Genomic DNA, 57671 nt, shown 5'->3' with positions numbered 1-57671 from the left:
AGCGCCGGCAGGTACGTGGCCAGGATGTTGTCGGGCTTCCGCTTGGTGTAGAGCTCGACCAGCTCCAGCATGTCGTGGGTGCCGGAGGTGAAGCCGATGATGCCGCCCGTGTAGCCGCGGCCGTCGCCGATGTCCTCGATGTACTTGTACTGCGCCTTCCAGTCCAGCGAAGAGTTCTCCGCGCTGGAGACCAGTTGCATGGCGATCTCCTTCTTCGCCGGGTCGTCCAGGCCGGTGGCGGCCCGCGGGGCGTGGGGGACGGTCCGGGCCGGGGCCCGGTCGGCCGGTGCGGCGGTGGTGGCGACCGCGGTCGCGGGGACGGCGAGCAGCGCCAGGCCGAGCGCGACGCGGGTGGCGGTTCTGGCTATCGATCGGGAGCGCATGGAGTCCTCCTGTCGGAGTGGGCCGTGGGGGGTTCCCCAATCGTTAGGAACCTTTCCTATCAGACTCGTTGGGCGCCGTACAGGCGTCGGGAACAGACAACGTCCGTTGTTTGGCGGGTAGTTGGAGCGGTCGTCGTGCCCTTCTGTTGGCCGGACGCGTGACTCTCCCCGCCCTTGCGGCGCGGGTCCCCGTAGCCCGCCGCTCGACGCGCCCTCAGTCCGCACTGCCGCCCAACAGCCCGCCCACCAGGGCCCGCATCTCCTCCGCCGGGTCGAACGCGCCCTCCGGAAAGGCCCTTTGGCGCAGCACGACCCCCTCCAGGTGGTCCACCAGGATTCGCCCGTGCCGCTCCGGCGCCCCGGAACCCAGCAGCCGCACCCACTCCGTGCCGTGCCGCAGCACCGCCTGCCGGCCCCGATCGAGCGGCGCCCGCAGCTCCGGCCGCGCCGACGACTCCAGCGGCAGCGCCAACCGCGCGGCGGTACGGGACCCCCGGCCCCGCGGCGCGCCGGGCGAACGCGGCCATCGCCCCGGCCAGTTCACCCGGGCCGACCGGCGCCGGCCCGGTGGCCAGCGCCGCCCACTCCCGCCGCTCCGGCGCCAGCAGATGCTCGGCGATGCCGTCGACCGGCGCCGCCCGGTTGCGGAAGTAGGGGGAGGTGGTCCCGGTCGGCACGCCCGCGGCCCGGTCCACGGCCTGGTATGTCAGCCATCGCGCTCCCTGCGCCCCCAGCACCTCGACCGCCGCGTGGCGCACCTGCCCCCGCCGCCGCGCCACCCGTTCCCACCCGCCCGCTCTTATCGCGCCGCTACTGCGCCCAGAGCAGAGCGAACCCCTGCCGCCGACCGGTGCCGCGAGGGCGCGCCCGCGGGGAGTGCGCGGCGCCCCGCGCGACGCGGCGCACCCACGGTCGCGGCGCGCCGTCAACCGCCGGCCGTCACCCGCGACATGGCGCCCGTCGCCCCCAACGTGGCGACCTCGCCGCGCCCCATGTGCCCGATATGGTGCCGTTGGACCCAAAAGCTGACAGACCGTCAACGTGTGCGCCCCGCGGTCGGGCGCCACAGAGAGGGGGCCCGCGTGCCCCACGAAGTCCCCGCGCCGGAGCCGGCGTCGACGCCGGAGGCCACCGTCGACCGACTGATGGACGACCTCTGCGCCGACCCCGAACGCCTCGCCGCCACCCCGTCCCCCGCCCTCCCCGGCTTCTCGCCGGAACCCGTCCGCCAGGCCCGCGACCTCGTCGTCGAACTCCTCCGGGGCGCCGTCGTGACCGAGATCGGCGAGCTGAACCTCCCCGACACCGCCGCCCCGCGAGCACCGCCAGCGTGCCCCCGCCCACCCCGGACGCCCCCACCGCCCTCCGCTACGCGCCCTACGACGCCCGGCCGCCGGGCGCCGAACACCCCTGGGGCTCCCCGCCGTTCGAGCCCACCGACGTCCCCGGTGACACCGGCCCCGGTGACGAGGCGGCCACCGACGGCCCCGCCTACCGCGCCGCCCGCACCGCGCCGCGCCGCGCCTGGGGCGACGCCCCCGTCCACGCGCCGTCCGGCCGCTCCCTCCCGTTGGCCAACGCCCCGGCCGCGACGGTACTGGGCGCCGCGGTCCTGCTCTTCGGCGCCGAGGGCGGCCCCTGCAATCCGCACGGCCCCACCGAACGGGTCCCGCGCGCCGAGCGCCGCGGCGCGCTGCTCGGCGAGGCCGCCTTCCTCGCCGGGTACGCCGCCGCGCACCGGCCCGGAGGCACCGCATGACCCCGGGGGCGTCCGACGACGAGGCCCCGAAGCCGCCCGACGACGGCGCCTCGACGCCGTCGGCCAACGGCGCGACCGCGTCGGACGGCGAGGACACCGGCGGCCGCCGCTTCACCTTCCCCAGCGCCCTCACCGTCCTTGTCCTGGTCACCATCGTCATCTGGGCGCTGACCTTCGTGCTGCCCGCCGGCACCTACACCCGCACCACCGCCGGCCGCCCCCTCCAGGGCACCTACCACTCCGCCCCCTCCGGCCGCACCTTCCCCGAGCGGCTCGGCGACCTCTTCCTCTCCCCGGTCAACGGTCTCTACGGCGTCCGGGACGCCAAGACCGGCCTGGTGGGCCCGGACCTGGTCGGCGAACTGTACGGCAGCGCCGGCGTGTTCCTCTTCGTCCTGGCCATCGGCGCCTTCATCACCGTCGTCTTCGCCACCGGCGCCCTGGACCGCGGGATCGGCCGCCTCGCCCACCGCCTCCGCGACCGCGGCGCCCTCCTCATCGCCGGCGTGATGGCGGTCTTCTCCCTCCTCGGCACCGTGGAGGGCTTCGCCGAGGAGACCCTGGGCTTCTACGGCCTGATCGTCCCGCTGATGCTGGCCCTCGGCTTCGACCGCCTGGTGGCCACCGGCGCGATCATCCTCGGCGCCGGCATCGGCGTGCTGTGCTCCACCGTCAACCCGTTCGCCACCGGCGTCGCCTCCTCCGCCGCCGAGATCTCCCTCGGCGACGGCATCGCGCTGCGCGTCGCGATGTGGCTGGTGCTGACCGCCGTCACCATCGCCTACGTCATCCGCTACGCCCGCCGGGTGCGCGCCGACCCCGACCGCTCGCTGTGCGGCTTCCTCCCCGGCGACCGCGCCCACGCCCAGACCGCCCCGGACACCGCCGAACCCCCGCCGCTGACCGGCCTCCACAAGGCGGTCCTGCTCGGCGTCACCCTGCTCTTCGCCTTCATGATCTTCTCGGTCATCCCGTGGTCCGGCGCCCTCACCGGCCGTGCCGACGCCACCCCCTACTCCTGGGAACTGGACTGGTCCTTCCCGGAGTTGGCGGCGATGTTCCTGGTCGGCTCGGTGCTGGTGGGACTGCTGGCCCGGATGGGCGAGCAACGCCTGACCGCCACCTTCATCCAGGGCGCCGCCGACTTCATCTCGCCCGCGCTGGTCATCGTCCTGGCCCGCGGCGTCACCGTCATCATGAACAACGCCAAGGTCACCGACACCGTGCTGCACTCCATCGAGGGCGTGGTCGCCGGCACCCCCTCGGCCCTCTTCGGCGTGATCGTCTTCGTCGTCAACCTCCCCCTGGCCTTCCTGATCCCCTCCACCTCGGGGCACGCCACCCTCGCCATGCCCATCCTCGCCCCGCTCGCCGACTTCGCCGGCGTCGCCCGCCCCGTCGTCGTCACCGCCTGGCAGGCCGCCAGCGGCTGGATGAACCTCTGGGTCCCCACCACCGCCGTCGTCATGGGCGGCGTCTCCCTCGCCAAAATCGGCTACGACACCTACCTCCGCTTCGTCGCCCCCTACCTCGCCCTCCTCTCCGTCCTGATCTGCGCCTTCGTGGCACTGGGTGCGGTCCTCACATGAACCGCCCCGCCCGCCGACCGCACCCCCCACACCACGGCCCGCACGCCCCGCGACCGAGCATGTCCCCACCGTACGAGCCGCCACTGACAACCACCCCCACCGCAGCCCGGCCACCCCGTGGACCGCCGCGTTCCGGTGCCGAACGGCCGTCGCCTGCCCCTAGAGTTGCCCCGTGGCCGAAGAGACATGGAACAGCGTGGGCGGCGGCGCCGAGGTGCAGCACCTGGTGCAGGCCGGGCACATCGGAACGGTGCACATGCACGCCGCGGGAACGTCCGCGCCCCGCCGAACCCCCTGTCAATTACCGCCGGAGATCGGGCACTTCGAGAACCGCGAGGAGGAGCAGTCCGCGGCCCTGGAGGCCGCCGAGGCATGGCTCGACGCCCAGTCGGCCGACCGACCCCTGATCATCGCGCTGACCGGCCTCTCCGGCGTGGGCAAGACCGCACTCGCCTTCCGGCTCGCCCGCCGCCTGCACGCCCGCTGCCCCGACGGCGTCCTCTATGCCGACCTCGACGCGGACCGGCGCGCCGGCGCCGTCGACACCCACGAAGCCCTGGGCCAACTGCTGCGCACCCTGGGCGTCGAACGCGACTGGGTGGAGCGGTCGTTCGCCGCCCGCCGCGGCCAATACTGGGACGAGACCCGGCCCCGCCGCCTGGTGGTCGTCCTGGACAACGTCCGCGGCTTCGAGGCGGAGGCCGCCCTGCTGCTGCCGTCGTCGCCCGGCAGCGTGGTGATCCTGGCGGGCCAACACCGCCTCGACGACCTCGAACCGGGCACGGCCGTCGAACTCCCGCTCCGCCCGCTCGCCGACGAGCACGCCGTACGGCTCCTGCTGCACACCGTCGACGACCCGGCGCTGACCGCCCGTCCGCAGACCGCCGCCGCGCTCGCCGAAGGGTGCGGCGGGCTGCCGGCCGCGCTGCGGGTCGCCGGCCGCTGGGTGCGCCGCAACAGGCGGCGCGGCTGGACCCGCTTGACCGCCGAACTCGCCGCGGAACTACGGGAGAAGGGGGTGCCGGACATCGAGCACGTCTGGGACACCGCATACGCGGACCTCGCCCCGCAGGCCCGCGCCGCGTACCGGCTCTTCGCCGCCCTCCCCGGCGTGGCCCTCTCCCCGGAAGCCGCCACGGCCCTCCTCGGTACGGGCCCGGACGCCGCCATGGACGCGCTGGCGGAGTTGGAGCGGGCCGGTCTGCTCGACGCCGGCCCGGACCCGGACGCCGTGGACGCCCACCCGGATAGCGACGCCCCCGCCGAACGGCTGCGGATGCACGACCTGGTCCGCGGTCACGCCCGCCGCCGGGCCGCCGCCGACGGGGCACCGGACGAGGCGGACGACGGGCGGCGCCGACTGCTGCGCTGGCTGCTCCGCCAGGCCCAGCGCGCCGACCGCCTGGCCACCGGCGGACGGTTGACCCTGGCCCCGCCGACCGCCGCGCTCCCGGACGCACCGGACCTGGACTTCCCCGACAAGCCGGCCGCCCTGCACTGGTTGCACGCCGAGCGGCGGGTCCTGCACGCCGGCGTCCACCTGGCGTCCGCCGTCGGGCTGCACGCCGAGTCCTGGGCACTGTGCGAGCCCCTGTGGACGCACCTCCTGGACCACCCGGGCAGCGCCGACCACATCGACTCCTTCCGCGCCGGCCGGGACGCCGCCCAGCGCGCCGAGGACCTGCGGGCCACCATCCGGATGCGCTGCCAACTCGCGCGCCCGTTGTGGGAGAGCGAGCGGTACGAGGAGGCCGGCCGGGAGTTGGACGCCGCGGTGAGCGGTGCGGCCCTGCTCGGCACCGACGCGCAGGACCGCAAGCTGTACGCCTCGGCGCTCGAATTCCGCGGCCGGCTCCAGGCCGAACAGGGCCACTGGGCCGCCGCCGTCCCCGACTACCAGCGCTCCGCCCGCCTCCACGCGGAGATCCCGAACCCCTACGGCGTGCTGCTGCTCGGCTATCTGCTCGGGCAGGCATGGGAGGGACTCGGCGAACTCGACCGCGCCGAGGCCGAGTTGACCCGGGCGCACGAGAGGGCGGGGGAGCAGCGGCGCGAGCGGATGACCGCGCGCACCGGCTTCGCCCTCGGGCGGGTGCTGCGGCGCCGCGGCCGCCCGGAGCCGGCCCGCGCGCTCTACGAGGCCGCCCTCGACGGCGCCCGCCGACGCCGCTCCACCACCGACGAGGTGCGGGTGCTGCACGCGCTCGCCGAACTCGTCGCGGAGACCGGGGACGACGCCGCGGCCACCGCCTACCGGGAGGCCGCCCGCGCGGTCCGGGAACGGGCCGGCGGCCGCCCGCGCGAGTGACCGCGACCCCGGCCGGCCGCTCAGACCTCCAGGGCGGCCTCGTCCTCGGTGGCGGGCGCCAGCCGGGCGCGGTAACTCCGGCCGCCGATCCGGCAGATGAGGGTCACCGGCCAGGTCACCTCCGCCGCAGAGCGGGCGAGCCAGGCGTGGACCGCCGACACCACGGCCGCCGGATCGGGCCGGTGGACCCGACCGGCCTCCTCCCGGGCCGCGATCCGGACGGACAGCAGCGCCCCGCCCGGCCGGCGCAGCACGCAACGGTCGGCGGCGAGCAGTACGGCGGCGGTGCGGCGCCCCGGGTAGCGGGCGAGCGCATGGGCGGTCCAACCGCCCGCCGTCCAGGCGGTGTCGCCGGATGCCGGGCGGGCGCGGCGGAAGAGCACCGCCGCCGACCGGGCGTGCCGGACGCTGGCGGCGTCCTCCTCGACGGCCAGGTGCCCCAACGGGCCTTCCCCGCCCGGCGGATGGCGCTCGACGGTGACCGTGGTGCCGTCGACCGTGGTGCGGACCGCCCAGGCGACCGGCGCGGGGGCGGTGCAGCGCGGTGGCGGGAGCAGCCGGGGCTCGGCGGGCGCGGCAGGCGGCGACAACCCCAACCGCCCGTATACCGCGGCCCGCAGCCACTCCAGCGCCCGCCCCCGCTCCGCGAAGGCACCGTCGGCCAGGGCGCGGACGGACCCCGGCCGGTGCCGCGCGACGGTGGCGTCGAGGTCGTCCGGCGAGCGGAACGTGGGAACGGCGGTGAGCAGGCGCGCCATCGGGCTGCCGGGGAGCAGTTCCGCGCCGCCGTCGCAGACGGCGAGCAGCGGCCGGTCCAGGGCCGCCGCATACAGGGCCGTCGAGCCGTGATCGGTGAGCACGGCGTCCGCCGCGACCAGGACGGCGGCCCACTCCTCGTGGGGACGGGGCACCAGCAGCCCGCCGGCGACGGCCGGGGCGAGCCACTCGGCCAGGTCCTGAGCCCCGGTCTCGCTGTGGTCATTGGGATGCAGGACGAGCGCCACCTGGTAGGCGTCCTGCGGGAGTTCGGCGACGAGTCGGGCGGGGAGCCCGGGGTGCCGGGCGAGGAGGGACTCCGGTCCCCAGGTGGAGGTGAGGACGACCAGCCGGCGGCCGCCGGTGCCGAGCGCGGCACGGTACCGCTCGCGCCGCCCCCGGGAGGCGAGCAGCCGGTCCAGGGTGGGGTCCCCGACGACGGCGGCGCGCGGGGCCGCGGCGGGGCAGCGCGCCGTCAGCGCGGCGACCTGGTCGCCGTGGGCCAGGGCGTGCAGATCCGCGAGCGGGACGCCGTCCCGCATCAGGAACGTCGCGTCCAACCCGGAGGCGGAGTCCGCCGAGCCCTCCCCGGGAAGCGACTTGCCGAAGCCCGCGCCGTGCGGCAGCAGGACGAGCGGGCCGCGGAGCCGGTCCAGGTCGCCCTTGGGACTGGCGGCGAGGACGAGGTCGTAGGAGGTTCGGACGGCGTCGTCCCACGGCACGAGCCGGGCCCCGGCCCCGTCCAGCCCGCCGAGCGCCTCGGCCGCGAAGGCGGACCCGGGGACGAGGGTGAAGTGGCGTCGGATGCGCGGGTCACCGGCGAAGACCGGCAGCACGTCCAGGAGCCGGTGCAGCGCGACCGCCGAACGCACCGCGAACAACACCGACTTGCTGCCCGCTGCCCGCTGCCCGCTGCCCGCTGCCCGCTGCCCGCTGCCCGCTGCCCGCTGCCCGCTGGACCAGCGTGCATCCTAGTGGCCTGGGGTGCCGCGGAGGGGGTTTTCGTGGAATCGGGGAGGGGGGCTTCTGGGGAGGCGGGCGGCATGCGGCGATGGTACTCGTGGGGTTCCCGGGACGACGAAGGGCCCGCGCCCACCCCGGAGCGGGGGTGCGCGGGCCCGGGGCCGTCGTCGATCAGCCCAGCAGCTCGTAGGCCGGCAGGGTCAGGAAGTCGGCGTAGTCGGCGTCCAGGGAGACCTTCAGGAGGAGGTCGTGGGCCTGCTGCCACTTGCCGGAGGCGAAGGCTTCGTCTCCCAACTCGGCCCGGATGGCGGCCAGTTCGTCGGCGGCGATGCGGCGGACCAGGTCGGCGGTGACCTTGGTGCCGGCGTGCCCCTCCTCCGCGAAGACGACGCCGGCGTCGACCCACTGCCAGATCTGCGAGCGGGAGATCTCGGCGGTGGCGGCGTCCTCCATGAGGCCGAAGATGGCGACCGCGCCGAGGCCGCGCAGCCACGCCTCGATGTAGCGGGTGCCGACCTGGACGGCGTCGACCAGGCCCTGGTAGGTGGGCTTGGCGTCCAGGGAGTCGATGGCGATGAGGTCAGCGGCCGCGACCGAGACGTCCTCGCGGAGGCGGTCCTTCTGGTGGGGCTTGTCGCCGAGGACCGCGTCGAAGGAGGCGCGGGCGATCGGGACCAGGTCGGGGTGGGCGACCCAGGAGCCATCGAAGCCGTCGCCGGCCTCCCGGTCCTTGTCGGCGCGGACCTTGGCCAGCGCCTTCTCGTTGGCCTCCGGGTCCCGGCGGTTGGGGATGAAGGCCGCCATGCCGCCGATGGCGTGCGCGCCGCGCTTGTGGCAGGTGCGGACCAGGAGTTCGGTGTAGGCGCGCATGAACGGGGCGGTCATCGTCACCGCGTTGCGGTCCGGGAGGACGAACTTGGCGCCGCCGTCCCGGAAGTTCTTGACGATGGAGAAGAGGTAGTCCCAGCGGCCGGCGTTCAGGCCCGAGGCGTGGTCGCGCAGCTCGTAGAGGATCTCCTCCATCTCGTACGCGGCGGTGATGGTCTCGATGAGGACCGTGGCGCGGATGGTGCCCTGCGGGATGCCGACGTAGTCCTGGGCGAAGACGAAGATCTCGTTCCAGAGGCGGGCCTCCAGGTACGACTCGGTCTTCGGCAGGTAGAAGTACGGGCCCTTGCCGAGGTCCAGCAGGCGCTGCGCGTTGTGGAAGAAGTACAGGCCGAAGTCGACCAGCGCGCCGGGGACCGGGCGGCCCTCGAACTGCAGGTGGCGCTCCTCCAGGTGCCAGCCGCGCGGCCGCATCACGACGGTGGCGAGCTCCTCGGCCGGCTTGAGGGCGTAGGACTTGCCGGTGCGGGAGTCGGTGAAGTCGATCTTCCGCTCGTAGGCGTCGATCAGATTGAGCTGGCCGCCCACGACGTTCTCCCAGGTGGGAGCGGAGGCGTCCTCGAAGTCGGCGAGCCAGACCTTGGCGCCGGAGTTCAGTGCGTTGATGGTCATCTTGCGGTCGGTGGGACCGGTGATCTCGACCCGGCGGTCGTTGAGCGCGGCCGGCGCCTCGGCGACCCGCCAACTGTCGTCCGCGCGGACCTGTGCGGTCTCGGGCAGGAAGTCCAGCGTGCTGGTCCGGGCGATCTCGGCGCGGCGCCCGGCGCGGCGGGCGAGCAGCTCGTCGCGGCGGGGGGTGAACCGCCGGTGCAGCTCGGCGACGAAGGCGAGCGCGGCGCCGGTGAGGACCTCGCCCTGGCGTTCCGGGGTGTGCGCGGGGTCGACTTCGACGATGGCCAGCGGGGACGGCGCTGGTGCGGACATGAGCTGTCACTCCATTCAGCGGCGGTGCCTGGCGGCCGCCGGGGCACCTGGGCGGCACCGGGTGCCGCCAGTTCCGAGATACGGTCGCGGGCGCCGTTCGGGTACAGGGCGCTTCTGACCAGTGGAGACTAGTTTCCTTATCGCGGAACTTCAATGGTTTGTTGACGTCGAGATTCTCCGAGTCGACAGAAGTGGTGATCGAATGGCTCTCGGTGCCACCGTGGTCACTCTCCATTACTCCCGCCCCGGCGGGGCTCCGTGGCGTCGGTTTCCCGTCAACTTCCGCCCGCGGCGGGCGTTCTGCGCGGCGAGCCCGCCCGGTCGGCCCGTCACTCCAGCCGCGTCAGGTCGTCCGGCGTGTCGATGTCGTACGGCTCGGCCACGTCACCGCACTCGACGAGCGTCAGCGTGTCGGCGTGCTGCCGGAGATAGGCCCGCGCCCCCCGGTCGCCCTCCGCGCTCGCCGCGATGTCGGCCCACCGGTCGGCGCCGAACAGCACCGGGTGCCCCCGCTCGCCCCCGTACGCCGCGGCGGCCAGCGCCCCGCGCCCCGTGGAAGCGGCCACCACCCGGGCCACCGCGGCGGTCCCGATGCCCGGCTGGTCCACCAGCGACACCACCACGGCGTCCGCCTCCGCACCGGCCAGCGCGGCCAGCCCCACCCGGAGCGAACTCCCCATGCCCGCGGCCCAGTTGGGGTTCACCGAGACGTGGTAGCCGGTCAGTTCCGCCCGGTCCCGTACGGTCTCCGCGGCCGCGCCCAACACGATGTGCACCGGGCCGCAGCCGCCGTCCCGTAGGACGCGGGCGGCATGCTCGACCAACGGGCGCCCCCGGTGGTCGAGCAGTGCCTTCGGCCGGCCCCCCAGCCGCCGCCCGCCGCCCGCGGCGAGCAGCAGCCCGGCCACCTTCCCCTCGGGCCGTGCGTGGCCCGCCCGCCCCCCGGCGCCTGCGCTCTCCCCTGGATGTGCCATGGCATCTGCTTACCTCATGGCGGCGCGCGGCGCCCCTGCGGCCCTGGTTCAGGCCGCGTCCCCCGATGTCCGCTGGCGCGGGATCCACGGCCGCAGCCGGTCCCGGAGCTGGTCCGTCCGCTCGTCCACGCGCCGGCGCTCGCTGACGTAGCGGTGTATGTGTTCCTCGGTGATCTCGGACGCGTCGGTCAGGCCGTACGCCCGGCAGATGAGCCGGATGACGCTGATGCGCCGGGAGTCGGGGTCGGGGTCCGGGCCGGGGGTGGGGCCGGGGTTGGGCTCCATGGCGTTCTCCGATTCAGTGGTGCGGTGTTCCGGTGCGGTGCGATCCGGCGCTATGCGATCCAGTGATATGCCGGATATTTCCCCGGAAGGGAGAATGCTCCATCGCGCCGCGCCATACGCCTTGTACGGGACGCGCCCACGCCAACGGGCGTCCTGGGGAACGCACGTGCTGACGCATGGTCAGGAAGCGGCCGGGTACTCGCGCGCGGGGCGTGCGCGGCGCGCGAAGTGGCCGCGAGGGGCGGGAGGGGCGTGCGAGAGGGGGCGAAACCGGTCGTGGGGTCGGGGAATCGAGGGTCGAGGGGTGAAAACCAGCCAGGGGAGGCGGGGTGAGGGACGCCTCCCGGTGCCCCGGCATGAGGCGCAACGAGCCCGCGGGGACGGGCCGGTGGCCCGGTTTCACGCAGCGCGACGGTGCGGGTGCCTCGCCGGACCGGCCCGCGGGCCGGTTTTTTTGCTCTGCGTATGGCGCGGGTGGCGCAGAGTGGCGTTAACTGTCCCGCATCGCGGAACGGGCAACGGCCTTGGAGGGCGCCGCAGTTGTGGAGCAGTTGAAGAGGGAAAGCCGTTCGGCCGGGGACACCGGCGACCCGCGGGTGCGTGAGCTGCGGGCTGCGGTGGCCCGGCTCCGTCGTCAACTGGCCGCGCTCCCCGGCGAGTTATCGGACCGGCCGGCCGCGGACGAGGAACTGGCCGCGCTGGACGCGATGGTGAGCCACGGGCGGCCCGAGGTGGCCCGGCTGCGCCGCTCGCTGCTGCTGATAGCCGGGGCGGTGGGCTCGGTCAGCGCGCTGTCGCCGGCGCTGTCCGAGGTGCGGGAACGGATCGACCGCTTCGGGCGGTTACCGACGAGGTGAGGCGGTGCCGAAGGCCGCCCCACCCGGGCGTCACCCGGGCGTCTGGTTGGCCAGCGCCACCGACAACTGGGCCGCCACGTCCTGGAGCACCGGGACGATCTTGTCGGTCGCGGCCTCCGTCACCCGGCCGGTCGGGCCGGAGATGGAAATCGCCGCGGAAGTGGGCGAGTTGGGGACCGGGACCGCCAGGCAGCGGACGCCGATCTCCTGCTCGTTGTCGTCCACGGCGTAGCCGAGGCGGCGGACGTCGGCGAGGGCGTCGAGGAAGCGCTCCGGGTCGGTGATGGTCTTGTCGGTCGCGGCGGGCATGCCGGTGCGACCGAGCAGGGCGCGGACCTCCTCCGGCGGGTGGTTGGCCAGCAGCGCCTTGCCGACGCCGGTGGAGTGCGGCAGGACGCGGCGGCCGACCTCGGTGAACATCCGCACCGCGTGCCGGGAGGGCACCTGCGCGACATAGACGATCTCGTCGCCGTCCAGGAGCGCCATGTTGGCGGTCTCGCCGGTCTCCTCCACCAGGCGGGCCAGGAACGGTCGGGCCCAGGTGCCCAGCAGGCGGGAGGCGCTCTCGCCGAGGCGGATCAACCGCGGCCCGAGGGCGTACCGGCGGTTGGGCTGCTGCCGGACGTAGCCGCAGGCGACCAGCGTGCGCATCAGCCGGTGGATGGTCGGCAGCGGCAGCCCGCTGCTGGCGGAGAGCTCGCTCAGGCCGACCTCGCCGCCGGCGTCGGCCATCCGCTCCAGCAGGTCGAAGGCGCGCTCAAGGGACTGGACCCCACCGCTGGCGCCTGCTGGCTTGGCATCGGCGGCGGAGGTGCTGGCGCTGGACGGCGGCACGTCGCGTTCCTTTCGGGGCGGGGTCGGATCGGGCTGAAGCTCTACGCCTTACGGGCGCCGGGCCCGACCGGAGCAGCCTACCGGTCGTGCCGCGCGGGTACACCGCGTACCGCACAGTCGTTCCCGCCGGTCAGCGCCCATGAGTCCGGAGGGGCAGGCTCCTTGCGCAGATCTCTTGACGGTGCCAGTGGCCATAGCTACGTTCTGCTGCGCGAAACCTACTATCCATTCTATGGAATCCTCCAAATTGCTGGAGTGTCATGCGCCTTCTCGTGATGAACCCGAACACCACGGCTTCCATGACCGCTTCGATTCGCGCCACCGCCACCGCGGTCGCCGCCCCCGGCACCGAGATCCTCGCCACCGAACCCCTGTGGGGACCCGAGTCCATCGAGGGGCACTTCGAGGGGTACCTCAGTGCCGCCGCCGTCCTGGACCGGCTCGCCACCCTGGACACCCCGTTCGACGCGCTGGTCATGGCCGGCTTCGGTGAACCGGGCCGCGAGGGGGCGCAGGAACTGCTGGACGTCCCCGTCCTGGACATCACCGAGTCCGCGGCCCAGATGGCGCTGATGCTCGGCCACGCGTACGGCATCGTCACCACCCTCGACCGCGCGGTACCGCAGATCCGGGACCGGCTGTTGACCGCCGGGCTGCTCCAGCGCTGCGCCGGCGTGCGCGGAACCGGCCTGGGCGTCCTGGAGTTGGAGGAGGATCCCGACCGGACCGTCGCGGTGATCATCGAGACCGCGCGCCACGTGGTCCGGGACGGCGCGGAGGTGATCTGCCTGGGGTGCGGCGGGATGGCCGGGCTCCAGGAGAGGGTCGCGACGGCGCTCGGGGTGCCGGTCGTGGACGGCGTCGCCGCCGCGGTGAAGTTCGCCGAGGCGGTGGTCGGCCTCGGGCTGACCACCAGTACGCAACGGAGTTTCGCGCCGCCGCGCCCGAAGGCCATCGGCTCCTGGCCGCTCGGCGCCCACCTCGGGCTGCCGGGTGCGGGAGGCCAGGGCCGGCAACGGGATCCCGCCCGTAACCACGATTTTTCGCGCAAGACATCAGGCATCTGACGACTGCTTCCTAAGCTCCACCCAACCTGCCTGGGAGGACACATGAGCACATCCCCGCAAGGCCGCCCGGGGCCACCGGACCCGCGGCTGTTCAACGAGGACCTCGCGCCGGCCGCGAAGCGCAGCTGGGGCACGTACAGCGTCTTCGCGCTGTGGATGTCCGACACCCACGCGATCAGCAACTACGCCTTCGCCGCCAGCCTCTTCGTGCTCGGGCTGCCGGCCTGGGGGGTGTTCGCCGCGCTGCTGGCCGGCATCACGATCGTCTACTGGTTCATGAACCGGATGGGGCACGCCGGGCACCGCACCGGCGTCCCGTATCCGGTGCTGGCGAGGGCGAGTTGGGGCGTCTACGGCGCCAACATCCCGGCGCTGCTGCGGGCGGTCATGGCGGTGGCCTGGTACGGCATCCAGACCTGGCTGGCCTCGACGGCCGTGGTGCTGCTGACGCTCCAGATCGCGCCGGGGCTGGACGCGTACCACCACAACTCGGTGCTGGGGCTGTCCACTCTGGGCTGGATCGCGTTCATGGTGATGTGGGGGTTGCAGGCCCTCCTGCTGACCCGCGGGATGGAGTTCATCCGCAAGGTCCAGGACTTCGCGACCGGGCCGGTGGTCTGGCTGGTGGTGCTGGCGCTGGCGCTCTACCTCGTCATCAAGGCGCACGGCGACATCTCGCTGACCCGCAGCCTGACCGGGCTCAGCGGCACCGTGCAGCTCCAGCAGAGCCTGATCGCGGTCAGCCTCACGGTGGCCACGTTCCTGACGCTGGTCCTCAACTACTCCGATTTCGCCCGCTTCACGCCCAGTCACCGCTCCTACCGGAGGGGCAACCTGATCGGGCTGCCGGTGAACTTCACGGCCTTCGCGGTGGTCGCCGTCCTGGTCACCGCCGGCACCATCGCGGTCTTCGGCGAGGCGATCTACGACCCGGTGAAGGTGATCCAGAAGATCAACAACCCGGTCGTGACCATCGTCGGCGCGCTCGCCTTCATCGTGGCCACCATCGGCATCAACGTCGTGGCCAACTTCGTCTCGCCCGCCTACGACTTCGCCAACCTGCTGCCGAAGTACCTGGACTTCAAGCGCGGCGGCATGATCACCGCGGTACTGGCGGTGCTGGTCCTGCCCTGGAAGCTGTACTCCTCGGCGCTGGTGATCCAGTACTTCCTGGGGGCGCTGGGGGCCTTCCTCGGCCCGTTGGTGGCGATCCTGCTCGTCGACTACTACGCGGTGCGGCGGGGGCGGATCGATGTCGATGCGCTGTTTTCGGCCGATGCCGCCGGCGCCTACTACTACCGCAGGGGCTACAACCCCAAGGCCGTGATCGCGTTCCTGCCGGCCGCCGCGGTCTCCGCCGCGCTGGCGCTGATCCCCTTCTTCCACGCCGTGGCGCCGTTCTCCTGGGTCTTCGGGATGTCGATCGCCGGGCTGCTCTACGCGGCGGTCTCGGGCCGCGAGCGGGCCGCCGCCGGCACCGGGCCGATCCCGCAGGGCGTCATCCCGTCGCAGGTCAGGGGCGAGGTGTGGGAGGCGGCGGCGGAACCGGAGCGGGCGGACGTGAGCGCCGGCCCGGCCGCCGCACAGGGGTCTTGACGGGCCGGGTTTCGAAGTGAAAACTCACTCAACAGATTGTTGAATTTCTGTATACCGGCGGTCCGCACCGGAATTCCCGGCTTCCGGAGAGGTGCGTCCGGGGCGGCACGGCCCGCGGCAGCCGTGCCCCGCGCGGGCCGACCTGCGACCATGGAGCAACGATATGGGAGGTACTGGGTGTCCGAAATAGAGCTGGTGCTGCGTTCCACTCGCGTCGTCACCCCGGAGGGGACGCGCGCCGCCTCCGTCACCGTCAAGGACGGCACGATCGTGGCCGTCCTGCCGTACGACGCGGCGGCCCCGGCCGGGGCCCGGGTCGCGGACTTCGGCGACGACGTCCTGCTGCCCGGCCTGGTGGACACCCACGTACACGTCAACGACCCCGGCCGCACCCACTGGGAGGGCTTCTGGACGGCCACCCGCGCCGCCGCGGCCGGCGGGATCACCACCCTCGTGGACATGCCGCTCAACAGCCTCCCGCCCACCACCACCGTCGCCAACCTCGACACCAAGCGTGAGGTCGCCCGCACCAAGGCCCATATCGACGTCGGCTTCTGGGGCGGCGCCATCCCCGGCAACGTCAAGGACCTGCGCCCGCTGCACGATTCCGGGGTCTTCGGCTTCAAGTGCTTCCTGTCGCCCTCCGGTGTCGACGAGTTCCCGCAGGTCGACCGGGAGCAACTGGCCGCCGCGCTCGGCGAGATCGCCGGCTTCGGCGGGCTGCTGATCGTGCACGCCGAGGACCCCGGCCACCTGGACGCCGCCCCCGAGGTGCACGGCCCCAAGTACGCCGACTTCCTCGCCTCCCGCCCCCGCGCCTCCGAGAACGACGCCATCGCCGGCCTGATCGACCTGGCCCGGAAGCTGGACGCGCGGGTGCACGTGCTGCACCTCTCCTCCGGCGACGCGCTGCCGATGATCGCCGCCGCCCGCGCCGAGGGCGTCCGGATCACCGTCGAGACCTGCCCGCACTTCCTCACCCTCACCGCCGAGGAAGTCCCGGACGGCGCCACCGAGTTCAAGTGCTGCCCGCCGATCCGCGAGGCCGGCAACCAGGACGTGCTCTGGCAGGGCCTGGCCGACGGCACCATCGACTGCATCGTCTCCGACCACTCGCCCTCCACCCTCGACCTCAAGACCCCCGACTTCGGCACGGCCTGGGGCGGTATCTCCTCCCTCCAACTCGGCCTGCCCGCCATCTGGACCGCCGCCCGCGAGCGCGGCCACACCCTGGACGACGTGGTCCGTTGGATGTCCGCAGCCCCGGCGCGGCTCGTCGGCCTCGACGCCAAGGGCGCCATCGCGCCCGGCAAGGACGCCGACTTCGCCGTACTGGCACCGGAGGCGACCTTCACCGTCGACCCGGCCGAGCTCCAGCACCGCAACAAGATCACCGCCTACGCGGGGAAGACCTTCCGCGGCGTGGTCCGCTCCACCTGGCTGCGCGGCCGGCAGATCAACGACGGCACCACCCTCGCCGAGCCCACCGGCGAACTGCTCGAAAGGCCGCGCGCATGACCACCGGCGAGCTGCCCCAGTACACCGGCGACGCCAGCCCCTACGGGGGCGGCGACCCGTACGCCGACTACCGCGCCCCAGGTGCGGCCGGCTTCCCCTTCTCCCACCTGCCCGACCTCGCCGACCGGCGGCTCGGCGCCGGCGTGCTCGCCGCCAACGACGAGTTCTTCGCCGAACGGGAGAACCTGCTGAAGCCGGACCCGGCGGTCTTCGACCCCGAGCGCTTCGGCCACAAGGGCAAGATCATGGACGGCTGGGAGACCCGGCGCCGGCGCGGCGCCGACGGCGACCGTCCCTTCCCGACCGAGGAGGACCACGACTGGGCGCTGATCCGGCTCGGCGCCCCCGGCGTGATCCGCGGCATCGTCGTCGACACCGCCCACTTCCGCGGCAACTACCCGCAGTCGGTGAGCATCGAGGGCGCCTGCGTCGAGGGCTCCCCGTCGCCGGCCGAGCTCCTCGCCGACGGCGTCGCCTGGACCACCCTCGTCCCGCGCACCGCCATCGGCGGGCACGCCGCCAACGGCTTCGCCGTCCACGCCGAGCGCCGCTTCACCCACCTCCGGCTCAACCAGCACCCCGACGGCGGCATCGCCCGCCTCCGGGTCCACGGCGAGGTCGTCCCCGAGCCCCGCTGGCTCGCCGCGCTGGGCACCTTCGACCTCGTCGCGCTGGAGAACGGCGGCCGCGTCGAGGACGCCTCGGACCGCTTCTACTCCTCGCCGACCAACACCATCCGGCCGGGCCGCTCCCGCAAGATGGACGACGGCTGGGAGACCCGGCGCCGCCGCGGCAGCGGCAACGACTGGGTGCGCTACCGCCTCACCGAGCGCTCCGTGATCCGCGCGGTCGAGATCGACACCGGCTACCTCAAGGGCAACGCGGCCGGCTGGGCCGCGCTCCTCGGGCGCGACGGCGAAGACGGCGAGTGGACCGAACTGCTGCCCCGCACCCGGCTCCAGCCCGACACCGTCCACCGCTTCCTGCTGGACGACGCCCCGGCCGCCACCCACGTCCGGCTCGACATCTTCCCCGACGGCGGCATCGCGCGGCTCCGGCTGCACGGCTCGCTCACCGCGGAGGGAGCGGACCGGCTGGCTGCCCGACACCGTCAACTAGGCGGTGGGCAGGGGAAGTCGGAGGACTGACTCCGGTCTAGCCCGCCGGAACGGGCCGGCCGTCATGGTCCTGATGGGCTTCGCCACAGATGCCCGTCAGGGCCGCCAGCCGGTCGCCGCCGCCCACGGCTCGGCGACCTCGATCACCAGGTCCACCACCGGGTCCTTGACGTCGGCGTACGCGCCGAGCTCGGGGACCCGGTGCGCCAACTCCCGTTTGAACCGGGCGTACGCCGGCACCGCCTCCGGATGCGCCCGGAACCAGTCCCGGAAGAGCAGTGCCAGCCGCTCGTTGGGCGAACCGGCCTGCCGCACATGGAGGTTGACGTCCGGCCCGGGCCCGCCGCGCCGCGACCAGAACCGCTTCGCCCAGCGCTCGGGGGCGTCCGCCCGGCCCGCCGGAACGTGATCGCGCAGATGCGGGGCCGCCTCGAACCCCGCCCCGGCCAGCGGCCCGTCGAAGGCCACCGCCGCCTCCGCCAGATCCGCCACACTCACCTGGACGTCGAAGACCGGCTTGGCGGCCATCCCCGGCACCGACGTGCTCCCGATGTGCTCGGCGCGCAGCGCCAACGGGCCGAGCAGCGCCCGCAGCCCCTCCGTCAGCGCGGCCCCCTCGGCCGCCCAGCCGGGATCGGGGGCGTCCACCACCGGCTTCGGCCCGTGCCCGCCCGCCTCCGCGATCAGCCGCAGGAACCCCTCGTGCAGCGGCCCGTTGGTGACCAGCACCGAGCCGTCGCCCGTCAGTACCGGGGTGCCGCTCAGGTCCGTGATGCGGCCGCCGGCCTCCGACACGACCACCGTCAGCGCGGCACGCTCCCCGTACGTCACCGGGCCGATGCTCAGCCAGGCATCCGCCCGGCCGGTGACCACGTCCAACGCCCCGCCCCCGGAGGCCGTCAGCGCCACCCGCCGGTGCACCGCCGTCAGCAGCGGCTCCGGCCAGCCAGCCGGGCCGTCCGTCAGCGCCCGCGCGCCCGTCAACTCCGCGCGCCCGCCGGTCCGCACCGGGCGGCAGTCCGCCGGCTCCGTGCCGCCGTCGGCCAGCAGCCGGCAGCCCAGCCCGCGCCCGGCCGCCACCGTCCGCCCGCCCAACGGGAGTTGGACCACGCCGAGCGACGGGCCGGAGGCGTCCTCGTAGGCCAGACAGAGCGGCCGGGCCGGATCGTCGGTACGGGGCGGTGGGGCGATCATCCAGCGCGGACCGGCCGGATCCGGGCGGGCCCCGACCGTCCCGCCGCACACCGCCACGTCCGGGAACGCGGCCGCCAGCTCCGCCCGCAGTAACCCCGCCGCCTCCACCGCCTCCGGAGGGCCGTTCTCCGGACCCGCGCCGTCGTCCGCGCCTCTTGGCGCCCCGACCCCGAACGTCGCGGCGGCCCGCCGCCCCGTCCGCGCCGTCAACTCCGCCGCGCGCCAGCATTTCCCCGTCCGCCATCCGTGATCCCACCGCCGGTCCTCCCCGCCGTGATCCGTTCCGTCACGCGGGAAACGGATCACTCGTCCAGCGAGTTCCAGAACATCACCTCGTACGCCTGAAGGAGTTGCCCGTAGCGGTGCGCCCGCTCCGGACGCGCCTGCCCGGTGTCCAGGCCCTGCTGGACCGCCGCCCGGGCCGCGGTCGCCACCTCCGGCGCCGGCTCGGCGAACAGGGCGAAGAAGCCGTCGGCCGCCGCGGGGAAGCCGTAGTGCTCCCGCAGCGCGGCGCGGATCGTGGCGCAGTAGCCGCCCCAGGCCGCGAAGTTGGCGGTGAGCGCGACCGCCACGTCGGCCGGCTCGGCGCCCAGCGCCAGGCGGGCCACGTACGACGGGTACGCCTGGCAGCCGGGGCGCGGCCGGTACCCGGCGACGTCCCGGTCGGTGAGCGCGCAGGCGTCCGTCAGCCCGGCCAACCGCGCCAGGGCCCGGGACTCCTCTTCGGCGAGCAGGTCGAAGAAGTCCGCCACCGGCGGATCGCCGTCCGCGCGGCGCGCCAGGTGCTGGAAGCTGAGCCGGTCGGCGGCGATGAGGTGGCGCTGCTCCAGGGCGAACGCGGCGAACACCGAACGCGGCGCCTGTCCCGCGGCGATCCGTTGGACGAGCCGGTTGGCGCCGTCCTCCGGGGCGAGCGCGCGGACCGCCTCCTCCAGGACGGTGGTGGCGCTCGGACGCGGGGCGTTGCTGTCCCGGCGGCGCGCGGCGCTGCGGCTCGGTGCGGTGGCGGACGTCGGGCGGGTGGGTCGGGCCATGGCGATCTCCTCTCGTAAGGGGCGAGGCGGCGGCCGACGCCTGGGCGTAGGCGCCGGCCACCAGGGGCGGGGACGGGACCGGATCACCTCATTGCGCGCGCCGCCCGGCCAACGCGTCCCGGACGAAGGCGTCCAGTACCCCGTCGCCGACCACCACCGGGATCCGCTTCCCCGCCATGTCCACATAGACGTACGACTTCGCCCGCGCCACCAACTCCTGGATGTGTGCCCGCAGTTGACTGGCCGACGCCCGCTTGCCCGTCCGGGTCGCCTCGATCAGCCGCAGGGCCTCACGGGCCGCCACGCCCCAGGCCCGGGTGGCGTCCAACCAGGGCGCGCACTCGCGGACGAAGCGGCGGTCGGCGAGCCGGCCGCGCAGCACACCGGGCGCGTCCCGCAGGTCGCGCAGCACCGCGTCCAGCCGCCGCGCCCCACCGTCCCGGCGGAACTGGGCCAGGGCCGCGGCCAGTTCGGGAGCCTGGCGCGGGTTGATCCCCGAGGCGTAGTTGACGTCCGCGAAGGCCCGCAGGGCGCGGGCGGTGCGGGCGTCGCCGCCGGCCAGCTCCGCGATGGCGCGGTCCCAGGAGGCCCGCGCGTCGTACGCCCGGTCGTTCCAGGCGTAGTCGGCGGCGGTGGCCAGGGCCAGTTCGGACGCGGCGGGCTGGATCATCGGGTTCGCGGTGAACCCGGCGAGCCGGGCTGGCAGTCCGATGCCCCGCCCGTTGAGCGGCCCGAGCATCAGCCGCTTGGTGACGTAGTCGTTGACCGGGTAGTTGTCCCAGAGCAGGATCGGGTGGCCGAAGAGCGTGCGGGCCTGCTGGGCCTGCGCGGCGCTGATGGTGGGCGCGAGCACGTCCACGCCCGTCCACTCCACCAGGACGTTCCGGTCCAGTTGGGCGGCGAGCGCGGCCTTGTACGGGGTCGCCTTGAGGTCGTGGTATTCGGTCGGCACCATCTGGAGCGGCCGGGCGCCCGGATGGCGGGCGATGAACTCCAGGTTGACGCGGTTGAGCAACTGGGCCTGCGCCCTCCCGGCCGAGCCGCCGCCGGTCCCGAACTTCCGCCGGTCCGCGGCGCAGTGCCAGGTGGTGTAGCTGATGTCGTCCAGCGGCACCGCGAAGGTCCGCACCCCGATGCCCCACAGGGTCGCGAACTTACCTGTCAGCGCCCGGACGTCGGCGTCCGAGCCGTAGCAGACGGACAGCCCGGGGGAGAGCGCGTAGGCGAACTCCACGTGCCGGGCCCGGGCCCGGTCCACCAGCTCCTTGATCTGGGCCAGTTGGCGCGCCGGATAGGGGTCGCGCCACTTCTGCCGCAAGTAGGCGTCGTTCTTGGGGGAGTAGACGTAGAGGTTCATCTTGTGCCGGGCGGCGAAGTCGAGTTGGTCCAGGCGGGCGGCGCGCGACCACGGGGTGCCGTAGAAGCCCTCGACGACGCCGCGCAGCCGGGTCGCCGGCCAGTCCCGTACGACGGTGCCGCGCACCCGGGCGCCCGGGCGGGCGCGGTGCGGCAGCAACTGGCCCAGCGTCTGGGCGGCGTGGTAGGTGCCGGCGGCGTCCCTGCCGGCCAGCGCGATCCGGCCACGGCCGACGGCCAGTGCATAGCCCTCCGCGGGGAGCCCGGCGGCGCCGCGCGCCCCCAGCTCCCTCAGGGCGCGGTCCGCGCCCGGCCCGTCCACGTAGACGGTCAGCCGTCCGCTCCTGGGGACGGCCCGTGGCTCCCGTACGACGCGTCGGGCGCCGGCCGCCCTTAGGGATTGCGCCACCAGCGCCAGCGCCGGGGCGTCGGTGCCCCGTTGGGCGACGAGGGCCACGGTCGGGGTGACCGTGAGGCCATCGCCGCGGTCGCGGACGGACCGCGGGACGGGGGAGAGGGCGGCGGTCGCGGAGCCGTCCCGGGCGTCGTCGGCCCTCCGGGGCGGCGCGGCGCGGGACGGCCCCATCCCCGTCAACGGGAGCGCGGCGAGGGCCACTGCGAGGGCGGCGACGGCGGCGGTGCGCGTACGGTGCATCCTTCGGTCCTCCTCGGTCTGGCGGGGCTCTCCGAGGAGTGTGCGTGCCGCGCGCCCGGGGAACGCCGCCGGGCAGGGCGCGGCACCAGGGTTCACCCGATCGCGGGTCGGGGCGAACGGGCCCGCGACCGCGGCGGCCGGGGCCTGCCCTAGCGGTTCTTGGCGATCAGCACCAGCAGGCTCATGAAGGCCAGCAACGCGTGGGTGGCGACGACGTAGATGAAGACCCGGACGTACACGCCGCGCGGTGGCTTGTTCTCGACGTAGCGGCGGGAGGTAGGGGCGTCGGGCGTCGACGGGGTGGGGGTGGTGTCGTCGGGCATGGCGGAGCGACCTTCCCTTCCGGAACGGTGCGGTGGACGGTGGTGGGTGAGCGGGGCGGACGGCGCGGGCTCAGCCGCCGCGGAGGTGCGGGGCGCCACCGCCGAGGCACAGCTCGGCGGCGCCGCTCTGGAGCAGGGTGTGCACGAACAGCAGCTCCGTCCCGCCGGGCGCGGCGGCCGCCAGCCGGTGCGGGGTGAGCGAGTCGAAGTGCGCGGCGTCCCCCGGGTCCAGCACGTGCACCGCCTCGCCGAGGGTCAGCCGCAGGCGGCCCCTGAGGACGTAGAGCCACTCCTCGCCGGGGTGCACCCGGACCAGGTCGCCCTGCGCCCGCTGCGGCACGTGCACCCGCAGCGCCTGCATGGCGCGTCCGGCGCCGCCCACGGTCCAGTACGTCCAGCCGCCGGCCTCGGAGGGCTCGGCGCGGCCGGCCCGCAGGATCGGGTCCCGCTCCGGGGCGGCCTCGCCGAGCAGGTCGGATACCGTGGTGCCGTACGTCCGGGCCAGTGCCAGCAGCATCGGCAGCGACGGCTGTCGCTGGCCGGTTTCCAGCCGCGACAGGTGCGCGGGCGACAGTCCCACCCGTTGGGCCGCGGTCTCCAGTGTGAGCCCGTTGCGCCGCCGCAGGTCGCGCAGGCGCGGGGCGACGGTGGACAGTTCCTCCGGGGCGGTGCCGGAGGGCTCGTCGGGGAGCTCGATCATGCTTCCGGTATAGCCAGCCTTCGCCTCAGAGGCAAAAGTTTTGCCTCTGAGGCAAAACGCCGGTGAGCGTTTCAGTCGCCCGTCAGGCGGCGTCCTGGGGGTACCAGCGCAGCTCGACGGTGTTGCCGTCCGGGTCGGCGACGTAGAGGGACTGTGCGTCGCCGCGGGCGCCGTACCGACCGACCGGGCCCTCCAGCACGGTGAAGGCGCCGGAGTCGATGACCTCCTGCCAGTCCAACGGGTCGACGACCAGACAGATGTGGTCCACGTTGGTGCCGGCGCGGTCGCCGGTGATCAGGTCGATGATGGTGCTCGGGCTCACCCGCACCGACGGGAACGGGACCTCGCCGGCCCGCCAGGCGTCCACCCGGACCGGCTCCAGGCCGAGCGGCCCGCAGTAGAAGTCCAAGGAGCGCTCGATGTCCCGCACCGTGAGCACCAGATGGTCGAAGTCCTTGACACGCATGGGGAGTTCCTCCTGAGAAGTGATGGTGTGGGCGCAAGGTGGCGCGTGGGTGGCGGGCGGTCGACGAGGGCGGGTGCGGTGCGCTGTCCGTGTGAACTCCCGGGAAACATCGGCTCCTTGGGATTGACAGGATCATGTCTACGCGCGTCATTCTGGTGCGCATGAGAATCCCCCCACGGATTACCCGTATCGGCGCCGCGGGCGCCCTCGCGTCGGCCCTCCTCCTCGGCGGTACGGCGGTCGCCGCGACGCCCGCCGCCCCGGCCCACCACGCCGCGGTCCACGCCGCGGCCGTCCATGTCAACTCGGTCGGCAAGGTCTGCAATTCCCAGTTGCCGTCCCAGGCGCACGACACCCTCGACCTGATCGCCAAGGGTGGCCCGTTCCCGTACCCGAAGGACGGCACCGTCTTCGACAACCGCGAGGGCATCCTGCCGTCCCAGGACACGGGCTACTACCACGAGTACACCGTGGTCACGCCCGGCTCGCCGAACCGCGGTGCCCGGCGCATCGTCGCCGGCGAGCAGGACCAGGAGGACTACTACACCTCTGACCACTACAAGACGTTCAACCTCGTCGACTTCGGCTGCTGAGGCCGAAGCGGCGACGCCCGCGCGCGGGCGGAACCCACGGCGGCCGGGGTGCTCAGGCACCCCGGCCGCCGTCGTGCTCCCCAAGACCCCCGGTCCCGCCGGCCACTTCCCGCTCTTCACCGCTCATTCTCGGCAGAAGGGGCGCACGGGGGCGCACCCCGAGAGAGGATTGTCAGTGGTTGCCGGTAGCGTTTCGGCAGATACGAGGAATGGGCGGGCATCGGCGGCATACGGACCATGAGCGGTCAGCCGGCGCGGCGCGCCCCTGGGTCTGTCGTGAGCCGCGTCACAGCGGCGAGGGCGTCGGAGAAGAAGGAAGGACGGCGAACTGCCGTGTATCGCTGGGAGATCACCCGGGCCGCACTGGCGCAGCGCGTCTTCGCCATCGTCCGCAGCAAGACGTACGACGAGGCGAGCGCCACCGCCGACACCTTGCTCTCGGCCGGCATCACGAGCCTGGAGATATCCCTGACCACGCCGTTCGCTCTGGAGGCGGTCACCACCCTCTCCCGCGAGTTGGGTGACGACGCGGTCATCGGCGCCGGCACGGTCCTTGACGCCGCGTCGGCCCGGATGGCGGTGGACGCCGGCGCCCGCTTCCTGGTCGCCCCCAGCCTGGACGCCTCGGTCATCCACACCGGCCACCGCTACGGCGTCCCGGTCTTCGCCGGCGTCTCGACGCCCACCGAGATCGTGCGCGGCCTGGAGTTGGGCGCGGACGCCCTCAAGCTGTTCCCGGCATCCGGCCATCACCCGTCCTGGGTCAGGGACGTCCGCGCCGCCCTGCCGCAGGCGCCGTTGGTGCCCACTGGTGGGGTGACGCTGGAGACCGCCCCGGAGTGGATAGCGGCCGGCGCGGTCGCCGTCGGCATGGGCGCGGCCCTCTCGGAGGGGGACCGGGAGACGGTCGGCAAGCGCGCCGCGGACCTCCTGGCCCGCCTCGCCGACGCGGTGCCGGAACAGCCAGGCGAGGACGGCGCGTTGGACCCGTACGGGGCCTGACGGGGCCGAGGGGGACTGGCGCGGCCTTGGCGGGGGAGGCGGGCGGCCCGCGGTCGGCGGGTGCTCGTCCCACGGGCCGGGCGGGGGCTTCACCCGGCCGTCGCGCTCTGCCACCCTGAGCGCTCCGGCCATCTGCTCAGGAGCCAGCCCACGATGAAGCGCGCCGCGATCCTCCCCGCCCTCGCCTGCCTGCTCGCCCTCACCGCCGCGGCCCCGGCCGCCTCCCACACCCCCGCCTCAACCGCGGGCACCGCCACCGCGGCCGGGGCCCAGCGCGACCGGCAGCGGCCGGCCACGCTCCTGGACGCCGTCCCGCGCCGCGGGGTGCTGCGGGTCTGCACCACCGGCGACTACCGCCCCTTCAGCTACCGCGACCCGGCGACCGGCCGGTACCGCGGCGTGGACATCGACATGGCCCGGGACCTCGCCAAGAGCCTGGACGCCACGGCCCGTTACACCCCGACGACCTGGGGCGGGTTGGTCGGCGACCTGACGTCCGGCCGCTGCGACATCGGCATGGGCGGCGTCTCGATCACCCTGGCCCGCGCCCGGTCCGTGTACTTCAGCGAGCCGACCCGCACCGACGGCAAGACCCCCATCGTCCGCTGCGCCGACCAGGACAAGTACCGGACGCTGGACCAGATCGACCGGCCCGGCACCCGCGTCGTGGTCAACCCCGGCGGCACCAACGAGCAGTTCGCCCGCGCTCACCTCAAGCGCGCCACCCTCACCGTCCACCCGGACAACACCACGATCTTCGACGAGATCATCGCCGGCCGCGCCGACGTGATGATGACCGACGCCAGCGAGACCCGCTACCAGGCCAAGATCCACCCCCAACTGTGCGCGGTCCACCCTGACAAGCCGTTCACCTTCTCCGAGAAGGGCTATGCGCTGCCCCGCGGCGACGACCAGTTCAAGGCGTACGTGGACCAGTGGGTGCACCTCGCCACGCACGACGGGACGTACCGGAAGTACGAGGACGCCTGGATGAAGTAGCCGGGCGAAGCGGGGGGCCCGGGCCGGTAGTTGGGGCTCGACCGTTGGCGGCCGGCGACCGGAGGGTTTGGTTCCGATCAGTCGGTCGGCGGGCGGTGGTGGCCCAGGACGTTGACCACCCGCCCGTCCGGGGCCTCGACGAAGAAGCGGCGCACGCCCCACTCCTCGTCCCGCAACGGGTGCACGATCCGCGCGCCGGACGCCCGCACCGCCTCGTACACCGCGTCCACGTCCGCGACCTCGATGCTCAGGTCGGGGACGACCGGCGCGGTCGCGTCGTGCGTCAGGAAGGACAGCTGCGCGGCGGGCTCGACGGGGGAGGCCAGCGTCATCACCCAGCCGTGGTTCATCACCTCCTCCAGGCCGAGCAGGCCGTAGAAGGCCCGGTGGCCGGCCATGGCCTCGGAGGCGTCGCCCTCGGCGAGGCGGAGGTTCGGGACGATGCGGCGTACGGACACGGGGCGGCTCCTCCATGGCGGGGCAGCGGGCCGGCGGGGCCGGCAGGTTGGCGGGATGCTACGCCGGCGGCCCGGCCCGCCGGACCGCCTCGACGGCGTCGCGCAGCGCGGTCCGGTGGTCGTCCGCCCGCCAGGCCAGCGCCAGTTGGCTGGGGGACAGGCCGACCACGGGGCGGGCGACCACGCCGGGGCGCCGGTAGATCGCGGCGTTGCCGGCGGCCAGGAGGACCACGCCCAACCCCTCCTCCACCGCCTCGAACGTCTCGTCCGCGCCGGCCACCTCGGCCCCGATCCGCACCGGCCGGCCGCCGCGCTCGTCCGTCGCGAGCCAGTGGTCGCGCAGCGCGCCCGCGCTCTCCGGGAGCGCGAGGAACGGCTCGTCGAGCAGTTCGGCGAACGGGACCTCGGCGGCGTCCGCGAGCCGGTGCCCGGCCGGCAGCGCCACCCACCGCGGCTCGGTGGCCACCACCTCGACGGCGAACGCCTCCTGGCCCGGGAACGGCAGCCACAGCAGCGCCAGATCGGCGGTGCCGCCGGCGAGCCCGGCGGTGCCGTCGCCCCAGGGGACCTGCCGCACCTGTATGCGCCAGTTGGGGCGGCGCTCGGCGAACTGCGCCCGGACGGCGGGGAGGAGGCCGCGGCCCACACTGGTCGAGACGCCCAGGGTCAGCACCGCGGCTTCGGCGGCCGCCGCGTCGCTCACCGCGCGCTGGGCCTCGTCCCAGAGGCCGAGCAGCTCCCTTGCCCGGGGTAGCAGCGCGGCGCCGGCCTCGGTGAGCGTCACCGTGCGCCGGTCGCGGTGGAAGAGCCGGACCCGCAGGCCCGTCTCCAGTTGGCGGATCTGTTTGCTGAGCGCCGGCTGCGAGATGAACAGCCGCTCGGCGGCCCGGGTGAAGTTCAACTCCTCGGCGGTGGCGAGGAAGTAGCGCAGATCGCGAAGGTGGGCGTCCATAACCCCTGGCTATCAGAAAAGACCTTGGACGGGGGGCGGAATCCGGCCGCAGGATCGCTGCATGGACTCCTCCCCGAAGCCGCAACTCGCCGCAGAACAGCCCTTGTTGGGGCCGGTCCCGATCCCGGTCGCCGGTGCGACCCCGGGCGCCACCGGTCCGGTGCCCCGCAGCCGTTGGGGCCGCCTGGTCGCCACCGTCGTTGTGACCATCGCGGCCGTCACCCCCGGCCTGATGGCACCCGCCCTCGCGGCGCCCGTCCAGCGCTCGCTGCACCTCTCCGGCACCGCCTTCGGCGCGGCCGTCACATGCTTCTTCGCCTTCACTGCGGTGGGCGCCCCGGTGGCCCGCCGGATCGTGCCGCGGCTGCCGGTCCGGGCCGCGCTCGGCGGTGTCGCCCTGCTGGCGACCGCGGTGCTCGCCGGCCTGGCGCTGGCCGGGCAACTGTGGCACCTGTGCCTGTTGTTGGCGCTCGCCGGGCTCGGCAACGCCTTCACCCAGCCGGTCGCGGCCCAGGTGATCGCCACCGACATCGCGCCCGGTCGACACTCCTTCGCCGGCGGCCTGTTCGGCGCCTCGCTCGGCGCCGGGCCGTTCCTGCCCGGCCTGTTGGTGACGCTGATCGCGGCGCCGCACGGCTGGCGGCCCGCGCTGTGGACGGCGGCCGGGCTGGCCTTGCTGACGCTGATCGCGGCGGCGCTGGCCCGCCCGGCGGGAGTCGGGGCGGTCGAGGCGGAGCGGACGGCCGGCGCGCCGACCGGGCGGGCCGCCGCGGGACCGTCGCCGCGCACCGTCGGTCGGGTGGTGGTCGCCTGGAGCCTGGCCGCGGCGCTGGCGACCATCGGCAGCAACGTCGGCTCGGCCTACTTCATCCAGATCGGCACCGCCTCGGGATTCTCGCCGGGCATCGCCGGCACGCTCCAGATGCTGGCCAGCCTGCTCGGCGTCGCGGTGCGCCTCGGCTCGGGCGGCCTGGCGGACCGGGCGCCGCACCGGATCCCCCGGACCGTCGCCGTGATGATGCTCACGGGCACCGCCGGGCTCGCCACCATCGTCGCGGGTACCCCGGTGGCGTTCCTGATCGGCGCGCTGCTCGCGGTGGCCGGCGGCTGGGGCTGGACCGGGCTACTGCTCGCCGCCACCATGCGGCTGATGCCGGGGGAGAGCGCCCGGGCCGGGGCGGCGATGCAGGGCGGGCTGTTCGCCGGCGGCGCCGTCGGGCCGCTGTCGTTCGGCGCGCTCTCCGGCCACTTCGGCATCCCGACGACGGTCGGCATCGCGGCGGTCGGCCCGCTGCTGGGCGCGCTGCTGCTGTTCGTCGGAATCCGGGCGCTGGCCAAGGACGCGGCGGGCCGGCCGGCCACGGACGCACCGGACCCCGCGGCGGCCATACGGGCGGACGACGCCCGCGAGCGGTGACCGCCCGCCCGCGACCGGCCAGGTACTCCGCACCGCCCCCGCCCCGTCCGCGACCCACCCCGGAGCGCCCCATGCCGCCCACCGCCCCCGTCTCCCTCGTCACCGGCGCCACCCGCGGCATCGGCCGCGAGGTGAGCCGCCAACTCGCCGAGCGCGGCCACACCGTGCTGCTCACCGGCCGCGACCCGGACGCCACCCGGCGGACGGCCGAGGAGCTGCGCGCCACGGCCCGCTCCGACGTCGACCTCCGCCCGCTGCCCCTGGACGTCACCGACGACCGCAGCGTGGCGCGCGCCGCCGCCGAGGTCGCCGACGCCTTCGGCCGGCTGGACGTGCTGGTCAACAACGCCGGGATCAGCTACGACACCTGGCAGCGGGCCGTCACCGCCGATCTGGCGGTGGTGCGCGAGGCGGCCGAGACCAACCTCTACGGGCCGTGGCGGATGGCCATCGCGTGCGCGCCGCTGCTGCGCGCCTCGGCCCACCCCCGGCTGGTCAACGTCTCCAGCGAGGCCGCCTCGTTGACGAACATGGGCGGCGGCACCCCCGCGTACTCCGCCTCCAAGGCCGCGCTCAACGCGCTGACCAGGATGCTCGCCGCGGAACTGCGGGCGGACGGCGTGCTGGTCAACGCCGTCTGCCCGGGCTGGGTGGCCACCGACATGGGCGGCGCCGGCGGCCGGCCGGTCGCGGAGGGCGCGGCCAGCGTCCTGTACGCGGCGACGCTGCCCGACGACGGGCCGACCGGCGGCTTCTTCCGCGACGGCCGCCCGCTGCCCTGGTAGCCGGGCCCGCCCGACGCGCACCTACGGGCCGGGGCCTCCGCACCTTCCGGCCCCTCCGACCGTCCTTGTCCGGACAATGTGACCTCCGGACTTCCCGTCATCTGTGCGGCCGGATACGCTCGCGAGCGTGGGGAAACGCGATGCACAAGCCGCGGGCGGCGAGAGCCCCGTCCAGTTCAGCGTGGACCGGAACAGTCCGGTCCCGTTGTACTTCCAGTTGTCGCAGCAACTGGAGGCGGCGATCGAGAACGGCCGGCTGGCCCCCGGCAGCCTGCTCGGCAACGAGATCGAGCTGGCCGGTCGACTCGGCCTGTCCCGGCCCACCGTGCGCCAGGCGATCCAGTCGCTGGTCGACAAGGGCCTGCTGGTCCGCCGCCGCGGCATCGGCACCCAGGTCGTGCACAGCCAGGTCAAGCGCCCGCTGGAGCTCAGCAGCCTCTACGACGACCTGGAGGCGGCCGGGCAGAAGCCGGCCACCCGCGTCCTGCTGAACACCACCACCGAGGCGGACGCCGAGGTCGCCGCCGCCCTGGGGATCGCCGAGGGCACGGAGGTCGCCCTGGTCGAGCGGCTGCGGCTGACCCACGGCGAGCCCGTGGCCCATCTGCGCAACCACCTCCCCCTCGGTCTGCTGGGGCTGGCGACCGCCGACCTGGAGGAGACCGGCCTGTACCGCCTGATGCGGGCCGCCGGCATCACCCTGCACAGCGCCCGGCAGGCCGTCGGCGCCCGCGCGGCGACCGCCGAGGAGGCCGCCCGGCTCGACGAGCCCGAGGGCGCGCCCCTGCTCACGATGGAGCGCACCACCTTCGACGACACCGGACGCCCGGTGGAGTTCGGCTCGCACGTCTACCGCGCGTCCCGTTACGCCTTCGAGTTCCAGCTGCTGGTCCGGCCGTGAGGCGCGAGGCCGTACGGTAAAGGTCGGCCCGGGAAACCCCGCGGCCCGTCGCCGGAGTGCCTACCATCCGGCACCGGCCCCCTACGGCCGGGCCCCATGAATCGGTACAGAACGCCGGTAACGGATACTTGGTCGGTTGCCCGGCCCGGTCGCCCGGCGTCGCGGCGACACCAGACAGACCCGGGACAGCGACAAGAGCGGGAGAGGCGTTTCCTCGTGGCAAGGGTTGGAAGAAGAGGACGCGTCGTGGGCGCCGTGCTGGCAGCGGTGCTCGGCGTCTCCCTCGCGGGGTGCAGCAGCACCGGCGGCAAGCGCGCCGAGGAACGCGCGGCGCAGGCCGCCGGGGGCAAGGCCGCCGTGCACACCCCCCGGTGGACGTTCGCGATGGTCACCCACTCGGGAGACGGCGACACCTTCTGGGACATCGTGCAGAACGGCGCCCAGCAGGCCGCGGTCAAGGACAACATCAACTTCGTCTACGCGCACGACAAGGAGGCCCAGCGGCAGAGCCAGCTCGTGCAGTCCTACATCGACCAGAAGGTCGACGGACTGATCGTCTCGCTGGCCAAGCCGGACGCCATGAAGGACGTGGTGCGCAAGGCCGAGAAGGCCGGCATCCCGGTCATCACGGTGAACTCCGGCGCCGCCGAGTCCAAGGCGTTCGGCGCGCTGACCCACATCGGCCAGGACGAGACGGTGGCCGGCGAGGCGGTCGGCGAGGAGCTGACCAAGCGCGGGAAGAAGAAGGCCCTGTGCGTCCTGCACGAGCAGGGCAACGTCGGTCACGAGCAGCGCTGCGACGGTGCGGCGAAGACCTTCAAGGGCGAGCTGCAGAAGCTGTACGTGGACGGCACCAACATGCCCGACGTGCAGGCGTCCATCGAGTCCAAGCTCCAGGCCGACCCGGCCATCGACGCCGTGGTCACCCTCGGTGCGCCGTTCGCCCCCACCGCCGTCCAGGCCAAGGAGCAGGCCGGCAGCAAGGCCGAGATCGACACCTTCGACCTCAACGCCCAGGTGGCGAACGGCCTGAAGGACGGTTCCCTGGGCTTCGCCGTCGACCAGCAGCCCTACCTCCAGGGCTACCAGGCGGTCGACCTGCTGTGGCTCTACAAGTACAACTCCGACGTCCTCGGCGGTGGCAAGCCGGTGCTCACCGGACCCCAGGTGATCACCAAGAAGGACGCCGCCGCGCTGCAGGAGTACACGAAGCGGGGGACCCGATGAGCGCCGCCGATGCACCCGCTCGGCAGCCCGCCCCGACCGGGGGCCCGGGCGACGAGCGGCTGGTGCACCGCTCCCTGGCCCGCCGGCTGATGAGCCGCCCCGAGCTGGGCTCGGTGGTCGGCGCGATCGCCGTCTTCCTCTTCTTCTCGCTGATCGCCGAGCCGTTCCTGCGGCCCGCCAGCCTCTCCACGGTCCTGTACGCGTCGTCGACGATCGGCATCATGGCCGTCCCGGTGGCGCTGCTGATGATCGGTGGGGAGTTCGACCTGTCGGCCGGCGTGATGGTGGTCAGCTCGGCGCTGGTCTCGTCGATGTTCAGCTACCAGATGACCGCCAACACCTGGGTCGGCGTCGGGGTTTCGCTGCTGGTCACCCTCGCCATCGGGGCCTTCAACGGGGTGCTGCTGACCCGGACGAAGCTGCCCAGCTTCGTCATCACGCTGGGCACCTTCTTCATGCTCACCGGCCTCAACCTCGGCTTCACCAAGCTGATCAGCGGCACCGTCTCGACCAAGTCCATCGCCGACATGGAGGGCTTCGACTCCGCCCGCGCGCTCTTCGCCTCGCACCTGACCATCGGCGGCGTGGACATCCAGATCACCATCGTGTGGTGGCTGGCGCTGGTCGCGGTCGCCACCTGGGTCCTGCTGCGGACCCGGGCCGGCAACTGGATCTTCGCGGTGGGCGGCAACGCGGACGCGGCCCGCGCGGTCGGCGTCCCGGTCACCCGCACCAAGATCGGCCTCTACATGGGCGTCGCGTTCTGCGCCTGGATCTCGGGCCAGCACCTGTTGTTCTCGTTCGACGCGATCCAGTCCGGCGACGGCGTCGGCAACGAGTTCCTCTACATCATCGCGGCGGCGGTCGGCGGCTGTCTGATGACCGGCGGTTTCGGCTCGGCGATCGGCGCCGCGGTCGGTGCGCTGATCTTCGGCATGGCCAGCAAGGGCATCGTCTACGCGCAGTGGAACCCGGACTGGTACAAGTTCTTCCTCGGCGTGATGCTGCTGCTCGCCACGCTCCTGAACGCCTGGGTCCGCAAGCGCGCGGAGGACAAATCATGACGGCCCTCGTCGAACTCGATGACGTCAGCAAGTTCTACGGCAACGTCAAGGCGTTGACCGGGGTGTCACTGGAGGTGCACGCGGGCGAGATCACCTGCGTGCTCGGCGACAACGGCGCCGGCAAGTCCACCCTCATCAAGATCATCGCGGGGCTGCACCAGCACGACGCCGGTGCCTTCCGCATAGAGGGCGAACAGGCGCGGCTCGGCTCCCCGCGCGAGGCCCTGGACCGCGGCATCGCCACCGTCTACCAGGACCTGGCGGTGGTGCCGCTGATGCCGGTGTGGCGGAACTTCTTCCTGGGCTCCGAGCCGACCACCGGCGTCGGCCCGTTCCGCCGGCTCGACGTCCGCACCATGCGCGAGACCACCCGCGCCGAACTGCTGCGGATGGGCATCGACCTGCGCGACGTCGACCAGCCCATCGGCACCCTCTCCGGCGGTGAGCGGCAGTGCGTCGCGATCGCCCGCGCCGTCTACTTCGGCGCCAAGGTCCTCGTCCTGGACGAGCCGACCGCGGCGCTCGGCGTCAAGCAGTCCGGCGTGGTGCTCAAGTACGTCGCGGCCGCCCGGGACGCCGGGCTCGGCGTGGTGTTGATCACCCACAACCCGCACCACGCCTACCTGGTCGGCGACCGCTTCGTGCTGCTCAAGCGCGGCACCATGGCCGGCAGCCACCTCAAGTCGGAGATCGCGCTGGAGGAGCTGACCCGGCAGATGGCCGGCGGCAGCGAGTTGGAGCAGCTCAGCCACGAGCTGTCCCGCTCCGCCCCCGCGGAGTTCCCCGGGGGTCACCGGCCCGAGTGAACCCGTGCGCGCCCCGTGCCGGCTCCTGGCCGGTGCGGGGCGCACAGCCCGGCACCGCGGTGCGCCGGCCGGCGCGGGTGATGCACAATCGCACCGGACCATCCAAGGAGGCCACCGCCTCCCCGAGACCCGCAGGGACGAGACGACTCTTGCCCGCACGCAGCCGTCGAGACCGAAACGGCAGCCACCACGGCTGTCCCGGCAGCCGTACCCGCGACGAGGTCCGAGGGGTGATCCGATGAGCATGTACCGGGACCGGGCACACCGCGGCACCGCCCGCGCCACCGTCCTGCGCACCGTCGGCGCCCGCGAGCGCCGCTCGCACCTGACCGCCCCCCGGGTGCCCACCGTCGGCATCGACATCGGCGGCACCAAGGTCATGGCGGGGGTGGTCGACGCCGACGGCAACATCCTGGAGAAGGTCCGCGCCGAGACGCCGGACAAGTCCAAGAGCCCCAAGGTCGTCGAGGACACCATCACCGAGCTGGTGCTGGACCTCTCCGACCGGCACGACGTGCACGCCGTGGGCATCGGCGCCGCCGGCTGGGTGGACGCCGACCGCTCCCGGGTGCTCTTCGCCCCGCACCTGAACTGGCGCAACGAGCCGCTGCGGGACCGCCTCGCCGAGCGCCTCGCGGTCCCGGTCATGGTCGACAACGACGCCAACACCGCCGCCTGGGCGGAGTGGCGGTTCGGTGCCGGCCGCGGCGAGGACCACCTCGTCATGATCACGCTCGGCACCGGCATCGGCGGCGCCATCCTGGAGGACGGCGCGATAAAGCGCGGCAAGTACGGGGTGGCCGGCGAGTTCGGCCACATGCAGGTGGTCCCCGGCGGCCACCGCTGCCCGTGCGGCAACCGCGGTTGCTGGGAGCAGTACAGCTCCGGCAACGCCCTGGTCCGCGAGGCGCGGGAGCTGGCCGCCGCCGACTCACCGGTCGCGTACAACATCATCGAGCGGGTCGGCGGCCGGATCGGCGACATCACCGGCCCGTTGATCACCGAGCTGGCCCGCGAGGGCGACGCGATGTGCGTCGAGCTCCTCCAGGACATCGGCCAGTGGCTCGGCGTCGGCATCGCCAACCTCGCCGCCGCCCTCGACCCCTCCTGCTTCGTCATCGGCGGTGGCGTCAGCGCCGCCGACGACCTGCTGATCGGCCCCGCCCGGGACGCCTTCAAGCGCCACCTCACCGGCCGCGGCTACCGCCCCGAGGCCACCATCGCCAAGGCCCAACTCGGCCCCGAGGCCGGGATGGTGGGCGCCGCCGACCTCGCCCGCCTGGTGGCCCGCCGCTTCCGGCGCGCCAACCGCCGCCGCGCGGAGCGCTACGAACGCTACGAACGGTCGGGCCGCCGATGACCGACCCGGACCAGCAGCCCCGGCACGACGAGCACGCAGCGGGCCCCGCGCCCCGCGCCCGGACCCGCCGCCCCTTCCTGATGGCACTGGTGATCTTCCTGCTGATCACCATCCCGGCCGGCTACTTCGTCATCTCCGCCCAGCAGAGCCGGGACGGCGGCGAGGACAAGGAGTCCGAGGCCGCCGCCACCGGGCTGACCAACGCCTTCCCCTCCCGGTTGCAGCAGCGGATCTACGACGTCCCGGTGCCGCTCGGCTCCACGCCCGTCTACTACTACGAGACCAACTCCTGGAAGACCAGCGCCCTGTTCGTGCAGTTCCGCACCAACGACAACGGGCTGGCGGCGTACCTCAAGGCGGTCGGCTCCAACACCGCCGCCCTGAAGAAGGGCGCGATCACCATCGAGCCCGCACAGGCCGCCAAGGTCGGCTGGGACTTCCAGGTCGACTGGCCGTGGCAGGGAACCACGGTCAACCGGCCGGCGCCGCAACCCTCGCAGCGGATCATGGTGAGCTTCGACGAGCCCGAGCACCCGGTCGTTTACACCGTTTCGACCGTGCATTTCTGATCTGCGGCTCGTTTTTGACGAACGCTTCCTGACCCGGGTGTCAGGATCGTGTCATCGAATGGGTAGCTTGGGTCGCGTGAGCGAGAAGACCCTTCAGCACCGGATCGACGGCCCCGAAGGCGCCCCCGTCCTCGTCCTGGGGGCTGCCCTCGGGACGACCTGGCACATGTGGTCGGAACCGTCTTGTGCGGTCCAGGTGGTCTAGCTCAGGAGCGTTTTCGCAGGTCGGGTCCTTGTGGTCCAGGTGCGTCGACGCTGTTGGTGATAGGCACGTGATAGCGGGTGAGAGATGAGGAACCCCCGTCGGCTGGCTCCGGCGGGGGTTTCTGCGTTGGGGGATGGGACTGTGCGTGGTGTTCGACGCTGTCTTGCTGTGTTCCGGCTCGACGGGCGCAGGGAGGGCAGCGGTGACGATGTGGGTTCGGTGGCCGGGGTGCAGCACAGGGCGGGGACGTTGCGCGGCAGGCGAGAACCCTGGGGAATGCCGTACTGCTTGGGTGCTCGGGCGAATGGCCGAGCTCGGCATAATCGCCGACGTCGAATGACGTGACCGGATAACAGTCATGCGGTGTCGCAGCTGCGGAAGTTCAATGAGCATGTCCATGCCCCCGGATCGGGTCCGGAAATTTGTTCGGAAAGGGCTGCTGGGTAAGGGTTGGCGGCGTCGCAGAATCAGGATGCATCTACGGCCTCACCTGCTGAATTCCTTCTTGGAAGCTGCCTTGGCTAGTCCGGTGGCCCGCTCTATCGATCCCCGTTGTCAGTGGTGGCCTCTACGGTTCATTTGTGGCTGACATGGGATTCCTGTGCGTGGCCGTAGGGATATGGGCGCTGGCCGTGTGGGACGCCCTTTTCGCCGCTGGAGAGAAGGGCCGTCGCACCCGCTGGGGTAGTTAGGGGTAGGGCACATGGAGTTGGACTACGACCGTCTCGTCGCGTTGCGCAAGCAGAGCGCCGCGTGGCGGCTGCTGACGGCCGGCAACGCGGCGCTGATGCTGAGCTTTTTCAACAAGGTGTTTGTCGAGCAGGGGGCTCGCTCCATTGCCGGTACGGAGCTGGTCGAACGCTTGGATGACGAGCTGTTCGCGCTCAATGAGCGGCTGGGACAAGGCGCGTTTCCCAAGTCTGCCAAGGCGTATCTGGATGACTGGTCGGCGCCGGAGAACGGCTGGCTGCGCAAGTACTACCCGCCGGATTCGGATGAGCCGCACTATGACGCCACGGCTGCGGTCGAGAAGGCCATCGCGTGGGTCCGGTCGCTTGAAGAGCGTACGTTTGTCGGCACGGAGTCGCGCCTGAATACGATCTTCGATCTATTGCGGCAGATGACGTTCGGGACCGAAACCGACCCCGAGGCACGGCTGGCGGAGCTCACGCGGCGCCGGCATGAGATCGACCAGGAGATCGCGCGGGTTGAGGCCGGCGAGGTGGACGTCCTGGACAGTGCGGCGTTGCGGGACCGCTACCAGCAGGTGACTGCGACGGCCTATGGGCTGCTGGCTGACTTCCGCGAGGTTGAGGCGAACTTCCGGGGCCTGGACCGCGACCTGCGGAGCAAGATCGCCGCATGGGACGGGGCTAAGGGCGAACTCCTGGATGAGGTCCTGGGCAGCCGGGAGAGCATCGCGGAGTCGGACCAGGGCCGGACCTTCCAGGCGTTCTACGACTTCCTGCTCGCTCCGAGCCGTCAGGACGAGCTCAAGGTGTTGTTGGCCGAGGTAGAGGCGACGGACGCCATCGGAGAGCCCGACCCGAGGATGCGGCGCATGCCCCGGGACTGGCTGGAGGCTGCCGAACGCACCCAGACCACAGTGAGGCAGCTGTCGGATCAACTGTGCCGGTTCCTGGACGATCAGGTGCGCTCGGAGGATCGCCGTGTCCTGGAGCTGGTCCGTGGGATCGAGTCTCAGGCCCTGGCCCTGCGCGATGTGCCCGGCGTGGGACTGGTCGCCGAGATCGATGCGGCAGCTCCGGCCATCGTGCTGCCGATGGAGCGGCCTTTGTATACGCCTGTGGTCAAGACACCGATCGACAGTACCGGGATCCAGACAGGGGACGAGGAGTTCGCCGCCGACGCTTTGTTCGAGGCGGTGTATGTGGATCCGGCCCGTCTCACGGCTGCGGTGCACCACGTCCTTGGCTCCCGCACACAGGTGTCCTTGGCCGAGGCGCTGCGCGAACACCCCTTGGAGCAGGGACTTGCCGAACTGGTCGCCTACTTCGCCTTGCCGGACGACGGGTTCACCACCGTGTTCGACGACCACCGTCAAGAAGAGATCGCTTGGATCGGCGAGGACGACGTCCAGCAGGTCGCCACGGTGCCCGTGGTCACCTTTGCCCGCACCAGCCCCGGCATCGCCTGGGCGTCCAGCCTGAAGGAGGGGCGATGACCAAGCCTGCCACCCCCACCCCGCAACAGCCGTACACCCTCTCGCTTCCGGTCAACCAGCTGTTCAAGGGACCGGTATTCCGCGACCAGCACGAGCGCGCCTGGGACGCCCTGCTGCACCACAGTGCCGGTGTGAAGGACTACGTCGACGTCATGGGGCTACGCGTGGTGATCGACGAGATGGAGGGCTACGCCTTCCTCCAGTCGAAGCCCGACGATGAAGACGACGTCCGAGACCCCCGCATGGCGCCGCCGCGGCTGATGCCCCGCCGCTCGCTGTCCTACCCCGTCAGTCTGCTGATCGTGCTGCTGCGCAAGCGGCTCGCGGAATTCGACGCAGGCGCGGACGGCACCCGCCTGATGATCACCCGGGACGAGATCGTCGAGCTGATCCGCACGTACCTGCCGACTGGCAGCAATGAGGCACGTCTGGTCGACCAGATCGACGGTCACATCAACAAGGTGGTGGACCTGCAGTTCCTGCGCCGGGCCCGCGGCCAGGAGCAGCTATTCGAGGTGCAGCGGATCATCAAAGCCTTCGTCGACGGGCAGTGGCTCGCCGACTTCGAAACGAACCTGACCCAGTACGCGGCCACCCATACCCCCCAGGAGATGCAGCGGTGATCCCCGCCCAGCCCGGCCCCGCCGACACGGCCCCCTCCACCGACGTTGCCGCGGCCGGATTCCGGCTGGAGCGTCTGGAGGTCTACAACTGGGGCACGTTCCACAAGCACGTGTGGTCCTTCGGCCTCGGCGGCGCCAACGCGCTGTTGACCGGGGACATCGGCTCCGGCAAGTCCACCCTGGTGGATGCGATCACCACCCTGTTCATGCCCGCCCACAAGATTGCCTACAACAAGGCTGCCGGCGCGGAGAGCCGCGAGCGCAGCCTGCGCTCCTACGTCCTGGGCCACTACAAGTCCGAACGCAACGAGACCACCGGGACGACCAAGCCGGTGGCGCTGCGCAAGCCGGGCAGCTACTCCGTCATCCTGGGCGTGTTCCATAACCCGGCGCTGGCGGCGACCGTCACGCTGGGGCAGGTGTTCTGGCTGGCCGATCCGAACGCCACCAGCCCCGAGCGGCTGTTGCTCGTCGCCGACCGGGCGCTGTCCGTCGCCGGAGACTTCGCCGACTTCGGCACCGAGGTGCGGGCCCTGAAGAAGCGCCTCGAAGCTGGCGATGTGCGCGTCCACAAGACGTTCCCGCCCTACAGCAAGGACTTCCGGCGCCGTATGGGCATCGAGTCCGAGCAGGCGCTGGAACTCTTCCACCAGACGGTGTCGATGAAGTCGGTGGGCAGCCTGGACGACTTCGTGCGCAGTCACATGCTCGAACCGTTCGATGCGGCGGCCATGACCGACAACATTGTGAGTCACTTCGACGCGCTGACCACCACCTACAACTCGGTTCAGCGGGCCCGCGCCCAGATCAAGGCCCTCACCCCGCTGCTTGAGGACTGCGACGCCTACGAGGGCCTGGCCGCACGCATCGACGAGGCCGACGCCCAGCAGGCCGCCCTACGGTACTTCATCGCCGAGCGCACGTCGGTTCTGCACGAAGCCCAGCGCGCCGAGCTGGAAAGGATGCTCGCCCGCCTGGACAGCGAGAAGAAGACCGCGAAGGACGAGCTGGATCAGCTGCGGGGCCAGGAGCGCCGGTGGGAACTACAGCGTGAGGGCCTGGGTGGCGGGCGCCTGGGTGAACTGGAGCGCCAGATCAAGGAGACGGAGCAGCAGCGCGCCGCTCAGGAGAAGCGCGCCCGTCGGCACGCCGCCCTGCTGGAGCAGGCCGAGCTGGCTCCGGTCACCGATCAGGCCCAGTTCACCGACCGGATCGAGGAGATTGTCCGGGCTCAGCATGACGTCGCCGCGACGACACAGGAGACGCGCACGGCGCTGGAGACGCTCGCGGTCGAGGCCGCACGGCTGAAGCAGCAGGCCGAGGACCTCAACGAAGATCTGATCAGTCTGCGCTCGCGCCGCAGCAACATCCCCCGAAAGCAGTTGGAGGTACGCACCCGCCTGAGCCGCGAACTCGGCATAGAGGAGAGTGTCCTGCCGTTCGCCGGCGAACTCATTCAGGTCCGCGACGAGGAACAGGAGTGGGCTGGAGCCGCCGAGCGGCTGCTGCGCGGCTTCGCCGTGTCCCTCCTGGTCCCCGGCGACCAGTACGCCCGTGTCTCCGACTGGATCAACGACCACCACCTGGGGACGAAGCTGGTCTACTTCCGCGTCCCGGACAAGCTCCCGCCGCGGCGCCTGCCCACAGGCGCGTCCACGGCGCTGTTCACCAAGCTCGAAGTGCGAGACGACTCGCCGTTCACCCCGTGGCTGGCCGGCGAGCTCGAACGCCGCGCCTCCCACGCCTGCGTATCGACCATGGAGGACCTCCGGCACGCCGAACTGGCCATCACCGCACAGGGATTGATCAAGGGGGCGCGGGGCCGCCACGAGAAAAACGACACCACCCGCATCGACGACCGCAGCACTTATGCGCTTGGCTGGACGAACCAGGCGAAGATCGATGCCCTCCTGGACCAGGCAGGGCAGGTCCATGGCGCCCAGCGCGAGATGGAGAAGAAGAGGCGCGGACTGGGAGCCGCCTACGAGGACGCCATCAGCCGTGACAAGGTCCTCGACCGGCTGGCGGCGATGCAGGACTACAGCGAGATCGACTGGCCTTCCGCGGTACGGCGCATCACCGAGCTCACCGGCGAGAAGCAGCGTCTGCAGGCCGACTCCAAGGATCTGGACGAACTCACCCGGCGCCTTACGGAGATCGCCGGCGAAATCACCGAACAGGAAGCCGCCCACGAGAAGGCCAGCCAGAGCTGGGGCCGGGTCTGCGGCGAACGGGACGCCGCTGAACGCGCTCGTGACGAGGCCCGTGCCCTCCTCGACGAACCGGCCGCCGGCGATGCGCAGGCCCACTTCCCGGCCCTCGAGCGGCGCCTGTCCACAGCCCGGTTGGCGTGCCGGACCGCGCAGGAGTGCGCGCAGGCCGAAACCCGGCTGCGCGAGGAGATGACGGCGCACAAGCACCGCTGGGCCAAGGAGCAGACTCGCCTCGCTCAGACGATCGCCGCCCAGATGAGCGCCTTCCGCAACACCTATCAGGTCGAGACCAGCGAGCTCGACGCCTCTGTCGCCTCCGCCCCCGGATACCGTGCTGTGCACCAGAAGCTCGTCGCCGACGACCTGCCGCGCTTCCAGGACCAGTTCCGCACCTACCTGAAGACCAACGTGATCCGCGAAATCGCCGGATTTCACGCGCAGTTGAACATCTGGGCCGACGAGATCGGCGACCGCATCAACACCATCAACGAGTCGCTGGCCGACATCGACTACAACCCGGGCCGCTACATCATGCTCAAGCCCGAGCAGACACCCAACACCGAGATCCGCGAGTTCACTGCGGAACTGCGCGCCTGCACCGACGACGTCCTGTCCGGCGACGACTCCGACCTGTACTCCGAGGAGAAGTTCCACCAGGTCCAGCGCCTGATCGAACGCTTCAAGGGCCGCGAAGGCTCCACGGAAAGCGACCGCGGCTGGATCAAGCGTGTCACCGACGTGCGGTACTGGTTCGTGTTCAGCGCCAGTGAACGACGCCGCGAGGACGACTCCGAGTACGAGGTGTACTCCGACTCCGGCGGCAAGTCCGGCGGCCAGAAGGAAAAGCTCGCGTACACCATCCTGGCCGCCTCCCTCGCCTACCAGTTCAAGCTGGACACGACCAGCAGCAGGAGCCGTACCTTCCGCTTCGTTGTCATCGACGAAGCCTTCGGCCGCGGCTCGGAGGAATCGGCTCGCTTCGCCCTGGACCTCTTCAAGCGACTGGGCCTGCAACTCCTCATCGTCACCCCGCTGCAAAAGATCCACGTCATCGAGCCCTATGTGTCCGCCGTCGGCTTCGTCGACAACCCGACCGGACACCACTCCCGCCTGCGCACCCTGACCATCGCCCAGTACCGCCAAGAACGCCTCGCCCACACCTTGGCCGCCCTACAGCCCGCAACCGGACAGGACAGCTGACATGGCCGCCACTCACACCCAGAACTGGCCCACACCCCGCGACGTCGTCGCCCGCCTGCGCAAACGCTGGGACCGCGGCGACTACCTCACCCAGCTCGCCGACGGCGCCGCATGGGAACCACTCGACGTCCCCCTGCAGGGCCCGAAGGCCGGCGACATCACCCAGCACTACGACCAAGTCCTCGCCTGGGCCACGTCGTGGGCCCCCGGAGCCAACCGGCGCATGCGCATTGAGTACCGGCAGCTCGGCGGACGCCTGGCCGGCGTGAACAAGGTCCCCGCCCGGGTCTGGATCGAACGCCGCGAAGACCTGTGGACCCTCCTGGGCGTCACCAGCACGGTCAACCGCTACGCATCCCTCCTGGCCGCTGCCCGCGAGACGCTGCCCCCGCTGGCCGCATGGATGGCCGTGCACCCGATGAAGGTCGTCCAACGGGAAGCTGACTGGCCACGGCTCCAAGCCACCATCGGGTGGATCACCGACTACCGCGGCCCGGCCGTCTACCTGCGCCAGCTCGACGTACCCCGCGTGGACACCAAGTTCATCGAGCACCACCGAGCCATCCTCACCACCCTGCTCGAGCACTGCCTCCCCGACGACCGCATTGATACCGGATCTGCCCGCACCGACTTCGCCGCTCGCTTTCGCTTCCTGCGTAAACCCGCCTACCTGCGTTTCCGCCTGCTCGGCGGTGCGTCACTGGCGGGCTTCAGCGAGCTCACGGTCCGTGTTGACGAATTCACCGCCAGGCCACCCGGCGTCACGACCGTGTATGTCGTCGAGAACGAAACCACCTATCTGGCCTTCCCCAGCCAGCCCCACAGCATCGTCATCCACGGTGGCGGCTACGCCGTCACTCAACTCTCCGCCCTGCCCTGGCTGCAGGATGTCCGCCTGATCTACTGGGGTGACCTAGACACTCACGGCCTCACCATCCTCGACCGGCTACGCCGAGCCTTCCCGCACGCCCGGTCCATCCTGATGGACAGGAACGTGCTGCTGGAGCACCGCAGTCAATGGGTGAAGGAAGAAACCCCCACCCACGAGCACCTCACCACGCTCACACCGGAAGAAGCCGATCTCCACGAAAGTCTCGTGGAAGGCGAGTTCGGTCATAACGTGCGACTCGAACAGGAACGCGTGCGCTACCACCTGCTTGAGACGGCCCTCAACAACCTACGCCAAGAGCCGCAGTGAACAACCCCCGTACCTGGCCAGTAGCCGGAGCCCAGCAGCTGAGGCGTCGCACACCGTTCTGTCGCGCCCACTGGCGCTGACCGGACCGTCTTGTGGTGGAGACGTTCGCGGTCGCGGCGAGCGCCGTCTCCAGATCAGGCCACTTCCTGCGGCGCAGACACGGCGCCGGCGCCGCATGCTTCGATCTGCCGACGCCTCAAGGGCTACGCGGCAACCAGCCTTGCGGCTAGACGAGTTGATGCGTCCCCCTTTTCGGGACAGGCGTTCGAAGTGAATGATGGGCTGGTCGCGTGCCAGTTCGGTACGCCGCTCGTTAGGCAGCGCACCAGAAGCGCCTGGCACGCAAGGCGCTTCGAGGCTCACGGCAGGAGAGACAGCGATGGGCGATCGAAGCGCGATCGAGTGGACTTCATCGGCTGCAGCAGAGCCGCCACGGGCTCTCCGGTCCCGCCCGGGCCGTGGTTGGCGAAGCCCATCTGGGCTCGACTGCGCCCCGCGTTCGCAAGGATGAACCTGCGAGAGCGGGGGCGAGCGTGGTGCTACTCCGTGCCGGGCCATTCGTACACGGTCGACTCCACCAACAGGTCGCGTACACCCTTGAGACAGACATCCGTTGGCGGTTCGACTTCAAAGCGGTGCACGGGGTCGTTCACCAGGCGGAGGGTCGGCTTGCCGGCGCCCTTCTCCAGGTGTGAGGCGATCACGAGCGTGTAGTTCTCGCCCTCAGACCAGGCCCGTACGAACTCCGAACGCGTCAGGGTCAGTTCGTCTGGGACAGCACGCCCGTGGGCCTTGATCTCGTAATAGCGCCCAGTCGAGTCGTATGCGTCGGCGCCCACGCCTGACGCACCCCGCTGGTCGTCCAGCTCGACACCCTGCTCTTGCAGGATTCGGCGAAGCGCCTGGATGACGAGTTCCTCCTTGTGGTGGCCTGCGTACCCGAGCGGTGAGGCATGGCAGCGGGGTCGGGCCCCTCCGGGCCTGGGCTGGGGGAGTGGGGTCCCGTGTCGGCGGGGCGAAGGTCCCGCCGTCCCCGGCGTATGGGCAGGGGTGCTGCCCGGTGTGGACGGCGTTCCAGTGCGGGTGACCTTGCTGGGCAGCACATCGAAGGCGGCCGCGTCCACAAGGGGGCGCGCGACCGGCGCGTGCTGCGGGCCGGACTGGGTGCCAGGTCCGGGGTTTCCCGGCGCGGGAGCGGGAGCTGAACCGGTGCGGGGTGGCGGGATGATGCCGGTCGGTCCAGCGGGAGCAGCCGGGCCGGTGCCAGTGCCCCGTTGGCCGGGCGGTTTCCCGTTCGGCATCGGCGGGGCGGGAGCCCGCTGTGCACGTCGGTGCAGTTCTTCGGCGAGCCGCTGCCGTTCCTCGCGGTCCCGCTGCCCTGCCGATGTGAGCGCGGTTCCGGCCCCTGCCTCCACCAGGCATTCCTCCCAAACATCCCGCCAGCTGTGGCCTACGCGCGACCGTTCTTCCGCGAAGTGGGCGGCGATGGCCGCGCCCGCACCCGCCTTGGTGGCCAGCGCCGTGTGCGAGTGCAGGAACAGCGTGTTGCGGCCGCGGTCGATCTGCGCGTCGACGGGAAGCTCGATGGGCTCGTACGTGCCTCCTGGGTCGAGGCGGATCCGCAGACCGGGGAGTAGCCGGACTTCCAGGCTCGCCAGCCAGGTCCAGCCGGTGAAAGCCTCCGCCGTCTCGGGCTCGTCGCGCACCAGAAGGTCCTGGAGCGCGGCGACTCCCCGCCGGAAGTCCTCCGTGAGGCTCGCGTCGGCCGGTTGGTCCAGGGCTGCGCCCCCGACCCTGTCCACACCTCCGGTCTCGTACGTGACCTGGGCGCCCGCGACGTCCAGGGGTGTGACGTGCAGCCGCCCGAACAGTGTAGTGAACTGCTGCACGTTCCCTCCTGGCTTCCACAGCGGCAGACGGTCCGTCAGGACCCGCTCGACCCTGGAGTCGGCCACGGCGAACACCGATCGGCCCTTGCCTTTGACCCAGCCGGCCGTGGTCCACAGCGGCAGACTCCGTAGCCTGCTCTGCAGCCCCGGCGGCATTGGCTTGTCGGCGGCGGAGATCACGTCCCGCAGGCGGCGCAGAGCCTCGAGCATGACCCTTTCGTGCTCGGCGTCGGGGGCCGCGCCGGTCCCGGAGATCTCCTTCAGCACGTCGATGAGGTCATCGAGCCCGGGTTCGGAGATGCCCAGTACCTGCCACAGAGGGTCGACGTCCGTCCCGGTCAGGGCGAAGGGACGGAACCCGCGCAGGATCGCAGGTCCCTGGAAGCACTTGCCTGATTCCGTCCAGCCCTGGTCGGTCAGGACGAGGTCCTCGTACAGAAACTCGTTGCGGATCTGCTTCTCCACCGCCGTCTGGGTTGCATCTCCCGAATGGTGAGTCAGACGCCGCGCCAGGGATTGATAGACCAGCAACGCCTCCGCTCTCAGACTGTCTGGCACGTCGGCATCGGTATCGTCGTCGTCCTGACGGTCCCGGAGTTCACGCAGCCGTTCCATCAGGCGCGGGACGTCTGGATCGCCGGAGACACCGAGAGCGGTGAGGACCTCCGTGCGGGTGGCCAGCGCTTGGTGGATCGCCGGGTGTAGGTATCCGGGATCCTCCGGTCCGTACAGGGCCTCCGTATCCGGTGTACGCAGGGTGAGGTCGGCCGGCGGCTGGAGCCGCCCTTGGCTGTCCTCCAGCCAGGCGGTCTCCCGGAGCCGCCACACCCAGATGGCCGCCGTCTCACCTGTGACGTTCCACTTGTAGTGGCCCCGGGCCATTGGGACGACGGCCTGGTCTGAACTGGTCAGCGGTGCGGTGAGAGTGCGTAGCAGGGCGGCTGTGCGGCGTCGTCGCTCGTCCACGTTCTTCTCGGCCGTGATGCTCTTGACCACGGCGACGAGGTCGCTGCTGGTCAGGTCGTCCAGGGTGTGGTCGGCTCCCTTGAGCATCATCTGAAACCGCCGGTCTGCGACGGACCACCTGCAGTTCCGTGCGAGGCCGAGACGGGGATCGCCCGGGTACGTCTTGGTGTCCGCTTGGTAATTGACCTCGTGCACCGGAGTGAGCCGGGGGGCGTCCGCCACGCCCAGCAGTCGCAGGAAGGCCGTTCTGCTCAGACCGCCTGCCTGGGCAGCGGAGAGAAGTGACCGCGCGTAGGAGCGGCGCACCCAGATGAGACCGGGAGTCTTGCGTGCCGCGACCTCGAACCGGTCTCCGTCAGCGGTCTCCAATGCCTGGGGGAGATAGGCGGCGCCGGGCTTCACGCGGTGGGACTGTTCGGTCCCGTCCGTGTCGTAGGCGAAGCCGTTGAGGAGGATGGCACGTCCGATGCCCGGACCGAGCGGGTCGCGTAGTTGCTTGGGCATCTCACCGAGTGCCTGCTGCAGAGCGACGAGCCTGGCGGCCTCCGTCGTCTCGTCGCTGTCGGCAAGTTGTCCGCCGGCTCTTCCGATCCGGGAGACGATCTTCAGTACGGCTGCCGTGTCGTCGCGGCGCACCAGGCAGTCCCGCCGTCGCAGCCATGCGGTGACAGTCTTCGTCCAGGCGTTGTCCTCCGCGTAGGTGGGATGCAGGTCCAGAACAACACCCAGCACATCCAAGGGGCCGGTGGCCTCGCCGGACGCGTCGGCGAACGCGTGCTCCGCGGGCTGCGGCCGAAGTCGGCGCCCGTCGGCGGTGACCAGGCACGCCCGGCCGGCCAGCGCATACTCGTGGCCCGCTTCGAGGACGACCGCGGCGAGCCGTACGAGCCGCGCGACGTCCTGCCACTCGTCGTCGGAGAAAAGGCTTAGTGCGTCCATGACCTGCACCTCCGCGCGCAGATCAGCGGCACCCGCCGCACGCCAGTCCGAGAGGACCTTCCGCCAGCGGCCGCCGCGGTCGCGGACGGCGGCAGGAAAGGCGTACGGGGCTTTGCCTAGCCGGGCGATGTCGGTGTCGTCGAGGACGTCCGACAGCGCGGCCTCCTCGACCGCAAAATCGGTCAGCGGGGCGTCGGGACCACCTTCCGAGACCGGCAAGGCCAGCTCGGCGGAGAGTGACCGCCGTGCGCGGGTGAGCAGCTCGGTGCGGATCCGGTCCTGGAGCAAGTTCGCTGGCGCGGAGCCCGGCGGGCAGGGAAGCGGAATGAGATGCCACGCTGTGTGATCTACCCTCTCCAGGACGTCGCGTACGCCGGCTGCCCACAGGTCGGCGATCACGGGGACGAGCTGTGTGTTGAGGCGGCTGCCGGCGAACCCCTCGCGGCTGGCGACGGGGTCGAACTGGGTGTGGACGCGGGCCGCCACGTCCAGCGGGGCGACGGGCAGGCCGGCATGGACGCTGCCGTTCGTCCCACGCTCCAGGGGTAGCGCGATGCCCACGGGCACGGTCGGGCCCAGTGCCTTGTGGCTCCGTTCCCAGTCGGGGTGCGGTGTTACCTGCGCCGTGTACACACGCCACAGCGCTCCGTCGGTCGCACGGGCGTGCTGCACATTGACCTCGTGCTCGACGCCCTCGATCAGGAGCCGACGCTGTGTCACGTCTTCCCAGGACAGGGTTAGTACGGTGCTGTGCCCGCCCGCCGTCACCTCGAGGCCGCGAAGGTGACGCAGGAAGAGCAGGGAAGCGTCGTTCCAGTCCTCGAACCATTCAAGGAGCTGGGCCGCGGTCAGTGTGCTGGGGGCCAGCGGGATGCGGAAGACGGTCCACTCGGGTCCGGAGATCCCGTCGGGGAGTTCCGGCGGCGCCGCGGGTTCGAGGTTGGTACCGGAGAAGCGCACGTGGAAGGGGTGGCAGTGCACCTCCCACACCGCGGTGAGTGCCCTGAGCGTGGACAGTCCGATGCCGAACCGGCCGGTGACTTCGGCGTCGGCTGTCTTGCCGCTGAGCCAGGGCATGCCGAGCGGTAGGACATCAGCCAGGCGCAGGCCGGCTCCGTCGTGGGCGACCAGAATGTCGTCGGACCGCAGCAGGATGCGCAGCTGTCCGGCTCCCGCATCGTCGGAGTTCTGGACGAACTCGGAGAGGACCTGGAGCCGGTCGGTCGAGAGTGTCTTGGCGCCGTGCAGCGCGCCCTCGGCCATCTTGCGGTGGACCCCACGGCCGCTGCGCAGCCCCTGATCGAGAAGCCGGACGGCGCGTGCCGCTTCTTCCGAGGTCGGCACCTCCACTTCCGTAGATGCATCCGGATCTTCCAGAAGCGTGTGTACCGCAGCCGCGAGAGCGTCCACGTCCGTATCCCTCCCCTTTGGTGCCTTGCGATGTCGACAAGCCTGGGGTCCTGGACGGTTCCCGATGATCGGGCTGGTGTGATCCAGCCATGTGCGTAAGGTGCCGCGGCGTGCGGTGCAGTTCGGCTAAACGATGTCGGCGCTGCGGGTGCAGGCAGCGGGGCGGATGACATCACGCTCCGGCAGGTTGCTGAATGCGGCGGAAACTGATTCCGATCGCCCTTCGGCTGTCAGACCGGCCTGGTAGAGGGCCTCGGCTGGATTGGGCGGTGGAATCGTCCGGTGCCTCAACGCTACGTCGCCCGCGAGGTGTTCCACCTGGTCAGGCCCACACAATCATGATCCCCGTCATAGGGGCTGTGTGAGAGCTCGTGGCATGTCGAGGCCCCGCCGGAGTGTTCCGGTGGGGCCTGCGCACGTGGCAGGCTACGGCGGGTGTGTCGCCGATGAGGCAGGCGCCCGCTCCCTGTGCTCGGGGAGCGGCGCGACATCCCTATAGGCCAGAGCCGGGCTTTCTGGGACGCCGCCTTCCTGAAGAGGCTCGCGAGGGTGCTTCCGCCCTGATGGAACTCTGCGGCGCTTCCAAGGTTCGGCAGTCCTGGTTGTCAGATGCCGGGATCAACAGAGAGATTTCGGAACTTAGAGCTCACGCGCATAGGCGGTGTGGGGGCCTCGACAACAAGGCGGGCACAGGTGTCAGTGATCATGGAGTTGCGACGCTCTGTGACCGCTGCGGAGACCTGTGCCCGTCCTTCCAGCATGGCTGACCGACCCGCTTTGGGACCAATTCGCGTCGCTGCTACCCGAGCGCCCGAGGGTCAATCCAACCCATCCGCTTCGTCATGGTGACGGGGGGTAGCGGCCGATCTTGTCCAGTTCGGCGACACCCTCGTCGGAGAGTGAGAGTCCCGCGCCCGCGACGTTCTCGCGCAGGTGCGCCACCGACGAGGTGCCGGGGATCAGCAGGATGTTCGGCGTACGCTGCAGCAGCCAGGCCAGGGCGACAGATATCGGCGTCGCCTCCAGCCGAGTGGCCACGGCCGTGAGCGCCGCGGACTGCAGCGGGCTGAAGCCACCGAGGGGGAAGCAGGGCACGTAGGCAATGCCCTGCTCGGCGAGCTCGTCGATCAGCTCGTCGTCGTGGCGGTGGGCGAGGTTGTACATGTTCTGCACACACACGATTGGCGCGATCGCCTGCGCCTCGGCGACCTGTTCCGCCGTCGCGTTGCTTACGCCGAGGTGCCGGATCAGGCCCTGCTGCTGGAGTTCGACAAGCGCCTCGAACGCCTCCGCGAGCGAACCGGTCACTGGGCCCTGGGCGTCGCCGAGCCGGAGGTTGACCACGTCCAGCGTCTCGAGGCCGAGGTTCTCCAAGTTCACCTGGACGGCGCGGCGCAGCTCTTCCGGCCGCCGGGCCGGAGGCCAGCCTCCCTCCTCGTCTCGGGTCGCGCCGACCTTGGTCACGATGTGCAGCGCTTCTCGGTACGGGTGCAGCGCTTCGCGGATCAGCTGGTTGGTGATGTGCGGCCCGTAGGCGTCGGCGGTGTCGATGTGGGTGATGCCGAGGTCGACGGCCTCGCGGAGGACGGCGAGTGCGCCGTCGCGGTCGGCCGGCGGGCCCACGACCCAGGGGCCGGCGAGCTGCATGGCGCCGTAGCCGAATCGGGTGACGGTCAGGTCGCCCAGGGGCCAGGTGCCGCCGGGAAGCAAGGCGGAGGAGGTGCTCATGGTGTGCCTTTCGTGTTGAGCCAGGGGGTGGTGCCCGACGGCTTCTTGCACCATTTTTGGTGTGTAGCTTCCTAACCGGAAGAAGGCACTTCGGAGTGCGTAAGGCACCCGCGGGTGAGAGGAGCGGTCCATGGCAACGATGACGGCGGCCCAGCAGAGGGCACAGGCCAAGGTGGAGTACGACGCCTTCTTGGCGGTCTGCCCCAGTCGCAAGCTGCTCGACCGGCTCTCCGACAAATGGGTCACGCTGATCCTGGCCGCGCTCGGCAGCGACAGCGCGCATCAGCCAGGCACCGACTGCGCCGGCGAGCCCCGGTCGATGCGCTACTCGGAACTGCTGCGCCTGCTGGCCGGCGTCAGCCAGAAGATGCTCACCCAGACGCTGCGCTCCCTGGAGCGCGACGGTTTGATCACCCGCACCGTGACGCCGACCGTGCCGGTCACGGTCACCTACGAGTTGACCGACCTCGGCCTGTCACTGCGCGAAATGATGCGCGGCCTCAAGACCTGGGCCGAGATGCACATGGACGATGTGCTCGCCAACCGCGAGACCTACGACACCCGAGTCGCCTGAATCAAAAGGGCAAGACGTGGCCGGTTGCCCGCTTCAGGCATTGGCCTGGATCAGGGTTGCTGGTCGGCGGGAGCAGTCTGCGTGTAAGAGGCCGCGCAGATGGGCGGGGCTCATGGACGGCGCTTCGGGCGGTCGTCCCAGCGGTGGGTGGTCCAGGCCCGGCGGATCAGGCTACGAATGGTGATGATTGTGTCGGCGAGGTCGAAAAAGGCGTGGATGACGGTCGCGTGGCGCTCGTAGCAGCGGGTGAGGCGGTGGAAGACGTTCTGCCAGGCGTGCGTTCGACGTGTCACCGCCGGCTGGCCTGGATCGGTGCCTGCTCACCCTTGTGCGCGATGCGACCGTGTAGGTGCCGGGCGGTGCGTTCGGTGTGGGTCTTGTCCGAGTCGTAACCGGCGTCGAGGTGCACCGTAATGTCATCGGGTAGCGGCCCGAGGTTGTCCAGCAGGTCCAGGGTCGGCGCGAGCAGCGGCGAGTCGTGACGGTTCGCTCCGGCCAGGACCCGGCCGGAGCGGGGTTCCGTAACCATCCGTCATGCCCGAGCGTTTCAGGCCCTGTTTGCCGCGGTCGACCGGTGATCGCCCGGCCACCTCGCCGCCGCCAGGGGCTTTGGTGATGGAGCCGTCGATGGCGCTCCGATCGAGCACGAGCCCGACTATCCGGTCGTAGGATTCCAGCGCGATCTGCTTGAGCCGGGCGAAGAAGCCGAGCCGGATCCACTCGTCGCGGCGGTTGCGGATGGTGGTCGCCGAGCAGGTCATGTCGGCGATCGCCAGGCGCCCAGGTTCGGGAGGAACGGCCTGCTGTCAGGGTGACCACACAGAACGTCGACGGCCTGTACCGGGGCGCTGGCAGTGAGGGTGTCGTGGAGCTCCACGGGAGCCTGGACTGCGGTGAGACGACGCATCGAGGGCGCACTTTGGCGACTGGGGCTTGCGATGCGCGCGGGCGCGTGTTTCCGTAGCGATGAAGATCCCGGGGGCGCGTGGGCGCTGCTGGGCTTCTACGGGTAACCCTCTCAAAGAGGGGCAGCGGTGTACTGGTGATCTGCAGATGGAAAGAATGGCAGCGATACTGCCGTCGTGCCGTGATTTGGCCCCTGAGATTTCTGACCAAAAGTGTCTTGACGATCCTACGTCGTTCGCGGGGCGAGGCAGTGCGCACAGACGCTGGTTCGGGTGAGCGTGTCTGGAGGACTGCCGTGCGTGAGGAATCTGCACTGTTTCACTGGCGACCGCTCCTCCGGGCCGGTGGCGAGGCTGATGCACAATGTGCAACCACCGACTGGAGTGGATGAACGATCGAATTAACAAGCCCTGTTCATTCCATGGATCATCCTTCTCTAGATGCGGACGAGGTGATTCTTGGGGTTGACACGCACCGAGATATTCACGTGGCTGCCGTGATTTCGATGACGGGGAAGACTCTGGCCATTGAGAGCTTCCCGGCCACCGCAACCGGATATTGTCAACTCGCGCAATGGTCATCTGAGTTAGGTGTTATTCGGCGTGCCGGGGTAGAGGGATCTGGCAACTATGGGGCGGCCCTGTCCCGGTATCTACTGTCGCAAGGCATCGATGTCATCGAGGCTCCTGGGCCGGGGCGTTCGGCTCGTCGTCGGCGGAGCAAATCCGACCAGGGCGATGCAGAAGCTGCCGCCCGTGCCGTGCTTAGTGGCCGTGCGTGCTCCCGAGCGAAGTCAGGGAACGGCCCGATCGAGATCGCGCGTATGTACACCGTGGCCAGGGACTCCGCTGTCAAAGCCCGTACCCAGGCCACTAACCAGCTCAAGGCGGTCCTGGTCACTGCCGATCCAGCGCTGCGGGAAGAGCTGGCTGGCTTGAACCGCCGAGCTCTCATTCGCGCCTGTGCACTGCTCGGTGAAGATGCAGAGGGGACGGATCCTGTGCTGCGGGCCACGAGGTTCACGTTGCGTACGCTGGCCGAGCGAATCGAGCAGCTCAACGTGCAGGCCCGAGAGCTGCAACAGCGGGTGTCTGAGTTGATCGAGGGACATTACCCTCAACTGTGCGCCGCTGTCGGGGTCGGACCGCGGAGCGCCGCTGTTTTGTTGGGCGCCATGGGAGACAATGCGGGCCGCTTGCGCGGTGAAGCGTCGTTCGCCGCTTTGTGCGGGGCAAGCCCGGTTGAATACTCCTCGGGCAGCAGATGCCATCGTCGGCTCAACCGTGGGGGAAACCGGCAGGCGAATGCTGCCCTTCACCGTATTGTGCTGACTCGACTGCGCTGGGACGCGCGTACCCAGGCGTATTACGAGAGACGGGTTGCGGAAGGGAAGACTCGGCGTGAGATCATCCGCTGTCTGAAGCGGTATGTGGCCCGGGAGGTCTACCGGCTCGTCCTGAGACAGTGCCAAGACCCGGGCTGCTCGTGAACGGTTCTGATGAGGGCGCGGGGAGCGGCGCGACCGACGGCGGACGGCGCACCGGTTTTCCAGCGGTGGGCAGTCCGCAGGAACGTCGAGTGTCGGACATGCCCTGTTTCAGAGCTTCGGCGGGACCGGCGCCCATGACGGTCACCCGGCCAGAGCGCAGCGAGGACTTCCGCTCCGCATTCGTGTATGGGATCGCCATGGCCTACGTCGTCTCCCAGGACACCACGCCTCCCCACGCCACGATCACCGACTTCAATCTGTAGCAGCCCGGCCACCGAGCCTTCGCCGCGCATCGAAGGCAGCCTGGATGACCTTGCGACCGCAGGAGTTCGGACAGCGTACGACGGGAGTGGACTACCTGAAGAGGCGCGGCATCGTCGACCAGGACGGTTCACCTCCGCTCGCGCGGAGTGGGCTCGAGGTCGAGGTGGACATCGTCATCCGGTTCACCTCCGCTCGAGCGGAGGTGAACCGGTGATCTCGCCGAGATGTGCGACCGGCACGAAGTCCTCTCCGTGCGAGCGCAGCTGAATCGGCCCTGCCTCCGGGCTACATGGGGCAGTTGCTCGCTCCCTCGTGGCGGTTGTTCGTCGGCTACCGATTCGACCTCATCCCACGCCCTTCAGGACGACGCCGGCGCGACCAGCAGGCGAAAGCCACGGTCGCGCGATGGTGCGGTGCGTGAAGCGCTGAGCCCTGCCTCCTGCTTCGCGCGGCACCGCAGCGACAGAAGGTGGCGCGGCCGCGGCATCGGGGAAGCGCGACTGCTGGATGCCTACGTCTCGTTGGGGCCTCGGCACGCCGATCCACGCGATGGTGCTGCTGCTCACTGCCGTGCTTCCTCCGGTGGGGCTTGCTCGTGTCCCCTGTCGACTCGCTGCCGTACCGCGCATCGCCGGCGGATATCTGCCGGCCGCCGAAGGAGTGCGCTCGACCCTGGTGCCGCGTAGTGGTGACGGTCGGAGGGGGATACGGAAAAGCTTCCTCGGCCGGCGGGCTTCGACGTGCCAGGGCCCGAGACCGCGCCTACCTCGGCCCATCACCAGTCCCGGCAAGGTAAGCACGGCATTTTCGGTTCCTGTCGTGGGCCTCGTGCCACCATTGGGCCATGGGGGACCACAACGACGGTGGCTCGACGCGGCTACCCGCGGCTGCACACAACGACGTCAGCGGCCGGGTATACGGATCGGTGGTCCAGGCTGGCTCAATTACCGGCGGTGTCAACATCACCACCGGGCCCGCTCCCCGGCAACGCCGGCGGAGTGCGCGGGGGCCCCGCGGTGGGCCGTCCGATCTGGACGCGTGGGCCGAGGGCCTGGCCGAAGGCGTCAGGACGTTGTGGGAGCGGGAAGAAGAGCAGCGCCGTGTCCATGATCCGGTGGCATTACCTGTGCGCTGGCACCCGGTTGGAGAACTGGCCGATCACCCCGCCAACATCCGTCGTCTCCAGGCTGGTGACACCGGTGAGCCCTTGGCGCTGGCCGGGCGCATCGAGCAATTGAGTGAGATCTACCGGTCCGTCATCTCCGGTCGGCTGGTCATCCTCGACCCGCCGGCGCCGGGAAGACCGTGCTGGCCGGCCGTCTGGCACTGGACCTGCTGGACAAACACCGGCCGGGCCGGCGGGTGCCGGTCGTCGTGAACGCCGGGACCTGGGACCCGACGACAAGATCGCTGAGCCTCTGGCTGGCCGAGCAGCTCACCCGAGACCACCCCGGCTTGGCCGCTCGCACCGAACGGGGCGGTCCTACCCGGGCCCGCGCGCTCGTCGAGGCCGGCCGGGTGCTGCCCATCCTGGACGGCTTCGACGAGATCCATACCGGGCTGCACAAAGACGCACTGCGCGCGCTCAACGCTGCCCCGGACACCCCGATGGTGATCACAAGCCGGACGCCGGAATTCGCCGCCGCGGTGCACGAGGTGGACGTGCTGACCGCGGCCGCCGTAGTAGAAGTCGACGAGTTGACGGTGGAGGACCTGGCCGGCTACCTGCCCCGCACCGTGGCCAGGCGCCGCACCGGCGTCTGGGACCCGGTCCTGGAGAAGATGAACACCGCACCGCACGAGCCGGGCCCAGCCGCGCTGCGCCGCGTGCTGACCAACCCCCTGATGGTCTTCCTGGCCCGCACCATCTACAGCGACAACCCTCGCCAGGAGCCCGCCGAACTGCTCGACACCGACCGCTTCCCCACCGGGACTGCCCTACAGGACCATCTGCTCGAAGAGTTCCTGCCCGCCGTCTACCACTCCGGCCGGCCGGACCACCCGCCGCGCTGGCCCGAAGACCGCGCACGCCACTACCTCACCCACCTCGCCGACCACCTCCGCAAGGCAGGCACGGTCGATCTGGCCTGGTGGCAACTGCGTGACACCATCCCGCGGTGGAAACGCACCCTCATCCTCGCCGTGGTAGACGCACTGCTGGTGACTCTGGCGCTCGGACTCACGTATGAGCGCACAGAAGCGGTGCCGTCTTTCTTCACAGCCGACGGCGACGTGCAAGGGCAGGTTCGCGTGCTTGCGATAGGGGCGATGGACGGGCTTCTGGCCATGCTGAGCAGTGGGGTCGCAGTCGCCCTGACGGCCGGACTCGGCAGATGGCTCCACATCAGACGTCTGCGCAGGCCCGCCCTTGCCCTCGGGGTCGGGCTCGGGACCGTAGTCGCAAGCGGACTCTCCTTCACAGTCGTCAGCACGCTGGTGGGGGATGGGAGAGGAGGCTGGTGGGTGGATGCGGTCGCAGCCCAGCTCACCGCCGGGCTCCTGGGAGACCTTCCCGGTGGACTCAGGGTGGGCTTGACACTCGGACTCACGGCCGGTCTTGTGGCGGGACTCGTCGGATTGCGCAGCGTGGGACCTCAACCGGCCGGCACGCGCCTGCAGATCCGTGGACGGGTCCGGTTCATCTCCGGCAGGTTCGTGGCGGGGATGCTCGTCGGGCTGCTGCTGGGGCTTGCGAACGGGTTCGTCAGCGGGCTCTTCGGGCTCGGGAAGGGCGCTGCTGCCATGGCCGCGGACGGGCTCTCGTTCGGGAAAACGGATGTGCTCGAAGATGCGTTCGTGATCTTGTCGGGGGTGGGTCTCGTGTTTGCTCTCGTAGCCGCGCTCGCGTTCGGGCTTGAGGCACCCGCCCATTCGGCCGATGTGGTCGGCGCGGCGGAGTCGCTGGCCCGAGACCGGCGAAACGCCATCCGTAAAGGGCTCGTGGTAGGACTGGCGGTCGGCCCCCTGGTTGCTGCCGCGTACAGCCTGCCGTACGGGCTTGCAGCAGCAGTGCTGGCAGGATTCGTGAGCGTGCGTGCCACCAGCGCTTGGATGCACTGGCTGGTACTGGTACGCGGATGGCTACCAGTCGCGGGGCACTTGCCCTGGCGCGTTCAGGCATTTCTCACCGACGCCTACCATCGCGGCGTACTACGACAGACCGGCGCCGTCTACCAATTCCGCCATGCTCGCCTCCAACAAAATCTCCTGATCACCCGCCACAAAACCTTGAGCCCAAACGCCACCACCCAACAGTCCCACCCCCGGTAACCACACGGCCAGGACGTCGTGCCCCGTGAGGCGGCCAAGCCTCTGGCCCCCTTACGGAGGATGTGGTCGAGCTCGCTGACGTCGACCGGGGAGAGGACCAGGATGCGCCGGCGGGCAACTCGCTCGATGCACGTCCGACAAGCACGGCCGCTGACCGTCCGGCAGCTGCCAGCGCCTGGGTGAGCATCTGCGGTTGGGCAGTCCGATCGCGGACCCGGTCGGCTGGCTGATCGGTCGGGCACCGCCGCGCCGGCAGGACTGCGCGGAGCCACCGTGCGACGACGGCGTGCTGCTCGGCGTGGGCCGGGACTGTCCGCGATGCGAGAGCCGGCAACTCGACCGTCGTGCGCAGCGCAGCGTGGTCGCGGCCGCCGTCGACGCTGCGCTGCCCGGGGTGTCGGAGGCCGAGCGGCGGGTGGCTGTGGCGGTGATTGTCGTAGGTGAAGTCGGCGACAGGCTGCGGCGGCGTTTCTTCCCTCGCCTGCGGACGAGCTGACTGCGGCTCCCTGCTCTTCGTAGCGCCCCTGACTGAGGCTGGGGCGCCGCCGCGGCCAGGAGTTCGTGCCCTCCGTCAGCGACCGGCAGGACCGATCGGCGCGACGTTGTGCGTCGTCAGGTTGTCGGTGCCGACCGAAGTCGCTACACGTCCCGCAGGAGCGTGCGACGTTGTCCGTCCACCCGGCGGTGTGCCTCCACCACGGGCCCTACGAGGTCGCCGTCCGCCCCTCCGGTGGCGGGTACCTCGACCTGGCGACGCTTTACAAACCTCGTCAAGGAAGTCCTCCTCGCCGAGGAACGGGACCGGCTTCACGTCATGGTCAAGGGCGGCGACTGGGTGTTCGGCTCACAGCTCGTCGACTGCGCCATGCAGGCCGCCGGGCTCGGAGCGAGCGGACAGCTCCCCGCCCGCCTGTTCTGCCGGCAGGTCGTCA

Annotated in this window: 48 protein-coding genes and 3 pseudogenes (1 of these 51 cut by a window edge); 32 read left to right on the top strand and 19 right to left on the bottom strand. The window is 71.4% G+C overall.

Annotated elements, in window-relative coordinates; genetic code table 11:
• Positions 1-383: the 5' portion of a chitosanase gene (locus PV796_RS10020; protein ID WP_274912594.1), read on the bottom strand. It extends 472 nt beyond the left edge of the window; only the first 383 of its 855 coding nucleotides appear in the window; the start codon lies at positions 381-383; its stop codon lies off the left edge, out of view.
• Between the two features lie 214 nt (positions 384-597).
• Positions 598-855, bottom strand: a complete 258-nt coding sequence (locus PV796_RS10015) for a hypothetical protein (RefSeq protein ID WP_274912593.1) — start codon at positions 853-855, stop codon at positions 598-600.
• 858 nt (positions 856-1713) lie between these two features.
• Here PV796_RS10015 and PV796_RS10010 point away from each other — a divergent pair.
• The 3 genes from PV796_RS10010 (at position 1714) to PV796_RS10000 (ending at position 6039) form a co-directional block, all read left to right on the top strand.
• Positions 1714-2142, top strand: a complete 429-nt coding sequence (locus tag PV796_RS10010) for a hypothetical protein (protein WP_342456897.1) — start codon at positions 1714-1716, stop codon at positions 2140-2142.
• Positions 2139-3731 (top strand): YfcC family protein, encoded by a 1593-nt coding sequence (locus tag PV796_RS10005; RefSeq protein WP_274912592.1) that lies wholly within the window; start codon positions 2139-2141, stop codon positions 3729-3731. Before PV796_RS10010 ends, PV796_RS10005 begins: the two co-directional genes overlap by 4 nt.
• Before the next feature lie 172 nt (positions 3732-3903).
• The gene (locus PV796_RS10000) at positions 3904-6039 is read left to right on the top strand and encodes an AAA family ATPase (RefSeq protein ID WP_274912591.1); all 2136 of its coding nucleotides are present in this window, start codon (positions 3904-3906) and stop codon (positions 6037-6039) included.
• A 20-nt stretch (positions 6040-6059) separates the two neighbouring features.
• Here PV796_RS10000 and PV796_RS09995 read toward each other — a convergent pair whose 3' ends face one another.
• The 4 genes from PV796_RS09995 to PV796_RS09980 form a co-directional block, all read right to left on the bottom strand.
• Positions 6060-7679: a translation initiation factor 2 gene (locus PV796_RS09995; RefSeq protein WP_274912590.1), complete on the bottom strand. Its 1620-nt coding sequence runs from the start codon at positions 7677-7679 to the stop codon at positions 6060-6062.
• A gap of 250 nt (positions 7680-7929) precedes the next feature.
• The gene (gene aceB, locus PV796_RS09990; RefSeq protein ID WP_274912589.1) at positions 7930-9570 is read right to left on the bottom strand and encodes a malate synthase A; all 1641 of its coding nucleotides are present in this window, start codon (positions 9568-9570) and stop codon (positions 7930-7932) included.
• Between the two features lie 329 nt (positions 9571-9899).
• Positions 9900-10478, bottom strand: coding sequence for a nucleotidyltransferase family protein (locus PV796_RS09985; RefSeq protein ID WP_274918954.1), 579 nt, complete (start codon positions 10476-10478; stop codon positions 9900-9902).
• 114 nt (positions 10479-10592) lie between these two features.
• A complete protein-coding gene (locus PV796_RS09980; protein ID WP_274912588.1) occupies positions 10593-10829 on the bottom strand; it encodes a hypothetical protein in 237 nt (78 codons plus the stop codon).
• A 542-nt stretch (positions 10830-11371) separates the two neighbouring features.
• Here PV796_RS09980 and PV796_RS09975 point away from each other — a divergent pair.
• On the top strand, positions 11372-11686 hold the full coding sequence (locus tag PV796_RS09975; RefSeq protein WP_274912587.1) for a DUF5955 family protein: 315 nt from the start codon (positions 11372-11374) through the stop codon (positions 11684-11686).
• A 30-nt stretch (positions 11687-11716) separates the two neighbouring features.
• Here the strand turns inward: PV796_RS09975 and PV796_RS09970 are convergent, their stop codons facing one another.
• A complete protein-coding gene (locus PV796_RS09970; protein ID WP_274912586.1) occupies positions 11717-12520 on the bottom strand; it encodes an IclR family transcriptional regulator in 804 nt (267 codons plus the stop codon).
• Positions 12521-12780: 260 nt separating this feature from the next.
• Here PV796_RS09970 and PV796_RS09965 point away from each other — a divergent pair, with 260 nt between their 5' ends.
• The 4 genes from PV796_RS09965 (at position 12781) to alc (ending at position 17849) form a co-directional block, all read left to right on the top strand.
• Positions 12781-13587, top strand: a complete 807-nt coding sequence (locus tag PV796_RS09965; protein ID WP_274912585.1) for an aspartate/glutamate racemase family protein — start codon at positions 12781-12783, stop codon at positions 13585-13587.
• Between the two features lie 42 nt (positions 13588-13629).
• Entirely contained in the window at positions 13630-15183 is a 1554-nt protein-coding gene (locus PV796_RS09960) for an NCS1 family nucleobase:cation symporter-1 (RefSeq protein ID WP_274912584.1), read from the top strand.
• Between the two features lie 177 nt (positions 15184-15360).
• Entirely contained in the window at positions 15361-16701 is a 1341-nt protein-coding gene (gene allB / locus PV796_RS09955; RefSeq protein ID WP_274912583.1) for an allantoinase AllB, read from the top strand.
• Positions 16698-17849, top strand: coding sequence for an allantoicase (alc, locus tag PV796_RS09950; RefSeq protein WP_274912582.1), 1152 nt, complete (start codon positions 16698-16700; stop codon positions 17847-17849). The genes allB and alc overlap by 4 nt, the downstream gene beginning before the upstream one ends.
• A gap of 66 nt (positions 17850-17915) precedes the next feature.
• Here alc and PV796_RS09945 read toward each other — a convergent pair whose 3' ends face one another.
• The 6 genes from PV796_RS09945 to PV796_RS09920 all read right to left on the bottom strand — a co-directional run bounded on the left by PV796_RS09945 (position 17916) and on the right by PV796_RS09920 (position 23547).
• Positions 17916-19223 (bottom strand): inositol monophosphatase family protein, encoded by a 1308-nt coding sequence (locus tag PV796_RS09945; RefSeq protein ID WP_274912581.1) that lies wholly within the window; start codon positions 19221-19223, stop codon positions 17916-17918.
• 92 nt (positions 19224-19315) lie between these two features.
• The gene (locus PV796_RS09940) at positions 19316-20047 is read right to left on the bottom strand and encodes a transcriptional regulator (RefSeq protein ID WP_274912580.1); all 732 of its coding nucleotides are present in this window, start codon (positions 20045-20047) and stop codon (positions 19316-19318) included.
• An 88-nt stretch (positions 20048-20135) separates the two neighbouring features.
• The gene (locus PV796_RS09935) at positions 20136-22058 is read right to left on the bottom strand and encodes a beta-N-acetylhexosaminidase family protein (RefSeq protein ID WP_446750584.1); all 1923 of its coding nucleotides are present in this window, start codon (positions 22056-22058) and stop codon (positions 20136-20138) included.
• 149 nt (positions 22059-22207) lie between these two features.
• A complete protein-coding gene (locus tag PV796_RS09930) occupies positions 22208-22381 on the bottom strand; it encodes a DUF6126 family protein (protein WP_274912579.1) in 174 nt (57 codons plus the stop codon).
• Between the two features lie 70 nt (positions 22382-22451).
• On the bottom strand, positions 22452-23081 hold the full coding sequence (locus tag PV796_RS09925) for a helix-turn-helix domain-containing protein (protein ID WP_274912578.1): 630 nt from the start codon (positions 23079-23081) through the stop codon (positions 22452-22454).
• Positions 23082-23163: 82 nt separating this feature from the next.
• On the bottom strand, positions 23164-23547 hold the full coding sequence (locus PV796_RS09920; RefSeq protein ID WP_274912577.1) for a VOC family protein: 384 nt from the start codon (positions 23545-23547) through the stop codon (positions 23164-23166).
• A 161-nt stretch (positions 23548-23708) separates the two neighbouring features.
• On the opposite strand from PV796_RS09920, the gene PV796_RS09915 reads away from it, so the two are divergent.
• The 3 genes from PV796_RS09915 (at position 23709) to PV796_RS09905 (ending at position 26141) form a co-directional block, all read left to right on the top strand.
• A complete protein-coding gene (locus tag PV796_RS09915) occupies positions 23709-24140 on the top strand; it encodes a ribonuclease domain-containing protein (RefSeq protein WP_274912576.1) in 432 nt (143 codons plus the stop codon).
• Positions 24141-24473: 333 nt separating this feature from the next.
• Positions 24474-25142 carry a bifunctional 4-hydroxy-2-oxoglutarate aldolase/2-dehydro-3-deoxy-phosphogluconate aldolase gene (locus PV796_RS09910; protein ID WP_274912575.1) on the top strand — a complete coding sequence of 223 codons (669 nt, stop codon included), beginning with the start codon at positions 24474-24476 and terminating at the stop codon, positions 25140-25142.
• Between the two features lie 153 nt (positions 25143-25295).
• Positions 25296-26141, top strand: a complete 846-nt coding sequence (locus PV796_RS09905; protein ID WP_274912574.1) for a transporter substrate-binding domain-containing protein — start codon at positions 25296-25298, stop codon at positions 26139-26141.
• 77 nt (positions 26142-26218) lie between these two features.
• Here PV796_RS09905 and PV796_RS09900 read toward each other — a convergent pair whose 3' ends face one another.
• Positions 26219-26599, bottom strand: a complete 381-nt coding sequence (locus PV796_RS09900) for a VOC family protein (RefSeq protein WP_274912573.1) — start codon at positions 26597-26599, stop codon at positions 26219-26221.
• 58 nt (positions 26600-26657) lie between these two features.
• On the bottom strand, positions 26658-27551 hold the full coding sequence (locus PV796_RS09895) for a LysR family transcriptional regulator (RefSeq protein ID WP_274912572.1): 894 nt from the start codon (positions 27549-27551) through the stop codon (positions 26658-26660).
• 61 nt (positions 27552-27612) lie between these two features.
• Here PV796_RS09895 and PV796_RS09890 point away from each other — a divergent pair, with 61 nt between their 5' ends.
• The 13 genes from PV796_RS09890 to PV796_RS09830 all read left to right on the top strand — a co-directional run bounded on the left by PV796_RS09890 (position 27613) and on the right by PV796_RS09830 (position 43304).
• Positions 27613-28968, top strand: coding sequence for an MFS transporter (locus PV796_RS09890; protein ID WP_274912571.1), 1356 nt, complete (start codon positions 27613-27615; stop codon positions 28966-28968).
• 71 nt (positions 28969-29039) lie between these two features.
• The gene (locus PV796_RS09885) at positions 29040-29753 is read left to right on the top strand and encodes an SDR family NAD(P)-dependent oxidoreductase (RefSeq protein ID WP_274912570.1); all 714 of its coding nucleotides are present in this window, start codon (positions 29040-29042) and stop codon (positions 29751-29753) included.
• Between the two features lie 127 nt (positions 29754-29880).
• Positions 29881-30654, top strand: a complete 774-nt coding sequence (locus PV796_RS09880; protein ID WP_274912569.1) for a GntR family transcriptional regulator — start codon at positions 29881-29883, stop codon at positions 30652-30654.
• A gap of 216 nt (positions 30655-30870) precedes the next feature.
• Entirely contained in the window at positions 30871-31881 is a 1011-nt protein-coding gene (locus PV796_RS09875) for a sugar ABC transporter substrate-binding protein (protein ID WP_446750583.1), read from the top strand.
• Positions 31878-32945, top strand: coding sequence for an ABC transporter permease (locus tag PV796_RS09870; protein WP_274912568.1), 1068 nt, complete (start codon positions 31878-31880; stop codon positions 32943-32945). Before PV796_RS09875 ends, PV796_RS09870 begins: the two co-directional genes overlap by 4 nt.
• On the top strand, positions 32942-33751 hold the full coding sequence (locus PV796_RS09865; RefSeq protein ID WP_274912567.1) for an ATP-binding cassette domain-containing protein: 810 nt from the start codon (positions 32942-32944) through the stop codon (positions 33749-33751). The genes PV796_RS09870 and PV796_RS09865 overlap by 4 nt, the downstream gene beginning before the upstream one ends.
• Before the next feature lie 238 nt (positions 33752-33989).
• On the top strand, positions 33990-35111 hold the full coding sequence (locus PV796_RS09860; protein ID WP_274912566.1) for an ROK family glucokinase: 1122 nt from the start codon (positions 33990-33992) through the stop codon (positions 35109-35111).
• Positions 35108-35680 (top strand): hypothetical protein, encoded by a 573-nt coding sequence (locus PV796_RS09855; protein ID WP_274912565.1) that lies wholly within the window; start codon positions 35108-35110, stop codon positions 35678-35680. Before PV796_RS09860 ends, PV796_RS09855 begins: the two co-directional genes overlap by 4 nt.
• A 76-nt stretch (positions 35681-35756) precedes the next feature.
• Positions 35757-35885, top strand: a complete 129-nt coding sequence (locus tag PV796_RS09850) for a 3-oxoadipate enol-lactone hydrolase (RefSeq protein ID WP_274912564.1) — start codon at positions 35757-35759, stop codon at positions 35883-35885.
• A gap of 703 nt (positions 35886-36588) precedes the next feature.
• A complete protein-coding gene (locus tag PV796_RS09845; protein ID WP_274912563.1) occupies positions 36589-38070 on the top strand; it encodes a DUF3375 domain-containing protein in 1482 nt (493 codons plus the stop codon).
• Positions 38067-38693: a DUF4194 domain-containing protein gene (locus PV796_RS09840; RefSeq protein WP_274912562.1), complete on the top strand. Its 627-nt coding sequence runs from the start codon at positions 38067-38069 to the stop codon at positions 38691-38693. The genes PV796_RS09845 and PV796_RS09840 overlap by 4 nt, the downstream gene beginning before the upstream one ends.
• Positions 38690-42106, top strand: coding sequence for an ATP-binding protein (locus PV796_RS09835; RefSeq protein WP_274912561.1), 3417 nt, complete (start codon positions 38690-38692; stop codon positions 42104-42106). Before PV796_RS09840 ends, PV796_RS09835 begins: the two co-directional genes overlap by 4 nt.
• Position 42107: 1 nt before the next feature.
• Entirely contained in the window at positions 42108-43304 is a 1197-nt protein-coding gene (locus PV796_RS09830; protein ID WP_274912560.1) for a Wadjet anti-phage system protein JetD domain-containing protein, read from the top strand.
• Positions 43305-43843: 539 nt separating this feature from the next.
• Here the strand turns inward: PV796_RS09830 and PV796_RS09825 are convergent.
• Positions 43844-48442: a sacsin N-terminal ATP-binding-like domain-containing protein gene (locus PV796_RS09825; RefSeq protein ID WP_274912559.1), complete on the bottom strand. Its 4599-nt coding sequence runs from the start codon at positions 48440-48442 to the stop codon at positions 43844-43846.
• A gap of 808 nt (positions 48443-49250) precedes the next feature.
• Here PV796_RS09825 and PV796_RS09820 point away from each other — a divergent pair.
• Positions 49251-49346, top strand: a pseudogene (locus PV796_RS09820) (IS5/IS1182 family transposase); the annotation flags it as partial.
• A 2-nt stretch (positions 49347-49348) separates the two neighbouring features.
• On the opposite strand, the gene PV796_RS09815 reads toward PV796_RS09820, so the two are convergent.
• Positions 49349-50236 carry an aldo/keto reductase family oxidoreductase gene (locus PV796_RS09815; RefSeq protein ID WP_274912558.1) on the bottom strand — a complete coding sequence of 296 codons (888 nt, stop codon included), beginning with the start codon at positions 50234-50236 and terminating at the stop codon, positions 49349-49351.
• A 130-nt stretch (positions 50237-50366) separates the two neighbouring features.
• Between PV796_RS09815 and PV796_RS09810 the strand changes: the two genes are divergently transcribed.
• Positions 50367-50810: a winged helix-turn-helix transcriptional regulator gene (locus PV796_RS09810; protein ID WP_037633303.1), complete on the top strand. Its 444-nt coding sequence runs from the start codon at positions 50367-50369 to the stop codon at positions 50808-50810.
• A 110-nt stretch (positions 50811-50920) separates the two neighbouring features.
• Here the strand turns inward: PV796_RS09810 and PV796_RS09805 are convergent.
• Positions 50921-51583 (bottom strand): annotated as a pseudogene (locus PV796_RS09805) (transposase); the annotation flags it as partial.
• On the opposite strand from PV796_RS09805, the pseudogene PV796_RS42355 reads away from it, so the two are divergent.
• From PV796_RS42355 to PV796_RS09790, 3 genes and pseudogenes are all read left to right on the top strand, one after another.
• A pseudogene (locus PV796_RS42355) lies at positions 51554-51720 on the top strand (Sir2 family NAD-dependent protein deacetylase); the annotation flags it as partial. The pseudogenes PV796_RS09805 and PV796_RS42355 overlap by 30 nt on opposite strands.
• 417 nt (positions 51721-52137) lie before the next feature.
• Positions 52138-53205: an IS110 family transposase gene (locus PV796_RS09795; protein ID WP_342456896.1), complete on the top strand. Its 1068-nt coding sequence runs from the start codon at positions 52138-52140 to the stop codon at positions 53203-53205.
• A 98-nt stretch (positions 53206-53303) separates the two neighbouring features.
• A complete protein-coding gene (locus PV796_RS09790) occupies positions 53304-53468 on the top strand; it encodes a hypothetical protein (protein WP_274912557.1) in 165 nt (54 codons plus the stop codon).
• Between the two features lie 345 nt (positions 53469-53813).
• Here PV796_RS09790 and PV796_RS09785 read toward each other — a convergent pair whose 3' ends face one another.
• On the bottom strand, positions 53814-54035 hold the full coding sequence (locus PV796_RS09785) for a hypothetical protein (protein ID WP_274912556.1): 222 nt from the start codon (positions 54033-54035) through the stop codon (positions 53814-53816).
• A 278-nt stretch (positions 54036-54313) separates the two neighbouring features.
• On the opposite strand from PV796_RS09785, the gene PV796_RS09780 reads away from it, so the two are divergent.
• From PV796_RS09780 to PV796_RS09770, 3 genes are all read left to right on the top strand, one after another.
• Complete coding sequence (locus PV796_RS09780; protein ID WP_274912555.1) at positions 54314-54847, top strand: hypothetical protein; 534 nt, start codon at positions 54314-54316, stop codon at positions 54845-54847.
• On the top strand, positions 54775-56739 hold the full coding sequence (locus PV796_RS09775) for a hypothetical protein (protein ID WP_274912554.1): 1965 nt from the start codon (positions 54775-54777) through the stop codon (positions 56737-56739). The genes PV796_RS09780 and PV796_RS09775 overlap by 73 nt, the downstream gene beginning before the upstream one ends.
• 193 nt (positions 56740-56932) lie before the next feature.
• Complete coding sequence (locus PV796_RS09770) at positions 56933-57235, top strand: hypothetical protein (protein ID WP_274912553.1); 303 nt, start codon at positions 56933-56935, stop codon at positions 57233-57235.
• Positions 57236-57671 lie beyond the last annotated feature (436 nt).

The organism is Streptomyces sp. WZ-12 (assembly GCF_028898845.1).
Lineage (GTDB): Bacteria > Actinomycetota > Actinomycetes > Streptomycetales > Streptomycetaceae > Streptomyces.
The sequence above is the reverse complement of the archived record's forward strand: the minus strand, read 5'-3'. Positions and strand labels throughout refer to the sequence as shown.

Coding starts and splice junctions, on each gene's coding strand:
- PV796_RS10005 (WP_274912592.1), top strand. CDS start 2,139: ATGACCCCGGGGGCGTCCGACGACGAGGCCCCGAAGCCGCCCGACGAC.
- aceB (WP_274912589.1), bottom strand. CDS start 9,570: ATGTCCGCACCAGCGCCGTCCCCGCTGGCCATCGTCGAAGTCGACCCC.
- PV796_RS09980 (WP_274912588.1), bottom strand. CDS start 10,829: ATGGAGCCCAACCCCGGCCCCACCCCCGGCCCGGACCCCGACCCCGAC.
- PV796_RS09965 (WP_274912585.1), top strand. CDS start 12,781: ATGCGCCTTCTCGTGATGAACCCGAACACCACGGCTTCCATGACCGCT.
- PV796_RS09960 (WP_274912584.1), top strand. CDS start 13,630: ATGAGCACATCCCCGCAAGGCCGCCCGGGGCCACCGGACCCGCGGCTG.
- alc (WP_274912582.1), top strand. CDS start 16,698: ATGACCACCGGCGAGCTGCCCCAGTACACCGGCGACGCCAGCCCCTAC.
- PV796_RS09940 (WP_274912580.1), bottom strand. CDS start 20,047: ATGGCCCGACCCACCCGCCCGACGTCCGCCACCGCACCGAGCCGCAGC.
- PV796_RS09935 (WP_446750584.1), bottom strand. CDS start 22,058: ATGCACCGTACGCGCACCGCCGCCGTCGCCGCCCTCGCAGTGGCCCTC.
- PV796_RS09930 (WP_274912579.1), bottom strand. CDS start 22,381: ATGCCCGACGACACCACCCCCACCCCGTCGACGCCCGACGCCCCTACC.
- PV796_RS09925 (WP_274912578.1), bottom strand. CDS start 23,081: ATGATCGAGCTCCCCGACGAGCCCTCCGGCACCGCCCCGGAGGAACTG.
- PV796_RS09920 (WP_274912577.1), bottom strand. CDS start 23,547: ATGCGTGTCAAGGACTTCGACCATCTGGTGCTCACGGTGCGGGACATC.
- PV796_RS09915 (WP_274912576.1), top strand. CDS start 23,709: ATGAGAATCCCCCCACGGATTACCCGTATCGGCGCCGCGGGCGCCCTC.
- PV796_RS09905 (WP_274912574.1), top strand. CDS start 25,296: ATGAAGCGCGCCGCGATCCTCCCCGCCCTCGCCTGCCTGCTCGCCCTC.
- PV796_RS09895 (WP_274912572.1), bottom strand. CDS start 27,551: ATGGACGCCCACCTTCGCGATCTGCGCTACTTCCTCGCCACCGCCGAG.
- PV796_RS09890 (WP_274912571.1), top strand. CDS start 27,613: ATGGACTCCTCCCCGAAGCCGCAACTCGCCGCAGAACAGCCCTTGTTG.
- PV796_RS09885 (WP_274912570.1), top strand. CDS start 29,040: ATGCCGCCCACCGCCCCCGTCTCCCTCGTCACCGGCGCCACCCGCGGC.
- PV796_RS09870 (WP_274912568.1), top strand. CDS start 31,878: ATGAGCGCCGCCGATGCACCCGCTCGGCAGCCCGCCCCGACCGGGGGC.
- PV796_RS09865 (WP_274912567.1), top strand. CDS start 32,942: ATGACGGCCCTCGTCGAACTCGATGACGTCAGCAAGTTCTACGGCAAC.
- PV796_RS09860 (WP_274912566.1), top strand. CDS start 33,990: ATGAGCATGTACCGGGACCGGGCACACCGCGGCACCGCCCGCGCCACC.
- PV796_RS09855 (WP_274912565.1), top strand. CDS start 35,108: ATGACCGACCCGGACCAGCAGCCCCGGCACGACGAGCACGCAGCGGGC.
- PV796_RS09845 (WP_274912563.1), top strand. CDS start 36,589: ATGGAGTTGGACTACGACCGTCTCGTCGCGTTGCGCAAGCAGAGCGCC.
- PV796_RS09840 (WP_274912562.1), top strand. CDS start 38,067: ATGACCAAGCCTGCCACCCCCACCCCGCAACAGCCGTACACCCTCTCG.
- PV796_RS09830 (WP_274912560.1), top strand. CDS start 42,108: ATGGCCGCCACTCACACCCAGAACTGGCCCACACCCCGCGACGTCGTC.
- PV796_RS09815 (WP_274912558.1), bottom strand. CDS start 50,236: ATGAGCACCTCCTCCGCCTTGCTTCCCGGCGGCACCTGGCCCCTGGGC.
- PV796_RS09810 (WP_037633303.1), top strand. CDS start 50,367: ATGGCAACGATGACGGCGGCCCAGCAGAGGGCACAGGCCAAGGTGGAG.
- PV796_RS09795 (WP_342456896.1), top strand. CDS start 52,138: ATGGATCATCCTTCTCTAGATGCGGACGAGGTGATTCTTGGGGTTGAC.
- PV796_RS09790 (WP_274912557.1), top strand. CDS start 53,304: ATGCCCTGTTTCAGAGCTTCGGCGGGACCGGCGCCCATGACGGTCACC.
- PV796_RS09780 (WP_274912555.1), top strand. CDS start 54,314: ATGGGGGACCACAACGACGGTGGCTCGACGCGGCTACCCGCGGCTGCA.